This is a genomic window from Gordonia sp. (in: high G+C Gram-positive bacteria) (genome assembly GCF_012515855.1).
Lineage (GTDB): Bacteria > Actinomycetota > Actinomycetes > Mycobacteriales > Mycobacteriaceae > Gordonia.
This window is the reverse complement of the sequence record NZ_JAAYXO010000227.1, coordinates 1-45,822: the sequence shown is the minus strand read 5'-3', so window position 1 is coordinate 45,822 and position 45,822 is coordinate 1. Positions and strand designations below refer to the sequence as shown.

The following is a 45,822-nucleotide window of genomic DNA, read 5'->3' as shown; positions in this document are numbered from 1 at the left end:
TTCCCGTGACCGAAAGCGAGACCTGCGATGCCGTCCTACTCCGCCGCTCCCGGCGCCCCGATCTGGTTCGACTTGATGACGAGCGACGTGGACCGCGCCACCGAGTTCTACGGTTCCCTCTTCGGCTGGGACTGCGAGGAGCCGACCGCCGACTTCGGCGGCTATCGGAACTTCACGATCAACGGCAGTCGGGTCGCGGGAATGATGCCGATGCCCGGATCTGAGACGGAACCGACGAATGTCTGGGCCGTCTATTTTCGCAGCGACGACGCCGCTGCGACGACCGAAGCAGTCGGCGCAGCGGGCGGCACGGTGATCGTGCCGCCGATGCCGGTGGGCGACATGGGCACCATGGCCGTCTACATCGACCCCGCGGGCGGCGCATTCGGCGCGTGGCAGCCCGGCACCCACCCCGGCTTCGTGGAACGAGGCGAGGTCGGAACCCCCTACTGGTTCGACGAGATGTCGATGGACTACGCGGCGTCGACCGCGTTCTACCCCAAAGTCTTCGGCTGGGACCTGGAAGCGGTCCCGAACGCCGACGGCGGTCCCAGCGGCTATTCGCAGGTGATGATCGACGGTGAGGGCACCGCGGGGATCATGGACGCCGCCGCCATGCTCGGCGAAGGCCACCCGTCGTTCTGGCAGGTCTACATCACCGTCGCCGACGTCGCCGCCACGCTGGCCAAGGCAACCGAGTTGGGCGGTTCGGTCCTCATGCCGCCGGACGACACCCCGTACGGCGTGCTCGCGGCGTTCAAGGACCCCATGGGCGCAGCGATCTGCATCGCGACTCCGCCCGCCGAGATGTGAGCGCCGTGGCCGATCAGGACGCCGGTCCAGACTGGGCGACCTCCGGCTCCGGCTGGGCCGCGCAGGGCGCAGTGTTCGACCATCTGTTCCGCGACGTCACGGCGCGGATCATCGCCACCGCCGCCCCGGTCGGGACGGTGCTCGACGTCGGCTGCGGCACCGGGGCCCTCCTGGAGGCGACGGCTGCAGTCGGCGCACATCCGGTCGGGGTCGACATCTCGCAGGCGATGATCGACGTCGCCGCGCGCCGGGTGCCGCAGGCTCGCACGCTGGTCGCCGACGCCGGGACCGCCGACCTGCGGTCGTTGAGCGACACCGGCTTCGACCGGATCGTCTCGCGCTTCGGTGTGATGTTCTTCGACGATCCCGTCGCCGCCTTCGTGAATCTGCACGACGCCGCGGCACCCGGAGCCACGCTCACCTTCGTCTGCTGGCAGGCGCGCGCCGACAATCAGATGTTCACCCTGGGCACCGACGTGCTCGCCGCGGCCCTCGACCCGCCGCCGGCGAAGCCCGCCCCGGGCGAACCCGGACCGATGGCCTTCGCCGACCCCGACTACGTCCGGCGGATCCTGACGGACGCGGGGTGGTCGGCGGTCGAGGTCGAGGACTTCACCTTCACCAGTGTCTACTCGCGCGACGACGGCTCCGGCGGCCTCACCGACGGCGTCGACGAACGACTGGCCGTCATCGGCGCCACCAGCAGCGGCGCACTCCGGGAACAACTCGGCGACGACGCCTGGTTCGACCTCCTGGCCCGGGCCCGCGCCGCGATCCGCGAGCAGGTGGTCGACGGCGTGCTGGCCCACGACAACCACTGCTGGCTGGTGACGGCTGAACGTAAATGAATCCCCGATCGCGCGAGTACTCGACGAAACGGGGCGATTCGCCCCGAATCGGGGATTCATTTACGAGGCGCCGCCCGCCGACCTCGCCCGCTATTGCCCAGAACACGTTCTAGTTTAAGCTGTACTGAAACGTGTTCTATTTTTGCGCGAAGCGTTCAACGCCGAGCCGAAGGGAAATCATGAGCGAGGAATTCGATGTCATCGTCGTCGGGGCGGGCGGTGCCGGGCTGGCAGCTGCCCTGACCGCGGCCTCCAAGGGCCTCAAGACCGTGCTGATCGAGAAGTCGCCCTACTGGGGCGGCTCCACGTCACGATCGGGCGGCGGCGTCTGGATCCCGAACAACTCGGTGCTCCGCCGTGACGGCGTGGAAGACACCCCCGAGGAGGCCCGGAAGTACGCACACGCCATCATCGGCGAGCACGCTCCGGCCGACCGCATCGACACCTACATCGATCGCGGACCCGAGGCCCTCGACTACCTGATCGCCAATTCGGTGCTCGACCTCGAGTGGGTCAAGGGCTACTCCGACTACTACCCGGAGGCGCCCGGCGGTCGCGCCATGGGCCGCTCGGTGGAGCCGAAGCCGTTCGACGCGCGTCGTCTCGGCGACGACCTCGCCACTCTGCACCCGCAGTACACCAAGGCCCCGCTGAACATGGTGGTCCTGCAGTCCGACTACCGCTGGCTCAACACCGGCATGCGTCACTGGCGCGGCCCGCTGCGCATGATGAAGGTCGGCGCCCGCTTCTTCTGGGCCCGTACCCGCGGCAAGAAGATGATCGCGATGGGCGCCGCCCTGGCCGCCGAGCTGCTAATCGGCTGCCGCCGGGCGGGCGTCGACATCCGGCTGAACACCCCGCTCACCGATCTGATCGTCGAGAACGGCGACGTGGTCGGCGTCCGCACCACGGTCGACGGCGAGCCCGGCGAGCTCCGCGCGCGCTACGGCGTCATCCTCGGCAGCGGCGGATTCGAGCACAACCCGGAGATGCGCGCGAAGTACCAGCGCGCGCCGATCGGCAGCGAGTGGACCACCGGCGCGCCGTCGAACACCGGCGACGGCATCAACGCGGCCATCGCCGCGGGTGCGGGCGTCTCGCTGATGGACGACGCCTGGTGGGGTCCGACCATCCCCTTGCCGAAGGGCCCGTGGTTCGCACTGTCGGAGCGTTCGGTCCCCGGCACCTTCATCGTCAACACTCGCGGTGAGCGCTTCATGAACGAGTCGCTCCCCTACGTCGAGGCCGTCCACCAGATGTACGGCGGCGACTTCGGCCAGGGCGAGGGCCCGGGCGAGAACGTCCCCGGCTGGCTGATCTTCGACCAGCGCTGCCGCAACCGCTACCTGTTCGCCGGCATCACCGCGCGTCAGCCGATGCCGAAGAGCTGGACCAAGTCGGGCGTCGTGGTGAAGGCCGCGACCCTGGACGAGCTGGCCGAGAAGACCGGTCTGCCGGTCGACAAGCTCAAGGCCACCACCGATCGGTTCAACGGCTTCGCTCGCAGCGGCAAGGACGAAGACTTCCACCGCGGCGACAGCGCCTACGACCACTACTACGGCGACATCACCAACAAGCCGAACCCGAGCCTGGGCGTGGTCGACAAGGCCCCGTTCTACGCGGTCAAGATGGTGCCGGGCGACCTCGGCACCAAGGGTGGCATCGACACCGACGTCGCAGGTCGCGCACTGCGCGAGGACGGCACCGTCATCAACGGCCTCTACGCCGCGGGCAACACCAGCGCGCCGGTCATGGGCCACACCTACGCCGGCCCCGGCGCGACCATCGGACCGGCCATGGTGTTCGGCTACCTGGCCGCGCTCGACGCCCTCGAGAAGTCCAAGAAGGCCACCGTCTCACAGGCAGGAGCCTGACCCATGCCGATCGATCCCTCAGTAGCCGTCGGCGCCGACCTCGGCGAGGTCACGTTCTCGTGGACCCCGCGCGAGGTGGCGCTCTACAACCTGACCGTCGGCGGCGCACAGGACCCGATGGACACCGTCGGGCTGCAGTACATCGACGACGTCGCGCCGAAGGTGCTGCCGTCGTTCGCGACGGTCGCGGCGTCGTTCAACGCCACCGAGGCCCCCAAGGTCGAGTTCCCGGGCGTCGACATCGACCTCGCGAAGGTCGTCCACGGCTCGCAGCAGGTGCGCGTGCACCGGCCGCTGCCCGCATCGGGGACCGCGACCACCCGCACCAAGATCGCCGAGGTGCAGGACAAGGGCTCCGCCGCGGTCATCGTCCAGGAGTCGACCACGGTCGACGAGGCGGGACAGCCGCTGTGGACCGCACGGTCGTCGATCTTCGCCAAGGGCGAGGGCGGCTTCGGCGGCGACCGCGGCACGTCGACTCGCGTCGACCTGCCCGACCGCGCCGCCGACCACGAGATCCTGGTGCCGACGCAGCCCGGCCAGGCACTGCTGTACCGCCTGTGCGGCGACCGCAACCCGCTGCACAGCGATCCGGCGTTCGCGGCCGCAGCCGGCTTCCCGCGGCCCATCCTGCACGGTCTGTGCACCTACGGCAGCGTGGCGCGCGCGGTGGTCGACGAAATCTTCGGCGGTGACGTCGCCGCGCTGGCCGACTACGGGGTCAGCTTCGCGGGCGTGGTGTTCCCCGGCGAGACCCTGCGAGTGCGGGCCTGGGAAGATGGCGACCGACTGCTTGCGGCCACTACGATCGTCGATCGCGACGATGCACCGGCCCTGGGCAACGTCGTCTTCATCAAATCCTGACCGAAAGGCTCGGCATGAGTGCCACGCTCGTCCCCCTGCTCGACGCGAACCGCGAAGCCATGGCTTCCGACTTCGCCGACGTCATCGACGCGGAGGTGAAGAAGCAGTCCGGCCTGTCCGGCGCTGCGATCAAGACCGCTTACGCGGCGGCCCAGAAGTTCAAGCCGGGTGTCGTGCAGGTCGCCACCAGCAAGATGCTGCCGGACTTCATGACGGCACTCTCGCCGCTGTGGGATTCCAAGCCGGCGGGAATGCCGTTCGGTGACCACCTGGCCGCCAACGACGACGCGGCCGCCGAGGCCCTGCTGGCCGTCACCGACCGGCAGGCCGAGAGCGCGCCCGCCGTTCTGGCCAAGACCTACAAGAGCGTCCGCGGCAAGGCCAAGGGCTACGTGGTCGACGCCCTGGTGCCGGTGGGCGCCGTGGTCGAGAAGTACGCGGGATAGTCAGTGAATACGCAAGCGCGGTCTGATCGGAATGCCGATCAGACCGCGCTTGCGACTATCAGGAGCAGTACGGCGAACACTCCGACGAGGACGGCGAGCATGACGAGCAGGCGCCCGACATGGATCCGCCCCTGCCGGAACGCGGACACGGTGGCCGGAGTGAGTTGGTTAGAAGCCATGGTGATCAACTTTCGCTCGAGAGTGATCTGTTATCCATGTGACTAATGTGTCATAAGTTACAGACGAAGGCGATGAACTGCAGATGCGTGTCGGGAGAACTGTCAACAACGAAACAGGCAACAACGGAACAGGGTCGTTTTCGACGATCTGGCTGATCCTCGTTTCGTGTCTGGGCGTGAGTGTAGTCGTCGCCGCCATGGCCGCGCTCAATACCGCTCTCCCCGACATCGCACGTTCGACCGGCGCGTCCACGGGCCAGATGACGTGGATCATCGACGGCTACACGCTGGTTCTCGCCGCTCTCCTCCTTCCCGCGGGCGCCATCGGCGACCGCTTCGGCCGCAAGCCGGTCCTCTTGGTCGGGCTGGCAGTCTTCGGCATCGCATCGCTCGCCGCGGTGTGGGTCGACACCCCGATCCAGCTGATCATCACCCGTCTGGTGGCCGGTGCGGGCGCCGCGCTGATCATGCCCGCGACTCTGTCGCTCATCAGCGCGGGCGTTCCCCGCGAGAAGCGCCCCGTCGCCATCAGCATCTGGGCGGGAGTCGCGGGTGCCGGCGCGATCCTCGGCTTCTTCGTGACCGGCGTGCTGCTGAACTTCTTCCACTGGCATTCGGTGTTCATCACGTTCGCCGCGTCGTCGCTCGCCATTCTGCTGGTGACGTTGACGATCAGCAGCTCCAAGGACGAGAACCCCGGGTCGTTCGACTTCGTCGGCTCGCTGACCTCGATGGCGGCAATCGCGGGCATCGTCTTCGGTCTGCTCGAAGCCGCGCACCGCGGCTGGACCGATCCGCTCATCCTGGTGTGCCTGATCGGCGGTGTTGTCCTGGCCGTCGGGTTCGTGGTCATCGAACTTCGACGTACCTCGCCGCTGCTGGACGTGCGACTGTTCCGCAACCGCGCATTCGCCGCCGGGTCGCTCTCGGTGGCACTGCAGTTCCTGGCCTCCTTCGGCGTCTTCTACCTCCTGCTGCTGCAGTTGCAGCTGGTGTTCGGCTACTCGGCGCTGAAGTCCGCGGTCGCGCTGTTCCCGATGGTCATCGGCGTCGGCGCCTTCGCGATGATCGGCAACTGGGTCGCCGTGCGCTACCACTCGCTGCGCCTGGTCCTCACCGTCGGCATCGCGATCGCCGGCGTGGGCGTGCTGGCCATCGGCCTCGTCGAGACCGACGCGTACTGGAAGCTGGGCGCGCTGCTGGGCGTCGTGGCGGTCGGCATCGGCCTCGCGACGGCCCCCTCCACCACGGCGATCATGTCGAACACGCCCCTCGAGAACCAGGGCGTCGGGTCCGCGGTCAACGACACCGCGCGCGAGCTCGGCGCCGCCATCGGCATCGCGCTCGCGGGCAGCATTCTGGCAGCGGGGTACGCCAAGCGGATCGACGACACCGCGAACCTGGCGCATCAGCAGTTGTCCGCGATCGACCCGACGACGGCACAGACGGCCTCCGACGCCATCCGGAACTCCCTGGTCGGCGCCATCGAGGTGGCCGACAATCTGCCCCCGCAGGCCGCCCCGCTGGCCCAGCAGATCGTCGACGGCGCTCACGCCGCATTCCTCCCACCGCTGCAGGCCGCCTGCCTGGTGCTCGGTGGCGTTCTGGTGGTCGGCGCCGCCGGACTGGGCTGGTTCGCACCCCGCGAGGTGATGCCGGCCGGTCCCGAGGGACCCGATGATGACGTGCCCGCCGAACTGGCGGAACCTGCGCGCAGTGCAGAGTAGACGCATGCGAATCCCCGGCTCGTCCCGTCCAGAGGTCCCCGTCGCCGGATCGGTGGTCGCCGTGACCGGCGCCGCGCGCGGTATCGGCCTGGCCATCGCCGACGCGCTGGCCGTGCGCGGCGCCCGCGTGGCGATCGGCGATGTCGACGCCGACTCGGCGATCGCCGCGGCCGCCGCGCTCGGCGGCGAGGTCCGCGGCTACGCCCTCGACGTGACCGACGACGACTCCTTCGCCTCGTTCCTGGACGCCGTCGCCGCCGACTTCGGCCCCGTCGACGTCCTGGTCAACAACGCAGGCGTCATGTGGGTCGGCCCCTTCGACGCCGAGCCTGCGGCCGCGGCCGAGCGCATGGTCGCCGTGAACCTGCTGGGCGTGATCCGCGGCGTGCGGCTCGCGGCCCCGATCATGAGGGCACGCGGGCGCGGGCAGATCGTCACCGTCGCCTCGGCCGCTTCGCGCCTGGCACCGCCCGGAGAGTCCACGTACGCGGCCACCAAGCACGGCGTCCTCGGCTACCTGACCGGCGTGCGCGAGGAACTGCGCGGCAGCGGGGTCACCCTGTCGGTGGTGATGCCGACCGTGGTCGACACCGAACTCGCCGCAGGCACCGCTACCGGTTCGGTCGGGATGCTGCAGCCCGGTGACGTCGCCGACGCCGTCGTCTCCGCGATGCAGAACCGCACCTTCCAGGTGTGGGTGCCGAAGCGCGTCGGTCCGCTGGTCGGCCTGACGGGAGTGCTGCCGCAGTGGCTGCGCGACCGGGTGATGCGGCTGGCCGTCCCGAATCAGGTGGTCGCGGTGGCGGGATCGTCGCGCCGCGACGGCTATCAGAAGCCGCTCTCCAGCGCATGAGCGCGGACACCGACGGCGACCGGCACCACGACCACGACCACGACATCGTGCCGGGGCTGCCCCTGTCGTCGGACGACGTCGACGACACCGTTCGCCTGGAACTGGAGTTCCTGACCTCGCTGATCTGGGCGCCGGATGCGATGACCACCGCCGCCGTGCACGCCGTCGTCGGCACCGCGAACGACCGGAGCGACGCCTCCGACCGGCACCTCCCGCTCGGCACCCTGCTGTTTCTGCGACCGGCGCACGGCGCGTTGTTCGCGACCATCGTCGCTCGGGTCGACGCCGAGTTGCCGGTGACCCCGACGCTGGTGATCGAAGGACTCGGCGACCCGCAAGCGCGTGCCGCGCTCCGCGAGGTGATGCTCGACGTCGCCGCTCCCGGCTCCCGAGGCCCCGGACCGCTGCCCGGCGGCGCCGATGTCCCGCACCTCGCGACGGCGCTGCTGGACCGCTGGTATCGGCGCGGGTACCTGGGTTTGATCGCGCGAATGTCGTTGCACGGCGAAGACGCTGCCACCGACGCGCTCGCCGGCCACTGGGCCGCGCTCACCGAGCATCAGCAGCGGGCCGAACGACGGTGGTCGTCGGTGCGCACGCTGTTGGCGCGACTGTGAACGTCCGGCGCCGATCGATCGGGACCGTCCCCGGCACACCACGCGCGTATCCTCATGCCCAGAGAATTCACGGCGGCTGCCGGGAAGGAAGGACTGGAGTGAAGCGAATCTGGGCGGTACCCGCGGCAGTCGTCGCCGCGGCCGGACTGCTGACCGCGTGCGACTCCGACACCGAACTGACTCCGACGGCCACGACCACCAAGGGGATCTCGGCGGTCACGCCGTCGACCACCCCGGCGTCCACGATCACCGTCACCTCGGTTCCGCTCACACCCACCGCCACCGACGTCGACCCCGCCGCCTACGCGACCGCGGGGAGTCCCGGGTACTACCGTTGGGCGTACGCGCACGGCCCGCTGCGCGAGTGCTCGCTCAATCCCGCCGTGGCCGGCCTTCCGCAGCGCATCACCTGCTCGGCACCGTATCCGGCCGACGCGCCGACCATTCAGGTCGACGTCGGTGGCGGCCCACCCAACGCCATCACGCTGACGCCGTCGGGTACCGAACCGACCATCGTCGAGGGCGCGCCGACCCCGGCCAAGGACCTGCCGCCTCACAGTCGGATCACGTTCGGCGACCTCTCGTGCACCGCCCTGCCGTACAGCGGAATCCGCTGCGAGTCACCCGCATCATCGTTCTCGGTCGAGAACGGCGTCCTGAAGCACTCGTAACGATCTACCGGCGGCGGGCGGCGACGTACGTCGCTTCGTAGCGGAGTTTGGCCGCGTCGGCCTGCACCTGCTGACGCTGGGTGAGCGGGGAGAATCCGAGTCCGTGCTTGCGCAACCGGACCACCCGATTCTGCTGCATGTACGCGGCGGAGAAGATCAAGGCCAGCAGCACCGCGAGCAGCACCATGAGCAGCCGGATCCACACCTCGCCGTCGAAGGCGAAGAAGAGCGCCAGGTACAGCGGGACAAACGAGACCTGCGTGCGAATCAGGTGGCGCGGCGTGGCCATCGCGCCGGTGAGGTCGTTCTTCACCCACTCGCGCTTGCCCTCAGGCAGCGTAGCCCCGTACACATAGCCGATCCACTGAAGCGGATTCGGTCGTTCGCTCATCGTTGGTGCCACCCTCACAATTAGATCGTGCACTATTCAATACCGCACAACTTAGTACACGATTCGATCGCGCGCTACTCATCCGTCGTAGAATCGATCACATGGCCACGATCACTGGGAACCCACTGCTCCTGGAACGCCAGGTGTGCTTCGCACTCGCCCTGGCGAATCGGTCGGTGCTGCGCGTGTACCGACGGCTCCTCGAGCCGCTCGGCCTGACGCACCCGCAGTACCTGGTGATGCTCTCGCTCTGGCAGCACGCACCGCTTCCGGTGAAGGAGATCGGCCGACTGCTCCAGCTCGACTCAGCCACCCTCTCCCCGATGCTCAAACGCCTCGAGGCCGACGGCGTCATTGAGCGCCGCCGCAGCGACGACGACGAACGCAGTGTCGAGATCCACCTGACCGACGCCGGCGTCGCACTCCGCGAACAGGCCCTCGCCATCCCCGAGCAGGTGGTCGACGCCCTCGGCGGCGACCTCGCACTCCTCGAGGAACTGCACGGGGTGCTCACCAAGGTCAACGCGGCCGCCGTCGCCTCCGAGAACGGCTGAGGATCGGCGAGCGATAAACCGGATGATCCCCCGGAGCCGCTCCGGTAGGGTGACCGACGTGGAGATCGAGGTCGACAGAATCTGACGCCGTCACACGGCACCCGTCTGTCCATTTCCCCCGCGCTCGTGTCGCGGGCGGAGCCTGCCGATCCGAAGGATCCCGCCATGTCTGCACAATCTACCGCCGCCTCCGTCGTCCTGCGCGACGTCTCGTTCTCGTGGCCAGACGGGAGCCCCGCGCTGACCTCGCTCACCGGAGCTTTCAACCCCGGCCGCACCGGTCTGGTCGGTCGCAACGGCACGGGCAAGTCGACGCTCCTCAAGTTGATCGCCGGTGACCTGTCGCCGTCGTCGGGCCGCATCGACATCGACGGCGACGTCGGCTACCTGGCCCAGGACCTGACCCTCGCCGCCGACGCGACCGTCGCCGACCTCCTCGGGATCAGCGACGTGCTCGCCGCCCTCCGCGCCATCGAGGCCGGCGACCCCGATCCGAAGCACTTCGACACCATCGGCGACGCCTGGGACATCGAAGCCCGGGCCGACGAGAGCCTCGATCGCATCGGCTTCTCGGCGGCCGACCTCGACCGCAGCGTCGCCACCCTCTCCGGCGGCGAGGCGATGCTGGTGGCCGTCACCGGACTTCACCTGCGACGCACCGCCGTCACCCTGCTCGACGAGCCGACGAACAATCTCGACCGTCCCACCCGTGCGCGACTGGCCGCGATGATCGACGACTGGCCGGGCACGCTGATCGTGGTGAGCCACGACCTCGAACTGCTCGAGCGGATGGAGAACACCGCAGAACTGCACGACGGTCGAGTCGAGACCTTCGGCGGCCCCTACAGCGAATGGCTCGCGCACCTCGAGCAGGAGCAGGCCGCCGCGATCCAGGCCGCGCGGACCGCACAGCAGACGCTCAAGACCGAGAAGCGCCAGCGCATCGAGGCCGAGACCAAGCTGGCCCGCCGCGAGCGGACCGCCAAGAAGACCGCGCGGGACGGCGGGATACCGAAGATCCTGCAGGGCATGCGCGCCAACGCGGCGCAGAACTCCGCGGGTGCGATGCGGACCGGACTGGATCAGAAGGTGGACGCCGCGCAATCGGCGCTCGACGCCGCCGACGCGCGCATCCGCGACGACGACCACATCAGCCTGGACCTTCCCGACCCGGACGTTCCCCGCAGCCGTCGGATCGCCGAGTTCACCGACGGCGACCGCACGGTGATCGTCGCGGGCCCCGAGCGGGTGGCGATCATCGGCCCCAACGGCTCCGGCAAGACGACGCTGCTGGAGCAGTTGGTGTCCGGTGTACAGCCCCCGACGGGCCGCCCGGGTGGAGCCCTCCTCACCGAGCGCTTCGGCTATCTGTCGCAGCGGCTCGACGGCCTCGACGAAGAAGCCAGCGCCATCGCGAACGTACAGCGGGTGGCGCCCGACGCCGAGCCCGGCGAGATCCGCAATCACCTGGCGCGGCTGCTGCTCCGCGGCCCGGCCGCCGACCGCCCGGTCTCAACCCTCTCCGGCGGAGAACGCTTCCGCGTCTGCTTGGCCAAGCTATTGTTCGCCGAGCCGCCGTCGCAGGTCCTGATCCTCGACGAGCCGACCAACAATCTCGATGTCACGAGCGTCGAGCAACTCGCCGAGGCACTGGAGGCCTACCGCGGCGCGTTGATCGTGGTGAGCCACGACTATCAGTTCCTCGCCGAGCTCGGGCTGGACGCCGTGGTGGAGTTGACCGGCGACGGCCGCCTGCGGCAGCACGCCGGATTGCCCGAGTGACGCGCCTCGCCGACGGTGTCGGGCGTCAGTTGCCCGGAATCACCTTGTCCTTCTGATCGGGGCAGAACGAGCTGACCGCGGCGCCGACGACGGTCGCGGCCTGCGCCGTACCACCCGCCTGCGCCGACATGTCGTTGATGACAGTGACCATGGACGTTCCCGACTCGAGGTCCGAGCACGCCTTCTTGCCCGCCTCCACGGCATCGTCCTCGGTCGCGAACGAGGCGTTCACCGACTTGACCACCTGGAGGTACACCTTGGTCGACGTATCGGAGGTGCCGGCGTCGTCGCTGCCGCACGCCGACAGCACTGCCACGCCCGCCACGAGCGGTGCAATCAGGAGATAGCGCAACTTCATAGTTCGTGTCCGTTCGGTGGGAATCGAGTCCTCGAATTGTAGTTCCGCTCAGACACCTGACGGGCACAACAGCAATTCCTGCGCATCGATATGCTGACCGAGTGGAATCAAGTCCCCGGGTAAGCGCGAAGAAGGCCGACAAGTGGCTCCGCGCCATCACCCCTGACCTACTGCCGGGCGAGACCGTACTGGCGGCCTTGGGGGCCACCCGAATGAAGCCGGCCACGCTGGGAACGATCATCACCAACCTCCGCGTGCTCGGCATCTCGCACTACGGCACCACCACCGACAAGCGAATCCTGTTGGAAGCGCATCTTCGCGAAGTGCATGGATTCACCTTTCCCAGCAAATGGACCGGGACCGGCCTCGTCGCAGTCACCAACCACGGTGAGATCGACTTCGGGACGATGCTCGATGACGATGTCGAGTTCGCCCGACGGTGGACGGCCGAGCTCATGCGCATGATCGCCGGGATCAATCTCGCAGAGCAGTCGGCACCACCCGCACCGATCGCCCCGGCTCCGATGTCCCCGGCACCGAGCGCGGTCGCCCCGGCACCGCCCACGCCATCTCGTCCGCCTGCCGAACCGGTCGAACCCCATCCCGTGGCCGCACCGGCAGGTCCACCGCGAGTGCTGCTGAGAAAGCAAGACGCACCCGATGCCGGGATGCCGCTGCTCACCGACGAACTGCGCAAGCTCGCGCTCCTGCACGAGCAGGGCGTCCTCGACGCCGAGGAGTTCAAGGATGCCAAGCGCGCGGTGATCGCGCGCCACGGCTGACGCCCACGACAGGACCACATCTTGATCGATCAGCGCCCGTCAGGGGCGCTGATCGATCAAAATCTCCGACACGCCGCCGATCGGTGGAACCAGACCGCGCTGGCCTGCGTCTGATCACCATGGGAGACACCGGACAGATCGCCGAACTGCTCGCCGACCGAGACGGGGTGATCACCATCCGCGAGGCGCTCGCCTGCGGCCTCACGCGCAAGCAGATTCGCGGCCGGGTCGCTCGCGGCGAGTGGGTCACCATTGTGCGCGGAATCTATCGGAGCGCCTCGCACCCGATGACCGAGGCACTCCTGGTCCGCGCCGCGGTCGCCGCGCACCGAGGCGTCGCCGACCGGAGCACTGCGGCCTGGTGGCACGGCATGATCCGGACTCTGCCGTATCCGCTGACCGTGGCGTCTGCGAGTAATCCCGGCGCCACTCGCTGGCCACTCGGTCGAGTCGACCTGATTCGCCGACGGTACGACGACACCGACGTCGAGACAGTGAACGGACTCCCGGTGACCTCAGCGCCGGTGACGGCGGTGTTCGCGGCAGCGACACTGCACCACGGTGCACGATTCCTCGACAGGGTGCTCCAGGAGGGGACCGTGACGGTCGCCCAGTTGCAGGCTGTGCTCGTGCGTTACGAGGGGTCGGCGGGCATCGCCGCAGCACGCCGCCTGGTGGCCGTCGCGTCGGAGGGTTCGGAGTCGGAGGCCGGCCTACCACCACCAGCACGACCGCTTCCGCGCCGACCGCGCCAAGTTCAATGCCCTCGACGCCGCCGAGTGGCGCAAGAAGGTCTACACCTGGCACGACCTGATGGAGCGACCGGGGGAGGTCATCGCGGAGATCGTCGGCATGCTGAACGCCGCGATCGAGGCCGCCTGAAAAAGTGATGGATCTGAGCCCCGAGGGGGCTCAGATCCATCAGAATTCTCGTGCCGAGTAGCGCTTTAGACAGTCACGCCGTCAGCAGCGGTCGCCTTGGCCCACTTGTAGTCGGCCTTACCCGCCGGGGTGCGCTTGACCTCGTCGACGACGACCACCGTGCGCGGAACCTTGTAGCGTGCCAGCGTCTGGCGGCAGTGATCCTGAATCTCCTCGAGCGACGGCTCCTCGAAGCCCGGCGTCAGCGAGATGACGGCAGCCACGCGCTGGCCGTACTTGGGGTCCGGTGCGGGCACCACGAGCGCGTCAGCGACGGCCGGGTGAGCGTGCAGGGCGCCTTCGACCTCTTCGGCGTACACCTTCTCGCCGCCGGTGTTGATGCACTGGCTGCCGCGACCCAGGAAGACGATGCTGCCGTCTTCACGGACGTAGCCCATGTCGCCGAGCACCGAGATGCGACGACCGTCCTCCATGGTGGGGAACGTGCGAGCGGTCTTCTCCGGATCCTTGTAGTAACCCAGCGGGATGTTGCCGATGCGGGCGATGTGACCCACCTGGCCGGGCTCGGTGATCTGCTTGAAGTGCTCGTCGACGACCATCATGCGATCGGTCGGCGGAACCATCAGGTTGCCGTTCTCGTCCATCTTGATCTCGCCGTCGTTGCCCGACTCCGACGCACCGAAGTTGTCGCGGAGCAGCAGGTCCGGCTTCACCGCGACCATCCGGTCACGGACGCTCTGGCTCCAGATGGCGCCGCCCGAGGTCACCGAGAACAGCGACGAGAAGTCCGCGGTGTCCTTCTGCTTCTCCATCTCGTCGGCCAGCGGCATGCCCATGGCGTCGCCGACGATGAGGATCATCTGAGTCTTGTCGCGGCCGATGTTGCGGATGATCTTCTCGGCGTCGAAGTCGCGCTCCAGGATCAGGCGGCTGCCGAGCGAGATTAACGTGAACAGCGAGTACGACGCGGCACCGTGCATCAGCGGTGCGGCGATCAGGAACGACATCGACGGGAAGTTCTGGACTTCCTTCGCCAGCTCGGCGAGGTCGGCGCGCGGCGGTCCGTACGGGTTGCCGCCCGAGATCGGCTTGCGGAAGAAGTCGTCGTGCTGCCACATGACGCCCTTCGGGTAGCCGGTGGTGCCACCGGTGTAGAGCAGGTACATCTCCTCGCCGGTGCGCTCCTCGAAGTCGCGCTCGGTGGAGTTGTTCGCGTAGTCGTTGAACGCGACGATCTTGACCTCGCGGCCCTCGAGCGCAGCCGCTGCAGCGGACAGTTCCTCGATCGCGTCGCCGATGACGAAGACGGTGTGCAGCTCCGGCAGGTTGGCCATCAGCGTCGCGACGCTGCGCTGGTGCTCGGGCAGCTCGACGACGATCGCCTTGGCATCGGAGTTGTCGAAGATGTACTCGAGCTCCGGGTCGGTGTAGCGGTAGTTGACGTTCACCGGAACGGCGCGCACCTTGAGCAGGCCGACCAGCGAGGTGACGTGCTCGACGCTGTTCTTCAGGAACAGGGCGACGTTGTCGTTGAAGCCGAGCCCGTTGGCGGCGAACAGGTGAGCCACCTGGTTGGCGAGCTTGTCGAGCTCGGCGTACGTGATGTCATGTCCCTCCCACGTGAGGACCACACGCTCAGGCACGGCGTCAGCAACTGTCTCGAAGACGTCTGCGAGGTTGAACTTCATCTTTCTAGATCTCCTTGCGAGGACCGACAAAGTCGGAGTGGTGGTCAAGCGGTGAGGATGAGGCCGGAGGTGGGAACACCCGTGCCGGCGGTGACGAGGACGCGCTCGGCGCCGTCGACCTGGTTGACGGAGGTTCCGCGCAGCTGGCGGACGCCTTCGGCGATGCCGTTCATCCCGTGGATGTAGGCCTCGCCCAGCTGACCGCCGTGCGTGTTGAGCGGCAGCGCGCCGCCGACTTCCAAGGCACCCGGCTGCGAGACGAAGTCCTTCGCCTCACCGCGACCGCAGAAGCCGAGTTCCTCCAGCTGGATGAGCGTGTACGGGGTGAAGTGGTCGTACAGGATCGCCATGTCCATGTCGGCCGGGCCGAGACCGGACTGCGCGTACAACTGGTCGCCCACGAGGCCCATCTCGGCCAGCTCCGGCAGCGCGTCCCGGTAGTAACTGGTCATGATGAACTGATCGCGGCCGCTGCCCGACGCCGCACCGGCGATGGTGACCGGCTTCTGCTTCAGGTCCTTGGCACGTTCGGGCGAGACGATGACGATGGCGACGCCACCGTCCGACTCCTGGCAGCAGTCCAGCAGGTGCAGCGGCTCCGCGATGTAGCGCGAGGCCTGGTGGTCCTCGAGCGTGATCGGCTTGCCGTAGAAGAAGGCGTTCGGGTTGTTGGCCGCGTGCTTGCGCGCAACGACGGCGATCTGCCCAAAGTCCTCGCTGGTGGCGCCGTACTCGTGCATGTACCGCTGCGCGACCATCGCGACGAACCCGGCGGGAGTCGACAGGCCGTGCGGGTACGAGAACGCGTTGTCGGCGCCCGACGAGTTCGCCTGGTTGGCGACCTCGCGGCTCACCTGACCGAAGCGATTGCCCGACCGCTCGTTGAACGCCCGGTAGGCCACGACGACATCGCAGACCCCGGTCGCGACGGCCATGGCCGCCTGCTGAACGGTCGACGCCGCAGCGCCGCCGCCGTAGTGAATGCGCGAGAAGTACTTCAGCTCGGGGATGCCGGTCGCGCGAGCGACGGCGATCTCCATGTTGGTGTCCATCGTGAACGTCACCAGACCGTCGACGTCGGCGGCGGTGAGGCCTGCGTCGTCGAGGGCGGCGTTGACGCACTCGGCTGCCAGGCGGAGCTCGCTGCGACCCGAGTTCTTGGAGAAGTCGGTGGCCCCGATGCCCGCGATCGCGGCCTTGCCGGACAGCGTGCGGTCGGTCGAGTCAGAGACTGCCATCATGCCTCCTCACGGGTGAAGGTGACCGTGGAGATCACGTGCTTGCCAAGGGAGTTGGTTCCGGTCACCGCGACGGTGACGGCAGCGTCGTCGACCTCGGTGACCTCACCGGTGAAGGTGATCGTGTCGCCCGCGTACCAGGGCACGCCGAGCTTGAGCTTGATGCCGGTGATCCGAGCCCGGGGGCCCGCCCAGTCGGTGACGAAGCGCTCCACCAGACCGGTGTCGGTCAGGATGTTGACGAAGATGTCCTTGGAGCCCTTCTGCTGGGCCAGGTCACGATCGTGGTGCACGTCCTGGAAATCACGGGTGGCCAGCGCCGTCGCGATCACGAAGGTCGGCGAGGCGTCGATCACCAGCGGCGGCAGGGTCTGACCCACTGCGATGGTCGAGGTCACTGTTGCGTCTCCTTTGCACGCCAGGCGTACAGGTGCCAGGGGTCGGACTCGTCGTCGCCCGGGAAGTCGAGGAACTCCACCTCCACCGGCATGCCGATCGCGACGGTCTCCGGGTCGACGCCGCGGAGCTGCCCGAGCATGCGGACGCCCTCGTCGAGTTCCACGAGTGCGACGACGAACGGCAGTTCGCGGCCCGGGACGCGGGGCGCGTGATGCACCACGAAGCTGTAAACCGTGCCGGTCCCCGCGGCCACCACGTAGTCGGTGCCCGGGTACTGGCCGTCGGCGTCGCGTTCGGTCCACACGGCGGGGATCGGCGGGTGTCGGAGCGAGCCGTCCTGGAGCTGCTGAATGCGCAGTTCGTGCGCGGCGACGCCGTCCCAGAAGAACTGGGTGTCGCGCGACGCCGACGGTCGGATGAGCTTGGTCGGGTCGAGATCGTCGAACTGCGGCTCCGCGGTCTCGGCGGCGTCCTTGGCCGCCGGCCGGAACTTCAGAATCCGGAAGTCCATCTCGGCCACCACTTCGCTGCCGCCCGCCTCATCGCTCGCGGGCACCGACCAGGTGTTGCGAGTGGTGAAGAACCAGCCCTCGCCGAGCGCGGTCTGCTTGGGGCCGACCACCTGCGTCAGCTCGGACGAGATGGTCACCTCCTCGCCGGGACGCGTGTAGCGGTGGTAGACGGTGTCGCAGTTGGTGGCGACCACCGAGGTGTAGCCCGCGTCGTCGAACAGCTGGGTCGCCAGACCCAGCGGGTCGTCGTCGGTGCGGACGCCGTGCAGCCCGCGCATGGTCCAGACCTGCGCCATCGCCGGTGGTGCGACGACACCGGGGTGCCCCGCGTCGCGCGCTGCCTGGTCGTCGACGTAGATCGGATTGTCGTCGCCCATCGCCTCGAGCCAGTTGTTCATCATCGGCTGATTGATGGGGTCGCGACCGGTGCGCGGAGCGCTGGCCCCGCCGGCCGCGATCGCGTCGGCGGCTTCGCGGATCTGTTCGGGCGTCGATGCCGGAGTGATCGTCATCTGCTTCCCTATCGCTTGATCCGGGGCAGGCCGAGGCCCGCCGTGCCGATCATGTCGCGCATGACCTCGTTGACGCCGCCGCCGAACGTGATGACGACGTTGCGCTTGGCCTGCATGTCGAGCCAGTCGGCGAATTCGCTGGTGACCGGCTCACCGAGGTCGCCGAACTGGCCGACGACGTCGTCGATCAGGCGGTAGATGGTCTGCAGCCGCTCGGTGGAGAAGACCTTGGTCGCGGCGGCGTCGGCCATCGAGATCTCACCGGTCGAGGCGACCTGCCAGTTGAGCAGCTCGTTGAGCCGCTCGTAGGCGCCGATCTGCGCGATCAGTCGGCGGACCTCCTGTTGCTCGATCACCGCGGCGCCGTCGTAGGTCGCCTCGGCGGCCCAGGAGCGGAGCCGGTCCTCGAGTCCGCCGATGCGGCCCGACGGTCCGAGCATCACGCGCTCGTGGTTCAGCTGCGTGGTGATCAGCTTCCAGCCGTCGCCCTCGTCGCAGACGCGCATGCTCGCGGGCACGCGGACGTCGTTGTAGTAGGTGGCGTTGACGTGGTGCGCGCCGTCGGCGGTGATGATCGGGGTCCAGGTGAAGCCCGGATCCTTGGTGTCGACGATCAGGATGGTGATGCCCTTGTGCTTGGGCGCCTCCGGATCGGTGCGGCAGGCCAGCCAGATGTAGTCGGCGTCGTGGCCGCCGGTGGTGAAGATCTTCTGACCGTTGACGATGTAGTCGCCGGTCGCCGGATCGACGGTGGCCCGCGTGGTCAGCGAGGCGAGGTCGGTGCCTGCGTCCGGCTCGGTGTACCCGATCGCGAAGTGCACGGTGCCGTCGAGGATCTTCGGCAGGAAGAAGTCCTTCTGCTCCTGCGTGCCGTAGCGCTGCAGGGTGGGTCCGACCGTCTGCAGGGTGACCGACGGCAACGGGACGTCGGCGCGGACGGCCTCGTTGGTGAAGATCTGCTGTTCGATCTCGCCGAAGCCCTTGCCGCCGAACTCGGTGGGCCAGCCGACACCCAGCCAGCCGTCGGCGCCCATGCGCGCGATGACGTCGCGGTAGGCGGGGCCGTGACGCTCGGTGCGCATGATGCGCTCCTCGTCCGGGCTGATGAGGCCGGCGAAGTAGGCGCGGAGCTCGTCGCGCAGGGCGATCTGCTCATCGGTGAACGCTACGAACATGTCAGGGCCTCCTGTCCGGCCGGGACGGTCTCGTCGGCCAGCACGTCGAGCGTGGAATGGGCGCCGCCTGCCAGGCGTGCGGCGTCCTTGACCAGCGAGAAGTACCGATGCAGCGGGTAGGTGACGTCGACGCCGACACCGCCGTGCAGGTGGGTCATCATCCGGAGGGTCGCGGGCAGCTCGGCGGCGACCCAGTACATTGCGGTCGCGAGGTCCTCTTCGGCGTCGGCATCGTTGGCGATGTCCCACGCGGCGGCGGTCGCGATCAGGTTCATGGTGCGCGAGACGACGTAGACGTCCGCCAGCTGCTGACCAACGGCCTGGAAGGCGGCGATCGGCTTGCCGAACTGATGACGCGTGGAGACGTGCTCGGCAGTCCGCTTGATGGCGCCCGCGACGAGGCCGTCGGCGTAGGCGGCGAGGAGTGCGCGGTAGATGTCGATCGCAGGCTGCGGGCTGTCGGACAGGATGTCCGAGGCCGGGACCGCGACGCCGTCGAAGACCACGCGGTACTCGCCCTGACCGGACGACGAGGTGGTGCGGGTGATCGAGACGCCTGCGGCGGCGGCGGGCACGATCACCACGCCGCGATCGGCGACCACGACGATCGATGCGGCGCCGTCGGCGGCCAGCACCCCGGTCTTGACGCCATCGAGGCGCGCACCGTCTGCGGTGTCGGTCAGCGTCAGGGTGGGCTGATCGCCGAGCGCGCTGCCGCGCTCGCCGATCGCGACTGCGTGCCAGCCGCCGTCGGCGATGGACCTGCCGTGCGCGGCTGCGTTCGGCGCCTTGGCCAGCAGCAGCGCCGAGGTCAGGGTGCCGACGAGCGGTGCGACCACGGCGTCCTGTCCGGCACGCATCAGCAACGGCACCAGCGCGTCGATCGGCAGGTCGTCGCCGCCGAGTGACTCCGGCAGCGCCAGCACGGTGACGCCGGACGCGACGAGGGCGTCCCACGCGGCGTTGTCGAAGCCGCCGAATCCGTCGGCGAACTTGCTTTCCCAGTCGGGCTGCAGTCGACGGATCGCCTCATCGGCGACGTCGCGGACCGCAGCTGCGGTGGGGTCCAGGGCGAAATCCACCCGGTTCCTCCTCAAGCAGAAATTAGAACGTGTTCTATTTGTATCAGACCGACCGAGACCGCAGTCACAAAGTAGCGGTGTCCAGGGACTTCAGTCGCGGTTTCGGCCTGAATTTTAGGCAATACCGACTCAGCCGCGAGGCAAACCTAGAATCCGTTCCGCCGCGGCGTTCTTCAGAATCTGGGTGGTCCCGCCCGCGATCGACAGGCAGCGATTCAGCAACAGGAAGCCGGTGGCGGCCGACGCCGCGAGGCCCGCGGTTCCCAGCAGATCGGTGGCGAACTCGGGCACGGCCTGGCGATGGACCACACCGATCAGCTTGCGCACGCTCGAGGTCGCACCGGGGTCGGTGCCACTGAGTCGCTGAGCCACCGAACGCGCGTCCAGCACCCGGCCGATGTGCGCGTCCGCGATGATGCCGCCGAGCTCCAGGGTCTGCGCCTGGGAGAGCTCGGCGTCGGCCTCGTCGAGCTGGCGGAGCAGCGAGTCGACCTCCTTGCCGAGACCGGAGCCGCCCATGGCGACGCGCTCATTGGCGAGCGTCGTGCGGGCCAGGCGCCACCCGTTGTCGATCTCGCCGACCACCATCTCGTCGGGGACGAAGACGTTGTCGAGGAAGACCTCGTTGAACATCGCGCGGCCGGTCAGCTCGCGCAGCGGCCGGATGTCGATGCCTGCCGCGGCCATGTCGACCAGGAAATAGGTGATGCCCTTGTGCTTCGGCACGTCGGGGTTGGTCCGCGCCAGGCAGACCGCCCACTGGGAGGTGTGCGCCTCCGACGTCCAGATCTTCTGGCCGGTCAGCAGCCAGCCACCGTCGGTACGCACCGCGCGGGTGCGCAGCGACGCGAGATCGCTGCCCGCCTCCGGCTCGCTGAAGAGCTGGCACCAGCGCAGATCGCCGGCGAGGGTCGGCGCGACGAACTTCTCGCGCTGCAGATCGGTTCCGTGCTCCAGAATGGTCGGCAGAGCCCAGCCCGCGATCACCAGATCCGGACGCACGACGCCCACTCGATCCAGTTCGGCATCGATCAGCAGCTGCACGGCCGGGTCGGCGGACAGCCCGTACGGTGCGGGCCAATGCGGCGCCAGGAAGCCGGTGCGGGCGAGCTCGGCGCGACGATCCTCAGGTGCCGCCGCGGCGATCGCATCGGCGGTGGCCGCGATGGCCGGCCGCTGTGCCTCCGCCTCGACGAGGTCGAGTGAGAACTCGCGACGACCGCCCGCGCGACCGAGTGCCGCCAACTGCTGTCGCTGCGACTGTCCGCCGCCGAGCAGCATGCGCGCCGCCAGCGCCGAGCGCAGATCGAGGTGCGCGTCGTGTTCGTAGGTGAAGCCGATGCCGCCGAGGACCTGGATGGCGTCCTTGGCGTTGGCCGGGGCCAGGTCGGCGGTCAGAACCGTCGACGCCAGACGGCTGAGCTCCACCTGCGACCGCCGCTCGGGACCGGGTTCGGCGAGGGCGTCGTCGAGGGCCCGCGCGAGATCCCACCCGGCCGCACCGAGCTGCTCGCTGCGGCACAGCATGTCGGCACAGATTTGCTTCACCGCCTGGAACGATCCGATCGGCGCACCGAACTGGGTCCGCACCTTCGCGTACTCCACGGCCACCTCGAGGGTGTGCCGCGCGACGCCCGCCTGGTAGGCGACCAGACCGGCGTGCAGCAGCGCGACGAACAGCTCACCGTCGGCCAGCGCCGTCGCCGCCTCCGACGAGACGCCGGTCAGCGAGACTCGAACCGGGATCGCGGTGCCGTCGAGCGGACCGTCGGCGGCGGTCGTCGCGACGGTGACCGCCGCGGGATCGATCACGGTCCAGACCGCGGGTTCGCCATCGAAGCTCAGCGGTGCGGCGATCAGCGCATCCGGGACGTAGGCGGGGACCAAGCCGAGCTCGACCGCTCCGCCGGACACCGCGAACGAGGCATCCCCCGCGGTCGCATCAGCGGGCACGACCACCGGTCGCTCCCCCGCCATCACGCCCTCGGCCAGCGGATTCCCTGCGGTCGCGAGCGCGTAGGCGGCGGCCATCGAAGCGGCCAACGGCCCGGAGACCAGCTCTGCGCCACACGCGGCGAACATCACCGCGACGTCCTCGATGGTTCCGTCCGCGCCGCCGGCGCTCTCCGGAACACCTGCGGCAAAAAGACCGAGATCGGCGATTTGCCCCCACAGTGGCCGCCACGAAGCGCCGGACTCGTCGAGGTCTGCGCGAACCGCCGAACGCACCTCTCGCGCCTGCGCCCAAGCGGCGATACTGTCGACTACGACCCTTTGGTCCGCTGACATGGCGATTGTCACCGAGAACTCCTCCGACTTTTTGTTGATAACGGCAATTAGAACCTGTTCTAATATTCATTGGGTGTACACCATCGGAGGGCGACTGCCAACCGGGAGTCGGTGGACACAAGGCGATGAGGAGACGAATTTCTATGGCAGGCGCGGGATCGACGAAGACCGAGACCCATAGCCCTGCGCCGCCTCCCGCACCCGCTCAGCTGTCTGGAGCGGAGGTGGGTTCGGCCGCGCAGCGTGAACGACGACGACGCATCCTGGACGCCACCCTGGCACTCGCGTCCAAGGGCGGCTACGACGCAGTCCAGATGCGTGCCGTCGCAGAGAAGGCCGACGTCGCCGTCGGCACGCTGTACCGCTACTTCCCGTCGAAGGTCCACCTGCTGGTGACGGCGCTGGCCCGCGAGTTCGAGAAGGTCGAGTCGCGCGCCGACCGCACCTCGCTGCAAGGGGAGACCGCCGTCGAACGACTGCGCTTCGTCCTCGACATGATCACGCTCTCCATGCAGCGCGATCCGCTGCTCACCGAGGCCATGACCCGCGCCTTCATGTTCGCCGACGCCTCCGCCACCAGCGAGGTCAACCGGGTCGCCGACATCATCGACCGACTCCTCGCCGGCGCCATGATGACCAGCAAGGACCCCAAAGCCCAGCCGTCGGCACACGAACTCGCAGTCGCCCGCGTCATCTCGGACGTCTGGATGTCGAATCTCGTCCAATGGCTCACCCGTCGCGCGTCGGCTACCGACGTCACCAACCGCATGGAACTGACCGTCAAGCTGCTGCTCGAGCGCGACTGACCTCCTCAGCTGAGAAACTTCGGCGTTCGAAGCGGGCTCACAGCCCGTCGAACGCCGAAGTTTTTTGTGCGGCACCGACGGCTTCGCCGGCGTGTTCCATTGACCGGGAACACGATGACCGATCAAGCATGACCCAGGTCACCATGGAGCAATCCGGGCCCACCGCCTGGAACCCACCCGATGCGCCGGACACCTCCCCGACCGGCACCTAGGAGGAGAAGCTCCATGACCACCACCGCCGACGACGAGTTCCGGACTATCGAATCGGCCGCCGCGCCGACGCGTTTTGCCCGCGGCTGGCACTGCCTCGGCCTTGCCGAGACATTCAAGGACGGCAAGCCCCACCAGGTGAAGGCGTTCGGCACCGAGCTGGTCGTCTTCCAGTCCGAGTCCGACGGCAAGCTGAATGTCCTCGACGCCTACTGCCGCCACATGGGCGGCAACCTCGCCAAGGGCACCGTGAAGGGCGACTCCATCGCCTGCCCGTTCCACGACTGGCGCTGGGGCGGCAACGGCCGCTGCACCGGCATCCCGTACGCGCGCCGTGTGCCGCCGGTCGCCAAGACCCGCACCTGGCACGCGATGGAGCGCAACGCGCAGCTGTTCGTCTGGCACGACCCCCAGGGCAGCAGGCCGACCGACGAGGTCACGATCCCCGAGATCGAGGGCGTCGGTAGCGACGAGTGGACCGACTGGACCTGGAACTCCATCGTCGTCGAAGGCTCGCACTGCCGCGAGATCATCGACAACGTGGTCGACATGGCGCACTTCTTCTACGTGCACTACTCGTTCCCGACGTTCTTCAAGAACATCTTCGAGGGCCCTGTGGCCGGCCAGATCATGCACTCGGTGCCGCGCGACGACATCCAGGTCGGCTCCCACTACGACGATCCCGACTCACGTCTGGAGTCCGAGGCCTACTACCACGGGCCGTCGTACATGATCGACTACCTGACCAGCTACGCGCAGGGCATGGTCATCGAGACCGTCCTGATCAACTGCCACTACCCGATCAGCGACAACGCCTTCGTCCTGCAGTACGGCGCCATGGTCAAGAAGGTCCCGGGCATGGCCGAAGAAGCCGCCGCGGGCATGGCCGCCCAGTTCGCGCAGGGCGTCGAGGTCGGCTTCGAGCAGGACGTCGAGATCTGGAAGGACAAGACGCCGATCGACAACCCGCTGCTGTCGGAGGAAGACGGTCCGGTGTACCAGCTCCGCCGCTGGTACCAGCAGTTCTACGTCGACGTCGAGGACGTCACCGAAGACATGACCAACCGCTTCGAGTTCGAGATCGACACCACCCGCGCGGTCGAGAGCTGGAAGGCCGAGGTCGCCGAGAACATCTCCGCCGGTCGCGTCATGGACACCACCGTCTGACGACCCGCGCCATTCACCCACCACACTTTTCAAGAGAGAACGAGACATCATGACCATTCGACCCATCGACGCGATCGCCGAGCTCGCCGACCAGATCAGCGGCCAGGCGCAGGAAGCCGAAGACCTCGGCCAGCTGCCCGACGCCACCGCCAAGCAGCTCAAGTCCACCGGCGTCATGAAGCTCCTGGCGCCGGAGAACTACGGCGGCCTCGAAGCCCATCCGCGTGAGTTCGCCGAGACCGTGATGAAGGCCGCCAGCCTCGACGGCGCCACCGGCTGGGTGTGCGGCATCGTCGGCGTCCACCCGTGGCAGATGGCCTTCGCCGACCCGAAGGTGCAGGAGGAGGTGTGGGGCGAGGACGACAACACCTGGATCGCGTCGCCGTACGCACCCACCGGCATCGCCCGTCCGGTCGACGGCGGCTACATCTTCAACGGCCGCTGGCAGTTCAGCTCCGGCACCGATCACTGCGACTGGATCTTCCTCGGCGCCATGCTCGGCACCCCCGAGGGCGAGATGGCGCTGCCTCCGACCATGCTGCACATGATCCTGCCGCGCAGCGACTACACGATCGTCGAGGACTCGTGGAACGTCGTCGGCCTCAAGGGCACCGGCTCCAAGGACATCATCGTCAAGGACGCCTTCGTCCCCTCGTACCGAGTGATGAACGGCGACCACGTGATCGACGGCACCGCGCAGGCCGAGGCCGGCATGAGCAAGACGCTCTTCAAGATGCCGTGGTCGGCGATGTTCCCGCTGGGCATCACCTCCGCGGTGCTGGGCATCGCCGAGGGCGCTCTCGCCTGCCACCTGGATTACCAGCGCGACCGCATCGGCGCCCAGGGCACCGCCATCAAGGACGATCCGTACACGCTGTTCGCCATCGGCGAGGCCGCCGCGGACATCAACGCCGCACGTCAGGAACTGCTCGCCAACATCGACGAGATCTACGACCTCGTCGACGCGGGCAAGGAGATCTCCTTCGATCGGCGCGCCGCAGGCCGACGCACCCAGATCCGCGCTGCCTGGCGCGCGGTGATGGCGGTCGACCAGATCTTCGCCCGCTCGGGCGGCAACGCACTGCGCATGGACAAGCCGCTGCAGCGCTTCTGGCGCGACGCCCACGCGGGCCTCAACCACGCCATCCACACGCCGAGCACCCCGTGGCACGCCTCCGCACTCTCCTCGATGGGCTTCGAGGTTCCGCCGAACCTCACCTCGATGATCTGACCTCTCCCCGCACCGACAGAAAGAACCGAATCACACATGGCTGACATCAAGAGCCTCGGCTACGTCAAGATCCAGACCAACGACATCGACCGCTGGCGCACCTTCGCGTTCGACGTCCTCGGGTTCGCCAAGGGCTCCGGCCCCGACGAAGACGCGCTGTACCTGCGCATGGACGAGCGCGCCGCACGTATCACCGTCGTCGCGGGCGACACCGACGAGATCGTGACCATCGGCTGGGAGGTCCGCGACGGCGCCGCCCTGGCCCGCGTCCGCGAGACCGTCTCCGCGGCCGGCGTCGAGGTCACCGACCTCACCAACGACGAGGCCGACGCCCGTCGCATCGAAGCGGGCTTCACCTTTGTGGACCCGGCAGGCGCGACGCTCGAGATCTTCCACGGCCCCATCCTCGACCACAGCCCGATCGTGACGCCGTTCGGCGCGAAGTTCGTCACCGGCGACCAGGGCCTCGGCCACGTGGTCCTTCCGGTGATGGACCTGAACGGCTCGTTCGACTTCTATCAGAACGTCCTCGGGTTCGTTCCGCGCGGCGCGATGCGGATCCCGGCACCGCCGGAGTTCGGTCCCATCCGCATTCGGTTCATGGGCATCAACGAGCGCCACCACAGCTTGGCCCTGTGCCCGGCCCCGCACGGCGGCGCCCCCGGGCTGATCCACATCATGGTCGAGGTCGACACGCTCGACGCCGTCGGTCAGGCCCTCGATCGCGTCGTGAAGGACGGGTTCTCGGTGTCGTCGACGCTGGGTCGCCACACCAACGACAAGATGGTCTCGTTCTACGTCCGTGCACCCGGCGGCTGGGACATCGAGTTCGGATGCCACGGCATGCGGGTCGACGAGGCGCACTACACCTCCGAGGAGATCACCGCAGACAGCTACTGGGGCCACGACTGGTCGGGCAGCGAGCCACTCGCCGCCATGTAGTCAAGCCTGTACACCGCTCCGGCCAAAACGCCGCGTCCCTTGGGACGCGGCGTTTTTGTGCATGTCGGCCATCACTTTCCATGTTTCACGTGACTTGGCTCTCATGACGCGCTACACTTTCTATACCTAATAGAAAGAGCGTGTTCAGAGGCTTTTCGATCTGCAGCTTTCCGATCCGCAGCATCCGTTCCAACGCATCAGCCCATGCACAGGAGTGAAGAATCCGTGACTGAAACCCCCACCGCCGTCATCGATCGCCTGACACTCGTCCTCGACGCCTTCGACGGTCACGCCCGGCAGACTCTGGCCGAGATCGTTCATCGCACCGGCCTGCCGCGGTCGTCGGCCCACCGCATGCTCGAGCGCCTCGTCGCCCTGCGCTGGCTGCGCCGCGACGGCCGCGAGTACGAACTCGGCATGCGCCTGGTGGAGCTGGGATCCCTCGCGATCCACCAGGACCGTCTGCACGCCGCAGCGCTCCCGTTCCTGCACGAACTGCACCGGATGACCGGCTTCGTCGTCCACCTGGGGGTACTGCAGGACAACGACGTCGTCTACCTGGAGAAGGTCGGCGAGAACCTGGGCAAGGCACTGCCGACGCGCGTGGGCGGCAAGCAGCCCGCGCATTGCACCGCCATCGGCAAGGTCCTGCTGGCCCACGCCGACCAGGGCCAGTCGGACCCGAACCAGGCCGGTCCGGGTCACGCAGGCACCCAGCGCCTCGAGCGGAAGACTCGTTTCTCGATCGCGTCCACCACCCAGCTGTCGAAGGAACTGGACTCGGTCCGCGATCGCGGCGTCGCCGTCGAGCGCGAAGAAGCGGTCCCGCGTTTCGGATGCATCGCCGTCCCGATCGGCGAGCCCGGCGAAGCCACCGCCGCCATATCGATCTGCGGTCCGGTGGATCAGATGAAGTTCGACAACCGGCTCGCCGCACCGCTCCGGATGGCCGCGCTCGGCGCGTGGCGCAATGCGGGTGGATCCGACCTCCGGATCACCCCGACGCTGCAGCAGCGCCGACCGATGATCAGCCGGCAGCACTTGCCCGTCGCCGGCTGACCGCCCGTGTCGACTCTCCTCCCCGCCCGGCCCGATCCCCGTTTCACTGCAGAAGGTTCCACCGTCGTGCCCACTTCTCAGATCTCGTCCGCCGACCTCCGCGAGGTCATGGGACACTTCGCCACCGGCGTCGCCATCATCACCGCGAACGACGGTGACGAGCCCGTGGGCCTCACCTGCCAGTCGGTGGTCTCCGTGTCGTTGGAGCCGCCCCTGATCGCCTTCTGCCCGGCCAAGTCGTCGTCCAGCTGGCCGCGGCTGCGCAGCAGCGGAACCGTCTGCATCAACGTCCTCGCCGGCCCGCAGGGCGAGTTGTGCCGTCAGTTCTCGAAGTCGGGCACCGACAAGTTCGCCGGCGTCGCCCACAGCCCCGCCAGCAACGGCGCCCCCTTCATCCACGAGGCCCTGGCTCACGTCGAAGCGACGGTCGAAGCCGAGCACGATGCCGGGGACCACACGATCGTCGTCTGCCGGGTCACCGGGCTCGACGTCCACGCCGCCGACCACGGCCCCCTCCTCTTCTACCGCGGCGGCTTCGGCAACTTCAGCTGACCTGCCCGCCCCACGGAGCTCGCCGCTCGCGGGTCGGCACCCCAGGGCGGTCGAGTGCGATCTACGAGCGCATGCACACCGTCGCCCCCCGATGATCGAGTGCGACCTGCGAGCGCAGCGAGCACTGTCGCGTATCGAGATCGCCGACACCACCCGGACACACCCCGGCCTCGATACGACCGCGGATTCGCTCCGCTCACACGCGGCACTCGACCACCCTGCAACGGGCCGCACCCACAAACGCAGGCTGACCCGCAGGGCGGTCGAGCGCGACTTACGAGCGCATGTACACCATCGCCCCTCACGCTGATCGAGTGCGACCTGCGAGCGCAGCGAGCACTGTCGCGTATCGAGATCGCCGACACCACCACACACGCCAGCCTCGATACGACGCGGCACTCGACCACCCTGCAAGGGCCGCACCCACAAACGCAGGCTGACCCGCAGGGCGGTCGAGTGCACTTACGAGCGCTGGAACACCGTCGCCCCAGGCTGAAGCCGCTTCCTGATCAGCTCGCGGTGAACTCGAAGCCGGGGTAGCCGTCGGCGGCTACCTTGCCGATGATCTCGCCATAGGCGCCGAGGCCGCCGAGGAAGGGCATGAACACCCGGGGGCGGCCGGCGATGTTCGCGCCGACGTACCAGGAGTCGGCCATGCTCATCAGCGAGGACTCGGCGCGGGTCCGGCACTCCTCGACCCAGCCTTCGACCGCCGCGTTGGTCGGCTCCATCACCGACGCGCCGCGGGCCTGTAGCTCGGCGATCGCATCGGCGACCCAGTCGACATGCAGTTCCGAGTGCAGGACCATGTTGGCCAGGACGGACGGGCTGCCGGGTCCGGTGAGGTTGAACAGGTTCGGGAATCCCTCCAGCCCCAGTCCCAGATAGGTGCGGGCACCTGCGGCCCACTCGTCGTTGAGCGTTCGACCGCCACGCCCGACGATGTTGATCTTCTTCACCGAGCCGGTCATGGCGTCGTACCCGGTGGCCAGGACCAGCGCGTCGAGGTCGTGATGACGACCGTCGGCGGTCACCACGCCGGTGGCGTCGATCCGCTCGATCGGCGCCTTGCGCAGGTTGACCAGCTCCACGTTCTCGCGGTTGTAGGTCTCGAAGTAGCCGGAGTCGGTGCAGATCCGCTTGGTACCGATCGGGTGGTCGGTGGGGATCAGCTGCTCTGCGATGGCGGGGTCGTCGATCTTGGCGCGGACCTTCTGAACCCAGAACTCGCGGGCGGTGTCGTTGGCCTCGACGCTGGTGAACTGATCGGGGAAGGCCTTGCTGAACAGCACCCCGCCCTTCTGCCACCACTCCTCGTACACCGCTCGCCGCTCGTCGTCGGACACCTCGAGGGCGCCGTGCGGATGCGGTTGGTGCGGTGACCCGCCGCCGCTCAGGAACGACAACCGGCGACGCTCGGCGTAGCCGGCCTTCTGCTCGGCGCGGTCGTCGTCGGTGAGGTCGCGGTTGCCCGCCGGAACGGAGAAGTTGGGCGACCGCTGGAACACCGTGAGCTGTCGTGCCTGCTTCGCGATCTCGGGAATCGACTGGATGCCCGACGACCCGGTGCCGATGACGCCGACACGCTGACCGGTGAAGTCGACCGGTTCGTGCGGCCACTGGCCGGTGTGGAGCAGCGGTCCGGCGAAGTCTCCGATCCCGGGGATGTTCGGGATGTTGGAGTTCGAGAGCGGCCCCAGGCCCAGCACCACGAAGCGCGCGCGGACGGCCTCACCGGTGTCGGTGGTGACCGTCCACAGCAGGCTGTCCTCGTCGAACAGGATGTCGGTGACGCGCGTGTTCAAGGTGATGTCGCGCGCGAGATCGAACCGCTCGACGACGTGTTCCATGTACTCGAGGATCTCCGGTTGGGTGGCGTACTTCTCGCGCCAGTTCCACTCCTGCTGAAGGTCGTCGTCGAACGAGAACGAGTAGTCGACGCTCTCGACGTCACAGCGCGCCCCCGGGTAGCGGTTCCAGTACCAGACGCCGCCCACGCCCTCGGCCGCCTCGAACACACGGACCGAGAGTCCGTCCTTGCGGAGCCGGTAGAGGGAGTAGATGCCTGCGAAACCCGCGCCGACCACCACGGCGTCCAGCGGTGCCGGAACGTCTGTCCGCTGGGGCGATGTCTCCGTTCGTTCGGTCACGATGTGCCTTTCTCTCGCTGCCGAGGTTCTCGACAGCATTGACCTGATACCCCGACCCTAGGGAGCGCATACCGCCGCGGACCAGGCACGTTCCCGCTCACCGGCACGTCCCGATGAGCGGGACATCGCCCCCGTCGAACGACTCTGCACCCCTACGGTCGAGGGGCCTTGCATGACGATCAACCCCCGTGCCCTACGCCGCGGGGATCCCGGACGGAGCGAATGCCGATGACTGCCACCACCCCCGAATGGACCCGCGAATACGACGTGATCGTCGCCGGGTCAGGCGCCGGCGGCGTCACCGGGACCTACACCGCGGCACGCGAGGGTCTCTCCGTGCTGATGGTGGAGGCGTCCGACAAGTTCGGCGGCACCACCGCCTACTCGGGCGGCGGCGGCATGTGGTTCCCCTGCAACCCCGCCCTGCTGCGGGCAGGCGCGGAGGACTCCGTCGACGACGCCCTCACCTACTACCGGGCCGTGGTCGGCGACCGCACCCCGGTGGAACTGCAGGAGACCTACGTCCGCGGCGGCGCCCCGCTGATCGAGTACCTGGAGACCGACGCAAACCTCGAGTTCGTCCCGCTCCCCTGGCCCGACTACTACGGCAAGGCCCCCAAGGCCAAGCTCGACGGCATGCGGCACACCATGCCGAACCCCCTGCCCGTGGCCGACGCTCCGGAGTACAAGGATCTGGTCCGCGGACCACTCGACGTCGACCGACACGGTGCCGACACCCCCAACGACATGTACATCGGCGGCCGGGCGCTGATCGCCCGGTTCCTCAAGGCCATCGCCGCCTACGACAACGCGACGACGCAACTGGGCAGCCCGCTGGTGGATCTGGTGATCGACGACGGCGCCGTGGTCGGCGCGATCATCGAGGTCGACGGCAAGCGTGAGGCGATCCGCGCCCGCCGCGGGGTACTGCTGGCCAGTGGCGGATTCGAGGGCAACGACGCGATGCGCGCCGAGTTCGGCGTCCCCGGCGTCGCCCGCGACACGATGGGCCCCGCCACCAACCAGGGCCTCGCGCACCGCGCGGGCATCAACGCGGGCGCCGACGTCGACCTGATGGATCAGGCGTGGTGGTCGCCGGGCCTCACCCATCCGGACGGCCGCTCGGCGTTCGCCCTGTGGTTCACCGGCGGCATCTTCGTCAACCAGGACGGCAAGCGTTTCGTGAACGAGTCGGCACCCTACGACCGCCTCGGGCGCGACGTCCTGCGCCAGGTGGACGACGGCACCGCGACCCTCCCGTTCTGGATGATCTACGACGACAAGGAGGGCGAGGTCCCGCCGATCAAGGCCGCCAATTTCGAGTTCTACCCGACGCAGGACTACCGCGACGCGGGCCTCTGGCACACCGCCGACACCCTGGAGGAGCTCGCCGCGAAGATCGGCGTCCCGGCCGACGCCCTGGCCGCGACGGTCGCCCGCTTCAACGAGCAGGTCCCGACCGGCGTCGACCCCGACTTCGGTCGCGGCGACGAGGCCTACGACCGCGCGTTCTCCGGCGGCGAGCCGCCCCTCGTGACCATCGATCAGGGACCGTTCCACGCGGCGGCATTCGGGGTCTCCGACCTCGGGACCAAGGGCGGACTCAAGACCGACGTCGCGGGCAACGTCCTGCGCGCCGACGGCACCGCCATCCCCGGCCTCTACGCCGCAGGCAACACCATGGCCGCGCCCAGCGGCACGGCCTACCCCGGCGGCGGCAATCCGATCGGCACGTCGATGCTGTTCAGCCACCTCGCCGTCCGCGACCTGGCCGCACGCGCCTGACCCCCAACGCCAGAACACGCAAAGGAATCTCGAGTGAGCACCCCGGAGAACACCCGCGACACGTGGGATGAGGAATACGACGTCGTCATCGTCGGCAGCGGTGCCGGCGGCATGACCGCCGCGCTGACCGCCGCCGACCGCGGACTGAAGGCCCTGATCGTCGAGAAGGCCGACGTGTACGGCGGCAGCACCGCTCTGTCGGGCGGCGGCGTCTGGGTCCCGAACAACCCGGCACTGCGGCGCATCGGCATCGTCGACGAACCGGCCGACGTCCGCGCATACCTCGACTCGATCGTCGGCGACCAGGTGCCGTCGGCCAATCTCGACGCCTACATCGCGCAGGGGCCGAAGATGATCGAGCTCCTCGAGCGCAGCCCGCACATCGCTTTCCAGTGGTGCACCGGTTACGCCGACTACCACCCGGAGAACCCCGGTGGTCGGCCCGCCGGCCGGTCCATCGAGCCGAAGCCCGTCGACAGCAAGAAGCTGGGCGTCGACCAGGCCCAGCTGCGGCCGGCAGCGCTCGCGACCCCGCCCGGGCTGTACATCACGCAGAAGGACTTCGTGCAGCTCAACATGGTCGCACGGACCTGGAAGGCACGCCGCACCGCGTTCGTGACCGGGCTGCGCGCGGTCCAGGCCGTGGTTCTGCGCAGGCAGATGGCGACTCTCGGCCAAGCGTTGATCGTCCGACTTCGCCTCGCGCTCAAGGACACCGACGCGCGGCTCTGGCTGTCGTCGCCGATGCAGTCGCTGATCGTCGACGACGCGGGCACCGTCACCGGCGTCGAGGTGACCCGCGGCGGAAAGAGCCGACGCATCCGCGCCACCCGCGGCGTGGTGATGGCCAGCGGCGGCTTCGAGTTCAACCAGGAGATGCGCAACCGCTACCTCCCCGAGGGCGCTCACCCCAACTTCAGCGCTGCCGCCGACAGCAACACCGGCGACGGCATCCGTGCGGGCGAAGCCGTCGGCGCGGCCGTCTCGCTGATGGACGACGCCTGGTGGATGCCATCGCTGCAAACTCCGAAGGGCATCAACCAGGTGCTCGTCTCGGAGCGCTCGGTGCCGCGCGCGATCATCGTCGACCAGCACGGCCGGCGTTTCACCAACGAGGCCTCGCCGTACGTCACCTTCACCCACGACCAACTCGCGGGCGGTCACGAACCCACCTGGTTCATCTTCGACGCGCTTGCCAAGAAGCGATACCAGATCGGCGGCGTGATGCCCGGTCAGAAGTTCCCGAAGAGCTGGATGTCGTCCGGCCTGATCCGCACGGCGGCGACGATCGAGGAGCTCGCGACCCAGATCGGCGTCGATCCCGCTGCGCTGCGTGGCACCGTCGACCGCTACAACGGCATGGCCGCGGGCGGGCACGACGACGACTTCAATCGCGGCGACAGCGCCTACGACCGCTACTACGGTGACCCGACGCTGCCGAACCCCGTCCTCGACGCACTCGACCAGGGCCCGTTCTACGCCCTTCAGATGCGCGTCGGCGACCTCGGCACCAAGGGCGGTCTCGTCTACAACGAGCACGCCCAGGTGCTGCGCGCCGACGGCTCGGTGATCGACGGTCTGTACGCCACCGGCAACACTTCGGCCGCCGTCATGGGCAACGAGTACGCCGGCCCCGGTGCCACCATCGGCCCCGCCATGACCTTCGGCTACGTGGCCGTCAACCACCTCGCCGACGCTCCGTCTCGGGCCTCAGCGGCCGCCAGCCGGGCCACCCGCTGAGGCCCGCCCTCAACCCCTCCCGTACCCATACGCGATACCCCGCACCACCCACTCGAGGAGACCAGCATGACCGCACCCGACATCAAAGCCGTGATCGAGAACTACTTGGCGGCCGTCGCCTCCGGTGACGGCGCCGCGGTCGCCGCACTGTACGCAGCCGACGCGACGCTCGAGGATCCGGTGGGCTCGGAACCGCACCGCGGCCGCGACGCCATCAGCGCCTTCTACGGCGGGCTGCAGGGCGAGATCACCACCGAACTCCTCCATGCCCGCGTCTCGGGGCTCGAAGCGGCGTTCTCGTTTCGCGTCGTCACCAAGGCGGGCGACACCAGTTACATCGTCGAACCGATCGACGTGATGACCTTCGACGACGCCGGTCAGATCACGTCGATGCGCGCTTTCTGGGCCCCCACCGACATGGTCGTCGAGTAGCCCGGGCCCGGTGGACATGACCGAAGAGATCGACGACAGCGACGCAGCCCACCCGATCTACTTGATCGACCGGATCGTCGTCGCGCCGGGCGCGGGCGAAGACTTTCTCCGCCTCTACCGCGACGAATACCTGCCGAAGGCCGAGGCCCGTGGCATCAGGGTGGCGACCATTCTGGTGCATCCGCCGCTGTGGCTCGACGACGAGTCCAACACCATCACCGCCATTCTCACCGTCGACGATGTCGTCGGATGGTGGGCCGCAGCCCGGGCAGGAAGGCACGATTCCGCGCTGGCCGCCTGGTGGGAGGGTGTTGCACCGCTCATCGTCGACCGCGTGCGCGAGTGGGCGGCCGACGGCACCGAACTGGGTGCGCTCGCACGTGTCTGACCTGCTGTCCACCCATCTCCTGACCGCCGGTCGGCACCGCGACCCGGCGGCCCTCGCCGAATCGCTGCGGGTCGCGGTCGGCCCGGCCGGCGGGGTCATCGGCAGGACGTTGCCGGGCGCCATCAACGGCGGCGATGTGCTCCTTCACGGTCCCTCGACCACGGTCGACGCCGCGATGTCGCGGGAGCGGTTCGCGTCTGTCGAAAGCGTCCGATACCGACCCGGTGCCACCGGGCACCGCGGCGATCCGACCGAGGCCCTCGTCTATCGAGCGCTGCTCCTCGGTATCGGCGACGACGCCTCCGACCAGGCGCGCTGCCGGTTCGAACGCGATCTGCTGCTGATGCCTCGACACATCACCTCGATGGTCTGGTGGCGTCTGAGCCATGTGGAGTCGTCGCACGGGCCGACTCGATTCACTCACGTATGGGAACAACTGTTCCGGACGCGGGAAGCACTCAGCGGGCAATACATGAACCATCCCGTCCATTGGGGGTTGGTGGACCGATGGTTCGACCCCGAGATGCCTGAGAATCTCGGCATCGCGCGACTGTGCCACGTCGCCTGCGACTTCTCCCCCGACCAGGCGCCCGCGCTCGGCATCCCCGCACTCGATGTCCCTGCGCTCTCCCGCGCGCACTCGATCCTCTGACGAAAGAACCTAGGAGCCACCCACCATGTACGACGTGACCTGCCGAACCTGCAGCAACCGCGTTCTCGTCGAGAAGTTCAGTCCGGTGCACACGAGTGTGCAGTGGACCGACGACTCCCGCACCGCCTGCCCTGAGTTCGCCCGGCTGACCGCCGAAGGCACCGACGTGAACCACGTTCCCAGCTGCCTCAAGCTGCGCGACTCGATCGACGAGCAGGTCCGACTCGGCAATGTCCCGACCGACACCTACCGCGTCGAGCCGACTCCCGGCCGAATCGGCTAGCACTCGTCGGCCCCACCGTCCCCCGTCCCCACCGCTTCCAGGAGGTCTCATGACCACTTCTGTCATCCCCGACTACGACCAGACGCTGCGCGAACTCGCCACCGACAACGGCGTGCTGCGCTACCACGAGTACGGCGACGGCCCGCCGCTGGTGCTCCTTCATGGTTCCGGTCCGGGAGTCTCCGGCTGGCGGAACTTCCGCGGCAATCTCGGACTCTTCGGCGAGCACTTCCGCTGCCTGGTTCTGGAGTTCCCCGGTTTCGGAGTCAGCGACGACTGGGGCGGGCATCCGATGATCACCGCGCTCGGCGCCCTCGAGGTGTTCGTCGACAAGCTGGGACTGGACACCTTCGACGTCATCGGCAACTCGATGGGCGGTGGCGTGGGCATCGGCTACGACATCGCGCACCCCGGCCGCATCCGCAGACTCGTCACCATCGGCGGTATCGGTCGCAACATCTTCAGCCCGGGCCCGGGCGAGGGCATCAAGCTTCTGCAGGACTTCACCGAGGAGCCGACCCGCGAGGCGCTGATCCGCTGGCTGCATTCGATGGTGTGGGACCCGGCCGTCGTCACCGACGCACTGATCGAGGAACGCTGGGCCCTGGCTACCGAGCCCGGCACCATCGAGAGCGCGCGCCGCATGTACGGTCGCGCCGCCTTCGCCGCGATGGTCAAGGCATCGAACGCCTCCGATACCCCGCCGCAGTGGGCCATGATGCACAAGGTGTCGGCCAAGACCCTGCTGACCTGGGGTCGAGACGACCGCGTCAGCCCCCTCGACATGGCGCTGGTGCCGATGCGGACCATCCCCGACGTCGAACTGCACGTGTTCCCGAACTGCGGCCACTGGGCGATGATCGAGGCCAAAGCCGCATTCGAGCGCACCGTGATCAGCTTCCTCCTCGAAGCCTGACCGCCCCTGGCCGGTCGATTCGGGCAGGGAGCACGCCTCCCCAGGCCGGTCGAGTCGGCGAGTGAGCGATAGCGAACCCGCCCGATATCGAGACCCCGCGCGCGCTGCACTGGCACAAAAGAAAAGTGATCGATCTGCGCCCTGTGAGGGCGCAGATCGATCACTTCTCCGCACGAGTCGCACTCAGCGCTGGGTTGATCCCGCATCGACGGGCAGGGTCACCGCGGTGATGTAGCGGGCCTCGTCGGAGGCGAGGAACAGCGACGCGTTGGCGACGTCTTCGGGCTCCACCCATGGGAGGTCGAGCATGTTCATCGTCTTGGCTGCGACGGCGAACTCTTCCAGGCTGACGGTCTCGAGATCGGGGCGGAAGCCGCCGCGGACCACGTCGTTCTGGATCATCGGAGTATTCACATTGGTGGGATGCACGGTGTTGACGCGGATTCCGTGCGGCGCCATCTCCTGCGCCAGCGAGCGCATCAGGCCGACCACGCCGTGCTTGGCAGCGACGTAGTGCGAGACGCCGTAGAGGCCGCGCAGACCCGCGATAGAGCTCACCAGAACGATCGACCCGGCGCCCCGCTCGAGCAGATGCGGGATCGACGCCTTCGCCGTCTGCCACACACCGGTCAGGTTCACGTCGAGCATCGTCTTCCAGGCCTCGTCCGAGAGCTCTTCGGTCAGGCCTCGCGAGGTGATCCCGGCAGTCGCGCAGACCACGTCGAGTCCGCCGAGTTCCTCGACGCCCGCGGCGACGGCAGCGCGCAGCGCCTCGCCGTCGCGAACATCGGCGACGTGCCCGGAGAAGCGGCCGCCGGCGGCGCGGACCGCGGAGGCGGTCTCGGCGAGGTCGGCCTCGGTGGCCGGGTCGATCAGCACGGTCTCGACCGGTCCGCAGAGGTCGACGCCGATGATGTCGGCGCCCTCCTCGGCGAAGCGGACGGCTTGCGCACGACCGATGCCGCGGGCGGCGCCGGTGATGAACGCGATCTTCCCGGACAGGCGGCCGGGACGTGCGTTGGAGTCAGTCATTCGGTTCTTCACACCTTCTGTAGGAGTCCGGCATCCACCACGAGTTGGGTGCCGGTCACATAGCGGGACATCTCGGAGGCGAGAAACAAGACGGCATTGCTGACGTCCTCGGGCTGCACCCACGGAACCGGGAGGAGATTCCGCTTCGCCAGGGCTTCGGCAGCGTCGTTCTGTGTGGGATGCTCGAGGTCGGGGCGTAGTTTGGCGAACACCGCGTCGTTGAGGATCATCGGCGTCGCAACCGAACCCGGATGCACGGTGTTGACGCGAATGCCGCGGGGTCCGACCTCATTGGCCAAGGTGCGCGCGAGTCCGACCACCGCGTGCTTGCCCGCGGCGTAGTGCGCGACGCGCGCACCGCCCTTGAGTCCGTTGGTGGAGCTGATGATGACGATCGACGCGCCGGATTCAAGATGCGGCAGCGTCGCCTTGACCGTGGCCCACACGCCGGTGACGTTGATGTCGAGCGGCCGCTGCCACTCGGCGTCGGTCAGCTCCCAGGAGAATCCGGCCGCGGGATAGATGCCCGCGTTGGCGACGACGATGTCGAGGCGACCGGCCTGCACGACCGCCGCGTCGACCGCCGCCGCCATTCCCTCGACGTCGACGACGTCGCACGTCGCGGTGATGCACCGACCACCGGCGTCAGCCACCAGCGATGCGGTCTCGGCGAGCGCCTCCGCCGCGGACGTCTGGTCGAGTGCGATCACGTCGGCACCGGCCTCGGCCAGGCGAATGCAGTTCGTTCGCCCCATGCCGCTGGCGGCACCGGTGACCAGTGCGACCTTGTCGTCTACCCGTGCAGTTGTCCCTCGTACCGTCTTCTCCACGAGCCGAATCTTGGCTCACCGGGCACGACGCGGGCGGCGGTCGTCCCGATCAATGGAACGGTCAGCCGATGCCGAGGTCCTTGGCGATCATCGGCCAGGTGGTGATGAGATCGCGCTGCCAGTACTCCCACGAGTGGGTGCCGGTCGGCCGATTGATCACGGTCGCGTCGACGCCCGCCTTCTTGAGCGCCTGCTCCATCTGCGCGGTGCAACTGTTGACGGCCGCTTCGATCGCGCCGCCCATGAGGATCTGGTCGAGAAGGATCGACGGTTCACCGTCGATCAGACGCGCATCGAGGGTGTCGTAACGTCCGGGGAGGCCGGTGCCGGTGGTCATGTAGACCTTGACGCCCTTGAGTTTGTCCACGTTCAGGTAGGGGTCGTTGGCTCGCCAGCCCGGTCCGTCGAGCGGTCCCCACATATTGGTGATGTCGCCGCGTCCGCGGTCGCCGATCACGGTGCGGATGTACGCCTGGCCGAGCGGATCGCTGGTGCGCGCGCAACCGCTGTAGGCGGCGACCGAGCGGTACAACTTCGGTGCCGAGATCGCGAGGTTGAACACCGATGTGCCCGACATCGAGATGCCTGCGATCGCGTTGGCACCGGTGGCGTTCAACGCCTTGTCGAGCAGGGGCGGCAGTTCCTCGGTGAGGAAGGTCTGCCACTTGTTGCGCCCGAGCACCGGGTCGTCCTTCTGCCAATCCGTGTAATAGGAGAAGGCCCCACCCACCGGGGTCACCACATTCACGTGCTTGTCGGCGAAGAAGCGCTGGTAATCGGTCTTCTCCCGCCAGGTGGCGTCGTCCTCGCCGCCACCGGCGCCGTTGAGGAGGTACAGGGTCGGCGCGGGCTCTTCGCTGCCCTGCGGCCGGAGCACGTCAAGCGCAATGGTCTTGCCCATCGCGGCGGAGTACACCTCAGCGAGCCAGACGGTCGGCGACACCTTGGTCAACGAGGTCAATCGTGCGGGCAGCTTCGCGGTCGCGGGTTCGGTCGCACTCGGTGCCGCCGAACTAGGCGGCACGGAGGGCGTGACCGGTTCGGCCGATGCGACGCCGGTTCCTGCGACCACCGCGGCACAGACGCTCGACAGCAGTACGGCCCGCGAACGGAAACTACGCACGTTTAACCCCTTACGCCCCATCATTAACTTCAGTCACATACTAGCCGGTTGCGACCGATGCCCGAAACCCATCCGCGCAGACGCCGAAAGACACTGGCCAGCGCATTTTCACGACGACAACCCGCAGTGCGAAGTGTCTTTCCACAGCCTCGGCTTGTAACCTCTGCTAAGCGAACAGCCAGATACACCGAACAAACGAGTGCGACGGGATCCCCAAGGTGGCAGACGCCGAGCAGAAGACCGCCGAGCAGAAGACCGAGGCCGCACCGGACCGCGCGACCGACAGCGCCGGAGCGCCGGAGTCCGAGGGAACGCTCGCGACCTCCGTCGAGAAGCCCGCCGACGCCCCCAAGTCGGCCGAGTCAGTCGTCGACGCCTCGGTCGAGTCGGCCGCCGAGGATCATCCGAAGCCGAAGAAGCGGCGCGACGGGCACCTCTATCAGATCGACTTCGTCCGCCTGTTCACCTTCGGCAGCGTCATCCTCGACCACGTCATCCTCCAGCTGGCGACGTCCGCCGATGTGGCGGCCCACGGCCTCGGACTCCTCTTTCGCTACACCCGATACTGCTTCTTCGCCCTCACCGGCTTCGTCCTGACGTACCAGTACCGCAATCGCGACCTGCACGCCCCGACCTTCTGGCGGCGTCGATACAAGCTGATCGGCCTGCCGTTCGTGGCCTGGACCCTGTTCTACTGGGGCAAACGCCACTTCGAGTACGGCGGCGTGAACGGCATCGTCGAGCTCTTCACCGACCCCAGCACCGGGCTGTTGGCGCTCAAGAGCCTGGTCTACGAGCTCATCACCGGCGATGCCGCCTACCACCTGTACTTCCTGTCGGTGAGCATGCAGATCTACCTGGTGTTCCCGCTGGTCCTGTGGGTCATCAAACGAACCTGGGGTTATCACCGCTACATTCTGGCGGCGAGCCTGGCCTTCCACCTGTGGCTGCTGTTCCACATGGTCCGCCCGCCGCTCGCGATCTTCCAGATCTCCCCGCTCGACAAGCTCTGGGCACACATGAGCATCACCCTGCTCCCGTACCAGTTCTTCATCCTCGCCGGCTGTCTCGCGGCGTACCACTTCGACGCCTTCGCCCGCACGATGCGCCGCTACCGGGCTCCCCTCGTCGTGATCTCGCTGATCGCGATCGTCGTGACCCTGATCTACTACGTCGCGATCGTCGACAGCGACGGTCCAGGCCCCGTCACCGGCGAAGAGATGTTCCGTGCGACCAACGTCTTCATGGTCCACAACTCGTTCGCCCTGGTCGGGATCATCATCATCCTGTACATCTGCGGAACCATCTGGCAGGACCGCCGGCGCAACGGCTCGCTGGCCGACAACGTCATGCGGGTGGCCGCCGACCGCTCGTTCGGCATCTACCTGGCGCACGTTGCGGCGCTGTCCGCCGTCGTCGTGACCTCGCGCGGCCTCCTCGACGACATTCCGCTGTGGCTCAACATCACGGTGACCTACCTGGTGACCGTCATCGTCACCGTCTATTGGGTCGAGGCTCTGCGCCGCAGCCCGATCAGCCTGATCACCACCGGCCGCGAGCGGATCAACTGGCGCATCCAGCAGTGGACTCGATCAGCTGTGGTCGGCGTGGTCGGCGCAGCCGTCGGATTGACCATCTACGCGACCTTCAACGAGCCGCTCGGCGTCCTGGTCACCGGCATCAGTGCACTATTGCTGCTGTCGGCCGCGGTGGTCGCGGTGAAGCAGGCCAAGGCCGCCCGCACCGCCGAGGTCGCTGCCTGATCGACGCGGCACGTCCGACGAGTCAGGACTCCCCGCGCACCGATTCGACCACCAGGTCGGCGATCCCCGCCTTGCCCGACGCATTGGGGTGGAACGCCATGCCCTTGCCGAATCCGCGCGCCCAGGGTTCGGGTCCGCAGACCGAGTGCTCGTCGGCAAGGCCCGTCGTCACCACGTGATCGGCGCCGGTTCGGTCAGCGACGCGCTGATTGACGGCCGACATCTCGTCGGCGATCTGCGCATCCTGCACCACGTTCCACGGCGCCAGCGGCAGCATCGGGCACATCGGCGCGTTCATCGAGACCACCGGCGTGTAGTCCACGATGACCACGTCGGCCCGGGGCGCGCGCGCCTTGATCGCCTTGACCGCTGACACCAGTGACGCCTCGAGCCGGGCGTAGTCGGCGGTCGTCGGCGCGGCCGGCGGCAGACGGCCCGACCCGCACGAAGGCAACAGACCGAGCGCGACCAGGTTGGTGCACGCCTCGGTGATGAGCCGCCCGACGAAGTCGATGTCGTTGCCGCCGGTGGTGATGGTGACCAGCTCGGTGTCGGCATCGACTGCTTCGATCTGCGGACGGCGCTGGGATCTCCGATCCTTGGGGCCGGTCACGAGTTCCGCGGCGGTCGATCCGGAGCAGGTGACGTCGATCAGCTTGAGGCCCAGCTGCTCGGCGACCTGACTCGGGTAGTTGTCGCCGGTGCGCAGGCACCCGCGGTCGACGATCGGACCGTCGCCCGGTCCGGCGGCGAACGAGCTTCCGATCGCCACGTAGTTCGGTTGCACAGCATGCTTCTCCGCCGTCTCTACGACGGTGGCGCTGCTCGACGGCGCGCCGCCCCGCGAAGTCGACAACACGATCCCGATCATCGCTGTCACGGCCACCGTGACAACGACCGCGAGGACTGCAGCAGGACGATTGGCGACAGGACGCATGGGGAAAAGTCTCACACACTCACCTGTGTGGACCCCAAATCGCTACTGGCGCGGCGGAAAGCCCTGCTGACCGAACGGCGGCTGCTGCGGAAAACCACCCGGCTGGGGCGCCTGGCCGTAGCCCTGCTGCCCTGGCCACTGACCCGGCTGTCCGAACTGCTGGGGCTGACCGAACTGCTGGGGCTGTCCGAACTGCTGGCCCTGCGGCTGACCGAACTGCGGCGCGGGGAACTGCTGTCCCGGGAACCCCCCTGCGGGTGCGCGGTTGCCGCCGAGCAGGTCTGGTCGCATCGTCGACAGGACTGCGACCGCTCCGGCGACGAGCGCGGCCAACGCGCCCAAGAGGGTCAGCCACAGCCCGTATCCGGCACCGAGGTCGGACTTCTCCGGCACGTCCTCCATCCCGACGGCACCGGTCGGATCGGCGACGAACACGATGGCGGCGATGGTCGCGGCCGCACCGCCGACGGTCGTGACGATGGCACCGATTCCACTGAACCGGCCGACCAGCAGGAGCACGGCGCCCGCGGCGATCAACACCCCGAGCAGCAGCGTCCAGATACCCGGGGAGTCTGCTTTCTCGTCGGCCGAGTTCGAGAACTCCTTCTCCTGCTCGGCCATGGTCGCCTCGAGTCGGTCGCGGATCAGATCCGGGGCGTCGATGACCTTGATCTCCGCGCTGCCCGAGCCCATGCCGGACACCGCCATGTTGATCTCGACGGAGGTGCTCATGGCGCCTATGTCCTGCGAAGACGTCGCCGAACCCGACACCCACGTGAGGAAGGCGCAGACGATCAACACCAGCGCCGCAACCAGCGCGACCGCCCCGAGGATCATGCGAACGGTAGACGGCGGCGCGACCGGTGCCAGCAGCCCGCCGGACGCCGACTGCGCCGGAGCCGGTTGGAACTGGGGGTTCTGAAACTGGGGGTTCTGGAATTGGGGGTTCTGAAATTGGGGGTTCTGGGGCGGTTGAAACGACATCTCAGATCTCCTACGCGGTAGCCGACTGCGGTGCGACGGGCAGCGGCCGTACCGAGTGTTCGTTCATCGTAATCTTCGCTGGTCACAACCGCGCGAGGGGGGACGATCAAACAACCGACACACGACACGGGTGTCGCGTGTCTGAACTAGCCGAGGACGCGGCCGATCAGCTCCCAGACCGTCGCCCGGGCCGACGGTGTCAGCGGGAACTTCGCGAAGGTCAGCACACCGTGGAACAGGCCGTCGAGACGATGTCCGTGGACTTCCACCCCGTCGGCACGCAGACGATCGGCATAGCGTTCGGCGGAATCGCACGGCGGATCCAGTTCCGCGCTCACCACGACCGCAGGCGGCAGACCGGCCAGCGACGCCGCCTTCGACGGCATCACCAACGGGTCGTCGCGCTCCCCCGGCGCGTACTGATCCCAGTACCAGGCCATGGCCGCGGCGCTGTTGTAGTAGCCCTCGCCGTAGCGACGGTACGACTCGGTGTCGACGTCGTCGTCGATCATCGGATACAGCAGGATCTGCGCTGCGATCTCCGGGCCGCCACGGTCGCGCACCGCCAGGCAGACGGCGGCCGAGAGCAGTCCGCCCGCGCTGTCGCCGGCCACGGCCAGGCGCGTCGGATCGCCCCCGTAGCCGCCGATGTGCTGCGCCGTCCAGCCGACCGCGGCGTACATGTCTTCCAGCGCCGCCGGTGCCGGATGCTCCGGAGCCAGCCGATACTCCACGGAGACCACCACGCTCGCCGTGTTCTCGGCCAGCGAGCGGGCGAACTCGTCGTGGCTGTCGATGCCGCAGAAGACGAAGCCGCCGCCGTGCGCGAACACGATCGTCGGCAGCGCTCGATCTGCGGCCGCGTGCGGGGTGTAGATCCGCAGGGGCAGCGCGTTGCCGTCGGGGCCGTCGATCGTCACGTCGACCACCGCCCGCATGGCGGGCTCGTCGCCGAGCGGCGCTCGCCGCGCATCGATCATGCCGCGGACCTCGGCGGCGGGGAATGCGGTGACATCGGGGAAGCCCGCTTCGAGAGTGGCCAGCATGGCCTCCACTTCGGGGTGCAGGTCGGGTCGACGCGTGCTCATCGGATGCCTCCGCGGTAGTGAGTCAGGAGAGGTCCCGCCGACGAGGTCCGCGGAACGGTGCGACCCCACGGTATGAGAGGTTCGTCGACCCCGGAGCGGAGTGTCCCGGCCAGCGGGACCCGCACCGCAACGCGAAAGACGCCGGTCGCCGACGGGATCTCTCCCGTGGCGACCGGCGTCTGACGGTCGTCTCAACCGATCACAACGATCAGCCCGCTTCAGTCGATCAGCCGGCGTCGCCCTCGGCGGTCTTGGACAGCTCCACCGGAGCATCCGGGATCGCGCGCGGACGCTCGGATCCGGTGAAGGTGAACTTGGCGTCGTCGCCGTCGCCTTCGCCGTCCCAGTTCTCGACGTCGATCAGGATGATCTGGCCTGCCTTGATCTCCTCGAAGAGGATCTTCTCCGACAGCTGATCCTCGATCTCGCGCTGAATGGTGCGACGCAGCGGCCGGGCACCCAGCACCGGATCGAAGCCGCGCTTGGCCAGCAGGCTCTTGGCCTTCGGGGTCAGCTCCAGGTCCATGTCCTTGGCCTTCAGCTGCTCCTCGACACGGCCGATCATCAGGTCGACCATCTGGATGATCTCGTCGCGAGTCAACTGGTGGAAGACGATGATGTCGTCGATGCGGTTCAGGAACTCCGGGCGGAAGTGCTTCTTCAGCTCGTCGTTGACCTTCTGCTTCATCCGGTCGTAGTTGGAGCCACTGCCGTCGTCCTTGCTGAAGCCCATGCCGACGGCCTTGGAGATGTCGGCGGTGCCCAGGTTCGACGTGAAGATCAGCACCGTGTTCTTGAAGTCGACGGTGCGACCCTGACCGTCGGTGAGACGGCCGTCTTCGAGGACCTGCAACAGGGTGTTGTAGATCTCCGGGTGGGCCTTCTCGATCTCGTCGAACAGCACGACGGAGAACGGCTTGCGGCGCACCTTCTCGGTGAGCTGGCCGCCCTCCTCGTAGCCGACGTAGCCCGGAGGGGCACCGAACAGGCGCGAGGCGGTGAAGCGGTCGTGGAACTCGCCCATGTCGATCTGGATGAGCGAATCCTCGTCGCCGAACAGGAACTCGGCCAGCGCCTTCGACAGCTCGGTCTTGCCGACGCCGGACGGGCCGGCGAAGATGAACGAGCCGGAGGGCCGCTTCGGGTCCTTCAGGCCGGCGCGAGTGCGGCGGATGGCGCGGGACACGGCCTCGACGGCCTCGTTCTGGCCGATGAT

Annotated in this window: 45 protein-coding genes; 27 read left to right on the top strand and 18 right to left on the bottom strand. The window is 68.0% G+C overall.

Features of this window, described 5'->3' with window-relative positions; all coding sequences use genetic code 11:
* Positions 1–27 precede the first annotated feature (27 nt).
* The 5 genes from GX543_RS16520 to GX543_RS16500 all read left to right on the top strand — a co-directional run bounded on the left by GX543_RS16520 (position 28) and on the right by GX543_RS16500 (position 4,845).
* Positions 28–813: a VOC family protein gene (locus GX543_RS16520; protein WP_290853534.1), complete on the top strand. Its 786-nt coding sequence runs from the start codon at positions 28–30 to the stop codon at positions 811–813.
* Between the two features lie 5 nt (positions 814–818).
* The gene (locus GX543_RS16515; protein ID WP_290853533.1) at positions 819–1,661 is read left to right on the top strand and encodes a class I SAM-dependent methyltransferase; all 843 of its coding nucleotides are present in this window, start codon (positions 819–821) and stop codon (positions 1,659–1,661) included.
* Between the two features lie 179 nt (positions 1,662–1,840).
* The gene (gene kstD / locus GX543_RS16510) at positions 1,841–3,535 is read left to right on the top strand and encodes a 3-oxosteroid 1-dehydrogenase (RefSeq protein WP_290853532.1); all 1,695 of its coding nucleotides are present in this window, start codon (positions 1,841–1,843) and stop codon (positions 3,533–3,535) included.
* Positions 3,536–3,538: 3 nt separating this feature from the next.
* Entirely contained in the window at positions 3,539–4,399 is an 861-nt protein-coding gene (locus GX543_RS16505) for a MaoC/PaaZ C-terminal domain-containing protein (RefSeq protein ID WP_290853530.1), read from the top strand.
* 14 nt (positions 4,400–4,413) lie between these two features.
* Entirely contained in the window at positions 4,414–4,845 is a 432-nt protein-coding gene (locus GX543_RS16500) for a hypothetical protein (RefSeq protein WP_290853529.1), read from the top strand.
* A 38-nt stretch (positions 4,846–4,883) separates the two neighbouring features.
* On the opposite strand, the gene GX543_RS16495 is transcribed toward GX543_RS16500, so the two are convergent.
* Complete coding sequence (locus GX543_RS16495; protein WP_290853527.1) at positions 4,884–5,024, bottom strand: hypothetical protein; 141 nt, start codon at positions 5,022–5,024, stop codon at positions 4,884–4,886.
* 83 nt (positions 5,025–5,107) lie between these two features.
* Here GX543_RS16495 and GX543_RS16490 point away from each other — a divergent pair, with 83 nt between their 5' ends.
* From GX543_RS16490 to GX543_RS16475, 4 genes are all read left to right on the top strand, one after another.
* The gene (locus GX543_RS16490; protein WP_290853524.1) at positions 5,108–6,751 is read left to right on the top strand and encodes an MFS transporter; all 1,644 of its coding nucleotides are present in this window, start codon (positions 5,108–5,110) and stop codon (positions 6,749–6,751) included.
* Positions 6,752–6,755: 4 nt separating this feature from the next.
* A complete protein-coding gene (locus tag GX543_RS16485; protein ID WP_290853523.1) occupies positions 6,756–7,604 on the top strand; it encodes an SDR family oxidoreductase in 849 nt (282 codons plus the stop codon).
* Positions 7,601–8,221 carry a hypothetical protein gene (locus tag GX543_RS16480; RefSeq protein ID WP_290853522.1) on the top strand — a complete coding sequence of 207 codons (621 nt, stop codon included), beginning with the start codon at positions 7,601–7,603 and terminating at the stop codon, positions 8,219–8,221. The genes GX543_RS16485 and GX543_RS16480 overlap by 4 nt, the downstream gene beginning before the upstream one ends.
* Before the next feature lie 98 nt (positions 8,222–8,319).
* Positions 8,320–8,892 (top strand): hypothetical protein, encoded by a 573-nt coding sequence (locus GX543_RS16475; RefSeq protein ID WP_290853520.1) that lies wholly within the window; start codon positions 8,320–8,322, stop codon positions 8,890–8,892.
* 4 nt (positions 8,893–8,896) lie between these two features.
* Here the strand turns inward: GX543_RS16475 and GX543_RS16470 are convergent, their stop codons facing one another.
* On the bottom strand, positions 8,897–9,283 hold the full coding sequence (locus GX543_RS16470) for a DUF5313 family protein (protein WP_290853518.1): 387 nt from the start codon (positions 9,281–9,283) through the stop codon (positions 8,897–8,899).
* A gap of 101 nt (positions 9,284–9,384) precedes the next feature.
* Here GX543_RS16470 and GX543_RS16465 point away from each other — a divergent pair, with 101 nt between their 5' ends.
* Positions 9,385–9,837, top strand: coding sequence for a MarR family transcriptional regulator (locus GX543_RS16465; protein WP_290853516.1), 453 nt, complete (start codon positions 9,385–9,387; stop codon positions 9,835–9,837).
* 165 nt (positions 9,838–10,002) lie between these two features.
* Positions 10,003–11,619, top strand: a complete 1,617-nt coding sequence (locus GX543_RS16460; RefSeq protein WP_290853513.1) for an ABC-F family ATP-binding cassette domain-containing protein — start codon at positions 10,003–10,005, stop codon at positions 11,617–11,619.
* Between the two features lie 25 nt (positions 11,620–11,644).
* On the opposite strand, the gene GX543_RS16455 is transcribed toward GX543_RS16460, so the two are convergent.
* Positions 11,645–11,977: a DUF732 domain-containing protein gene (locus GX543_RS16455; RefSeq protein WP_290853512.1), complete on the bottom strand. Its 333-nt coding sequence runs from the start codon at positions 11,975–11,977 to the stop codon at positions 11,645–11,647.
* A 101-nt stretch (positions 11,978–12,078) separates the two neighbouring features.
* On the opposite strand from GX543_RS16455, the gene GX543_RS16450 reads away from it, so the two are divergent.
* Entirely contained in the window at positions 12,079–12,759 is a 681-nt protein-coding gene (locus GX543_RS16450) for an SHOCT domain-containing protein (protein WP_290853509.1), read from the top strand.
* Between the two features lie 119 nt (positions 12,760–12,878).
* Positions 12,879–13,649, top strand: a complete 771-nt coding sequence (locus GX543_RS16445; RefSeq protein WP_290853507.1) for a type IV toxin-antitoxin system AbiEi family antitoxin domain-containing protein — start codon at positions 12,879–12,881, stop codon at positions 13,647–13,649.
* 57 nt (positions 13,650–13,706) lie between these two features.
* Here the strand turns inward: GX543_RS16445 and GX543_RS16440 are convergent, their stop codons facing one another.
* The 7 genes from GX543_RS16440 to GX543_RS16410 form a co-directional block, all read right to left on the bottom strand.
* On the bottom strand, positions 13,707–15,329 hold the full coding sequence (locus GX543_RS16440; protein WP_290853505.1) for an AMP-binding protein: 1,623 nt from the start codon (positions 15,327–15,329) through the stop codon (positions 13,707–13,709).
* Between the two features lie 44 nt (positions 15,330–15,373).
* Entirely contained in the window at positions 15,374–16,567 is a 1,194-nt protein-coding gene (locus GX543_RS16435) for a lipid-transfer protein (RefSeq protein WP_290853503.1), read from the bottom strand.
* The gene (locus GX543_RS16430; RefSeq protein WP_290853501.1) at positions 16,567–16,965 is read right to left on the bottom strand and encodes a MaoC family dehydratase; all 399 of its coding nucleotides are present in this window, start codon (positions 16,963–16,965) and stop codon (positions 16,567–16,569) included. Before GX543_RS16430 ends, GX543_RS16435 begins: the two co-directional genes overlap by 1 nt.
* Positions 16,962–17,990: a bifunctional MaoC family dehydratase N-terminal/OB-fold nucleic acid binding domain-containing protein gene (locus GX543_RS16425; RefSeq protein ID WP_290853498.1), complete on the bottom strand. Its 1,029-nt coding sequence runs from the start codon at positions 17,988–17,990 to the stop codon at positions 16,962–16,964. Before GX543_RS16425 ends, GX543_RS16430 begins: the two co-directional genes overlap by 4 nt.
* Positions 17,991–17,998: 8 nt before the next feature.
* A complete protein-coding gene (locus GX543_RS16420) occupies positions 17,999–19,165 on the bottom strand; it encodes an acyl-CoA dehydrogenase family protein (protein ID WP_290853497.1) in 1,167 nt (388 codons plus the stop codon).
* Positions 19,156–20,247 carry an acyl-CoA dehydrogenase family protein gene (locus GX543_RS16415; protein ID WP_290853496.1) on the bottom strand — a complete coding sequence of 364 codons (1,092 nt, stop codon included), beginning with the start codon at positions 20,245–20,247 and terminating at the stop codon, positions 19,156–19,158. Before GX543_RS16415 ends, GX543_RS16420 begins: the two co-directional genes overlap by 10 nt.
* Before the next feature lie 129 nt (positions 20,248–20,376).
* Complete coding sequence (locus tag GX543_RS16410) at positions 20,377–22,548, bottom strand: acyl-CoA dehydrogenase (RefSeq protein WP_290853495.1); 2,172 nt, start codon at positions 22,546–22,548, stop codon at positions 20,377–20,379.
* A gap of 131 nt (positions 22,549–22,679) precedes the next feature.
* Between GX543_RS16410 and kstR the strand changes: the two genes are divergently transcribed.
* The 6 genes from kstR to GX543_RS16380 all read left to right on the top strand — a co-directional run bounded on the left by kstR (position 22,680) and on the right by GX543_RS16380 (position 28,503).
* Positions 22,680–23,342 (top strand): cholesterol catabolism transcriptional regulator KstR, encoded by a 663-nt coding sequence (gene kstR / locus GX543_RS16405; protein WP_290853493.1) that lies wholly within the window; start codon positions 22,680–22,682, stop codon positions 23,340–23,342.
* Between the two features lie 225 nt (positions 23,343–23,567).
* Positions 23,568–24,719: a Rieske 2Fe-2S domain-containing protein gene (locus GX543_RS16400; protein WP_290853492.1), complete on the top strand. Its 1,152-nt coding sequence runs from the start codon at positions 23,568–23,570 to the stop codon at positions 24,717–24,719.
* A gap of 49 nt (positions 24,720–24,768) precedes the next feature.
* Positions 24,769–25,950 (top strand): acyl-CoA dehydrogenase family protein, encoded by a 1,182-nt coding sequence (locus tag GX543_RS16395; RefSeq protein ID WP_290853491.1) that lies wholly within the window; start codon positions 24,769–24,771, stop codon positions 25,948–25,950.
* Between the two features lie 36 nt (positions 25,951–25,986).
* Positions 25,987–26,892, top strand: a complete 906-nt coding sequence (gene bphC, locus GX543_RS16390; RefSeq protein ID WP_290853489.1) for a biphenyl-2,3-diol 1,2-dioxygenase — start codon at positions 25,987–25,989, stop codon at positions 26,890–26,892.
* A 204-nt stretch (positions 26,893–27,096) separates the two neighbouring features.
* On the top strand, positions 27,097–27,951 hold the full coding sequence (locus tag GX543_RS16385; RefSeq protein WP_290853487.1) for an IclR family transcriptional regulator: 855 nt from the start codon (positions 27,097–27,099) through the stop codon (positions 27,949–27,951).
* A 108-nt stretch (positions 27,952–28,059) separates the two neighbouring features.
* Positions 28,060–28,503, top strand: a complete 444-nt coding sequence (locus tag GX543_RS16380; RefSeq protein WP_290853535.1) for a flavin reductase family protein — start codon at positions 28,060–28,062, stop codon at positions 28,501–28,503.
* A gap of 509 nt (positions 28,504–29,012) precedes the next feature.
* Here the strand turns inward: GX543_RS16380 and GX543_RS16375 are convergent.
* Positions 29,013–30,653: an NAD(P)/FAD-dependent oxidoreductase gene (locus tag GX543_RS16375; RefSeq protein ID WP_290853485.1), complete on the bottom strand. Its 1,641-nt coding sequence runs from the start codon at positions 30,651–30,653 to the stop codon at positions 29,013–29,015.
* Positions 30,654–30,875: 222 nt separating this feature from the next.
* On the opposite strand from GX543_RS16375, the gene GX543_RS16370 reads away from it, so the two are divergent.
* From GX543_RS16370 to GX543_RS16340, 7 genes are all read left to right on the top strand, one after another.
* Positions 30,876–32,438 carry an FAD-binding protein gene (locus GX543_RS16370; protein WP_290853482.1) on the top strand — a complete coding sequence of 521 codons (1,563 nt, stop codon included), beginning with the start codon at positions 30,876–30,878 and terminating at the stop codon, positions 32,436–32,438.
* Positions 32,439–32,471: 33 nt separating this feature from the next.
* Positions 32,472–34,178: an FAD-dependent oxidoreductase gene (locus GX543_RS16365; RefSeq protein WP_290853480.1), complete on the top strand. Its 1,707-nt coding sequence runs from the start codon at positions 32,472–32,474 to the stop codon at positions 34,176–34,178.
* A 66-nt stretch (positions 34,179–34,244) separates the two neighbouring features.
* The gene (locus GX543_RS16360) at positions 34,245–34,610 is read left to right on the top strand and encodes an SgcJ/EcaC family oxidoreductase (RefSeq protein WP_290853478.1); all 366 of its coding nucleotides are present in this window, start codon (positions 34,245–34,247) and stop codon (positions 34,608–34,610) included.
* A 16-nt stretch (positions 34,611–34,626) separates the two neighbouring features.
* Positions 34,627–34,998: a hypothetical protein gene (locus tag GX543_RS16355; RefSeq protein WP_290853475.1), complete on the top strand. Its 372-nt coding sequence runs from the start codon at positions 34,627–34,629 to the stop codon at positions 34,996–34,998.
* Positions 34,991–35,650, top strand: coding sequence for a Dabb family protein (locus GX543_RS16350; RefSeq protein WP_290853473.1), 660 nt, complete (start codon positions 34,991–34,993; stop codon positions 35,648–35,650). The genes GX543_RS16355 and GX543_RS16350 overlap by 8 nt, the downstream gene beginning before the upstream one ends.
* A 25-nt stretch (positions 35,651–35,675) precedes the next feature.
* Positions 35,676–35,933 (top strand): hypothetical protein, encoded by a 258-nt coding sequence (locus GX543_RS16345; protein ID WP_290853471.1) that lies wholly within the window; start codon positions 35,676–35,678, stop codon positions 35,931–35,933.
* A gap of 49 nt (positions 35,934–35,982) precedes the next feature.
* On the top strand, positions 35,983–36,849 hold the full coding sequence (locus tag GX543_RS16340; RefSeq protein ID WP_290853469.1) for an alpha/beta fold hydrolase: 867 nt from the start codon (positions 35,983–35,985) through the stop codon (positions 36,847–36,849).
* Between the two features lie 183 nt (positions 36,850–37,032).
* Here the strand turns inward: GX543_RS16340 and GX543_RS16335 are convergent, their stop codons facing one another.
* From GX543_RS16335 to GX543_RS16325, 3 genes are all read right to left on the bottom strand, one after another.
* Positions 37,033–37,881 (bottom strand): mycofactocin-coupled SDR family oxidoreductase, encoded by an 849-nt coding sequence (locus GX543_RS16335; RefSeq protein WP_290853467.1) that lies wholly within the window; start codon positions 37,879–37,881, stop codon positions 37,033–37,035.
* Between the two features lie 8 nt (positions 37,882–37,889).
* Entirely contained in the window at positions 37,890–38,711 is an 822-nt protein-coding gene (locus GX543_RS16330) for a mycofactocin-coupled SDR family oxidoreductase (protein ID WP_290853465.1), read from the bottom strand.
* Positions 38,712–38,772: 61 nt separating this feature from the next.
* Complete coding sequence (locus GX543_RS16325) at positions 38,773–39,834, bottom strand: alpha/beta hydrolase family protein (protein ID WP_290853463.1); 1,062 nt, start codon at positions 39,832–39,834, stop codon at positions 38,773–38,775.
* Positions 39,835–40,052: 218 nt separating this feature from the next.
* Between GX543_RS16325 and GX543_RS16320 the strand changes: the two genes are divergently transcribed.
* Complete coding sequence (locus GX543_RS16320; RefSeq protein ID WP_290853461.1) at positions 40,053–41,597, top strand: acyltransferase; 1,545 nt, start codon at positions 40,053–40,055, stop codon at positions 41,595–41,597.
* A 22-nt stretch (positions 41,598–41,619) separates the two neighbouring features.
* On the opposite strand, the gene GX543_RS16315 is transcribed toward GX543_RS16320, so the two are convergent.
* From GX543_RS16315 to GX543_RS16300, 4 genes are all read right to left on the bottom strand, one after another.
* Complete coding sequence (locus GX543_RS16315; protein WP_290853459.1) at positions 41,620–42,534, bottom strand: SGNH/GDSL hydrolase family protein; 915 nt, start codon at positions 42,532–42,534, stop codon at positions 41,620–41,622.
* A gap of 42 nt (positions 42,535–42,576) precedes the next feature.
* Positions 42,577–43,518 (bottom strand): hypothetical protein, encoded by a 942-nt coding sequence (locus GX543_RS16310; RefSeq protein ID WP_290853458.1) that lies wholly within the window; start codon positions 43,516–43,518, stop codon positions 42,577–42,579.
* Positions 43,519–43,664: 146 nt separating this feature from the next.
* Positions 43,665–44,606 (bottom strand): alpha/beta hydrolase, encoded by a 942-nt coding sequence (locus GX543_RS16305; RefSeq protein ID WP_290853457.1) that lies wholly within the window; start codon positions 44,604–44,606, stop codon positions 43,665–43,667.
* A gap of 226 nt (positions 44,607–44,832) precedes the next feature.
* The coding region (locus GX543_RS16300; protein WP_290853456.1) for an AAA family ATPase at positions 44,833–45,822 on the bottom strand (990 nt) is incomplete at its 5' end.

Coding starts and splice junctions, on each gene's coding strand:
- GX543_RS16520 (WP_290853534.1), top strand. CDS start 28: ATGCCGTCCTACTCCGCCGCTCCCGGCGCCCCGATCTGGTTCGACTTG.
- kstD (WP_290853532.1), top strand. CDS start 1,841: ATGAGCGAGGAATTCGATGTCATCGTCGTCGGGGCGGGCGGTGCCGGG.
- GX543_RS16505 (WP_290853530.1), top strand. CDS start 3,539: ATGCCGATCGATCCCTCAGTAGCCGTCGGCGCCGACCTCGGCGAGGTC.
- GX543_RS16500 (WP_290853529.1), top strand. CDS start 4,414: ATGAGTGCCACGCTCGTCCCCCTGCTCGACGCGAACCGCGAAGCCATG.
- GX543_RS16495 (WP_290853527.1), bottom strand. CDS start 5,024: ATGGCTTCTAACCAACTCACTCCGGCCACCGTGTCCGCGTTCCGGCAG.
- GX543_RS16490 (WP_290853524.1), top strand. CDS start 5,108: ATGCGTGTCGGGAGAACTGTCAACAACGAAACAGGCAACAACGGAACA.
- GX543_RS16485 (WP_290853523.1), top strand. CDS start 6,756: ATGCGAATCCCCGGCTCGTCCCGTCCAGAGGTCCCCGTCGCCGGATCG.
- GX543_RS16480 (WP_290853522.1), top strand. CDS start 7,601: ATGAGCGCGGACACCGACGGCGACCGGCACCACGACCACGACCACGAC.
- GX543_RS16470 (WP_290853518.1), bottom strand. CDS start 9,283: ATGAGCGAACGACCGAATCCGCTTCAGTGGATCGGCTATGTGTACGGG.
- GX543_RS16465 (WP_290853516.1), top strand. CDS start 9,385: ATGGCCACGATCACTGGGAACCCACTGCTCCTGGAACGCCAGGTGTGC.
- GX543_RS16460 (WP_290853513.1), top strand. CDS start 10,003: ATGTCTGCACAATCTACCGCCGCCTCCGTCGTCCTGCGCGACGTCTCG.
- GX543_RS16455 (WP_290853512.1), bottom strand. CDS start 11,977: ATGAAGTTGCGCTATCTCCTGATTGCACCGCTCGTGGCGGGCGTGGCA.
- GX543_RS16445 (WP_290853507.1), top strand. CDS start 12,879: ATGGGAGACACCGGACAGATCGCCGAACTGCTCGCCGACCGAGACGGG.
- GX543_RS16440 (WP_290853505.1), bottom strand. CDS start 15,329: ATGAAGTTCAACCTCGCAGACGTCTTCGAGACAGTTGCTGACGCCGTG.
- GX543_RS16435 (WP_290853503.1), bottom strand. CDS start 16,567: ATGGCAGTCTCTGACTCGACCGACCGCACGCTGTCCGGCAAGGCCGCG.
- GX543_RS16425 (WP_290853498.1), bottom strand. CDS start 17,990: ATGACGATCACTCCGGCATCGACGCCCGAACAGATCCGCGAAGCCGCC.
- GX543_RS16420 (WP_290853497.1), bottom strand. CDS start 19,165: ATGTTCGTAGCGTTCACCGATGAGCAGATCGCCCTGCGCGACGAGCTC.
- kstR (WP_290853493.1), top strand. CDS start 22,680: ATGGCAGGCGCGGGATCGACGAAGACCGAGACCCATAGCCCTGCGCCG.
- GX543_RS16400 (WP_290853492.1), top strand. CDS start 23,568: ATGACCACCACCGCCGACGACGAGTTCCGGACTATCGAATCGGCCGCC.
- GX543_RS16395 (WP_290853491.1), top strand. CDS start 24,769: ATGACCATTCGACCCATCGACGCGATCGCCGAGCTCGCCGACCAGATC.
- bphC (WP_290853489.1), top strand. CDS start 25,987: ATGGCTGACATCAAGAGCCTCGGCTACGTCAAGATCCAGACCAACGAC.
- GX543_RS16385 (WP_290853487.1), top strand. CDS start 27,097: ATGCACAGGAGTGAAGAATCCGTGACTGAAACCCCCACCGCCGTCATC.
- GX543_RS16380 (WP_290853535.1), top strand. CDS start 28,060: ATGGGACACTTCGCCACCGGCGTCGCCATCATCACCGCGAACGACGGT.
- GX543_RS16370 (WP_290853482.1), top strand. CDS start 30,876: ATGCCGATGACTGCCACCACCCCCGAATGGACCCGCGAATACGACGTG.
- GX543_RS16360 (WP_290853478.1), top strand. CDS start 34,245: ATGACCGCACCCGACATCAAAGCCGTGATCGAGAACTACTTGGCGGCC.
- GX543_RS16355 (WP_290853475.1), top strand. CDS start 34,627: ATGACCGAAGAGATCGACGACAGCGACGCAGCCCACCCGATCTACTTG.
- GX543_RS16345 (WP_290853471.1), top strand. CDS start 35,676: ATGTACGACGTGACCTGCCGAACCTGCAGCAACCGCGTTCTCGTCGAG.
- GX543_RS16340 (WP_290853469.1), top strand. CDS start 35,983: ATGACCACTTCTGTCATCCCCGACTACGACCAGACGCTGCGCGAACTC.
- GX543_RS16335 (WP_290853467.1), bottom strand. CDS start 37,881: ATGACTGACTCCAACGCACGTCCCGGCCGCCTGTCCGGGAAGATCGCG.
- GX543_RS16315 (WP_290853459.1), bottom strand. CDS start 42,534: ATGCGTCCTGTCGCCAATCGTCCTGCTGCAGTCCTCGCGGTCGTTGTC.
- GX543_RS16310 (WP_290853458.1), bottom strand. CDS start 43,518: ATGTCGTTTCAACCGCCCCAGAACCCCCAATTTCAGAACCCCCAATTC.
- GX543_RS16305 (WP_290853457.1), bottom strand. CDS start 44,606: ATGAGCACGCGTCGACCCGACCTGCACCCCGAAGTGGAGGCCATGCTG.